This is a genomic window from Burkholderia sp. BCC1988 (assembly GCF_905339895.1).
Lineage (GTDB): Bacteria > Pseudomonadota > Gammaproteobacteria > Burkholderiales > Burkholderiaceae > Burkholderia.
In genome coordinates, this window is the sequence record NZ_CAJPHA010000026.1 from 1 (window position 1) to 57243 (window position 57243).

At 68.1% G+C, this 57243-nt stretch carries 50 protein-coding genes, 1 pseudogene and 2 riboswitches (1 of these 53 only partly in view); of the genes and pseudogenes, 26 read left to right on the plus strand and 25 right to left on the minus strand.

What is annotated here, in order from left to right:
* From U4012_RS29870 to U4012_RS29900, 7 genes are all read right to left on the minus strand, one after another.
* Window positions 1-1234: ROK family protein (locus U4012_RS29870; RefSeq protein WP_321802918.1), on the minus strand; the 1234-nt coding region annotated here is incomplete at its 3' end.
* A gap of 417 nt (window positions 1235-1651) precedes the next feature.
* On the minus strand, window positions 1652-2482 hold the full coding sequence (locus U4012_RS29875) for an aldo/keto reductase (protein ID WP_321802920.1): 831 nt from the start codon (window positions 2480-2482) through the stop codon (window positions 1652-1654).
* A gap of 62 nt (window positions 2483-2544) precedes the next feature.
* Window positions 2545-4335, minus strand: coding sequence for an FAD-binding protein (locus U4012_RS29880; protein WP_321802922.1), 1791 nt, complete (start codon window positions 4333-4335; stop codon window positions 2545-2547).
* A 396-nt stretch (window positions 4336-4731) separates the two neighbouring features.
* Window positions 4732-5580, minus strand: a complete 849-nt coding sequence (locus U4012_RS29885) for a ThiF family adenylyltransferase (protein ID WP_321802924.1) — start codon at window positions 5578-5580, stop codon at window positions 4732-4734.
* Window positions 5577-8132 carry a branched-chain amino acid ABC transporter ATP-binding protein/permease gene (locus U4012_RS29890; protein WP_321802926.1) on the minus strand — a complete coding sequence of 852 codons (2556 nt, stop codon included), beginning with the start codon at window positions 8130-8132 and terminating at the stop codon, window positions 5577-5579. The genes U4012_RS29885 and U4012_RS29890 overlap by 4 nt, the downstream gene beginning before the upstream one ends.
* Window positions 8129-8998, minus strand: coding sequence for a branched-chain amino acid ABC transporter permease (locus U4012_RS29895; RefSeq protein ID WP_321802928.1), 870 nt, complete (start codon window positions 8996-8998; stop codon window positions 8129-8131). Before U4012_RS29895 ends, U4012_RS29890 begins: the two co-directional genes overlap by 4 nt.
* A gap of 109 nt (window positions 8999-9107) precedes the next feature.
* Window positions 9108-10406, minus strand: coding sequence for an ABC transporter substrate-binding protein (locus U4012_RS29900; RefSeq protein WP_321802930.1), 1299 nt, complete (start codon window positions 10404-10406; stop codon window positions 9108-9110).
* Window positions 10407-10622: 216 nt separating this feature from the next.
* Between U4012_RS29900 and U4012_RS29905 the strand changes: the two genes are divergently transcribed.
* The gene (locus tag U4012_RS29905; protein ID WP_321802932.1) at window positions 10623-11669 is read left to right on the plus strand and encodes a Gfo/Idh/MocA family oxidoreductase; all 1047 of its coding nucleotides are present in this window, start codon (window positions 10623-10625) and stop codon (window positions 11667-11669) included.
* A 21-nt stretch (window positions 11670-11690) separates the two neighbouring features.
* Here the strand turns inward: U4012_RS29905 and U4012_RS29910 are convergent, their stop codons facing one another.
* Complete coding sequence (locus tag U4012_RS29910; protein WP_321802934.1) at window positions 11691-12587, minus strand: NAD(P)-dependent oxidoreductase; 897 nt, start codon at window positions 12585-12587, stop codon at window positions 11691-11693.
* Window positions 12588-12725: 138 nt separating this feature from the next.
* On the opposite strand from U4012_RS29910, the gene U4012_RS29915 reads away from it, so the two are divergent.
* The 9 genes from U4012_RS29915 to U4012_RS29955 all read left to right on the plus strand — a co-directional run bounded on the left by U4012_RS29915 (window position 12726) and on the right by U4012_RS29955 (window position 21596).
* Window positions 12726-14471: an FAD-dependent oxidoreductase gene (locus U4012_RS29915; protein WP_321802936.1), complete on the plus strand. Its 1746-nt coding sequence runs from the start codon at window positions 12726-12728 to the stop codon at window positions 14469-14471.
* A complete protein-coding gene (locus tag U4012_RS29920; RefSeq protein ID WP_044848721.1) occupies window positions 14468-15079 on the plus strand; it encodes an NIPSNAP family protein in 612 nt (203 codons plus the stop codon). Before U4012_RS29915 ends, U4012_RS29920 begins: the two co-directional genes overlap by 4 nt.
* Before the next feature lie 39 nt (window positions 15080-15118).
* Complete coding sequence (locus U4012_RS29925; RefSeq protein ID WP_321802939.1) at window positions 15119-15952, plus strand: sugar phosphate isomerase/epimerase; 834 nt, start codon at window positions 15119-15121, stop codon at window positions 15950-15952.
* A 115-nt stretch (window positions 15953-16067) separates the two neighbouring features.
* The gene (locus U4012_RS29930; RefSeq protein ID WP_321802941.1) at window positions 16068-17474 is read left to right on the plus strand and encodes an MFS transporter; all 1407 of its coding nucleotides are present in this window, start codon (window positions 16068-16070) and stop codon (window positions 17472-17474) included.
* 106 nt (window positions 17475-17580) lie between these two features.
* On the plus strand, window positions 17581-18444 hold the full coding sequence (locus U4012_RS29935; RefSeq protein WP_044848719.1) for an IclR family transcriptional regulator: 864 nt from the start codon (window positions 17581-17583) through the stop codon (window positions 18442-18444).
* A 454-nt stretch (window positions 18445-18898) separates the two neighbouring features.
* Complete coding sequence (locus tag U4012_RS29940; RefSeq protein ID WP_124489833.1) at window positions 18899-19780, plus strand: NmrA family NAD(P)-binding protein; 882 nt, start codon at window positions 18899-18901, stop codon at window positions 19778-19780.
* 33 nt (window positions 19781-19813) lie between these two features.
* The gene (locus U4012_RS29945; protein WP_321802944.1) at window positions 19814-20188 is read left to right on the plus strand and encodes a hypothetical protein; all 375 of its coding nucleotides are present in this window, start codon (window positions 19814-19816) and stop codon (window positions 20186-20188) included.
* Window positions 20189-20260: 72 nt separating this feature from the next.
* Window positions 20261-20974, plus strand: a complete 714-nt coding sequence (locus U4012_RS29950) for an SDR family oxidoreductase (RefSeq protein WP_124894276.1) — start codon at window positions 20261-20263, stop codon at window positions 20972-20974.
* A gap of 160 nt (window positions 20975-21134) precedes the next feature.
* Complete coding sequence (locus tag U4012_RS29955; protein ID WP_321802947.1) at window positions 21135-21596, plus strand: MarR family transcriptional regulator; 462 nt, start codon at window positions 21135-21137, stop codon at window positions 21594-21596.
* 253 nt (window positions 21597-21849) lie between these two features.
* Here U4012_RS29955 and U4012_RS29960 read toward each other — a convergent pair whose 3' ends face one another.
* The 4 genes and pseudogenes from U4012_RS29960 to U4012_RS29975 form a co-directional block, all read right to left on the minus strand.
* Complete coding sequence (locus U4012_RS29960; protein WP_321802949.1) at window positions 21850-22254, minus strand: cupin domain-containing protein; 405 nt, start codon at window positions 22252-22254, stop codon at window positions 21850-21852.
* A 4-nt stretch (window positions 22255-22258) separates the two neighbouring features.
* Window positions 22259-22738, minus strand: coding sequence for a carboxymuconolactone decarboxylase family protein (locus U4012_RS29965; RefSeq protein ID WP_321802951.1), 480 nt, complete (start codon window positions 22736-22738; stop codon window positions 22259-22261).
* A 150-nt stretch (window positions 22739-22888) separates the two neighbouring features.
* Window positions 22889-23032 (minus strand): annotated as a pseudogene (locus U4012_RS29970) (peroxiredoxin); the annotation flags it as partial.
* A 12-nt stretch (window positions 23033-23044) separates the two neighbouring features.
* Entirely contained in the window at window positions 23045-24565 is a 1521-nt protein-coding gene (locus U4012_RS29975) for a PLP-dependent aminotransferase family protein (RefSeq protein ID WP_321802953.1), read from the minus strand.
* 191 nt (window positions 24566-24756) lie between these two features.
* Between U4012_RS29975 and U4012_RS29980 the strand changes: the two genes are divergently transcribed.
* Together U4012_RS29980 and U4012_RS29985 are read left to right on the plus strand one after the other, a co-directional pair.
* Complete coding sequence (locus U4012_RS29980) at window positions 24757-25500, plus strand: SDR family oxidoreductase (protein ID WP_321802955.1); 744 nt, start codon at window positions 24757-24759, stop codon at window positions 25498-25500.
* 83 nt (window positions 25501-25583) lie between these two features.
* Entirely contained in the window at window positions 25584-26621 is a 1038-nt protein-coding gene (locus U4012_RS29985; RefSeq protein WP_321802957.1) for a LysR family transcriptional regulator, read from the plus strand.
* Window positions 26622-26717: 96 nt separating this feature from the next.
* Here U4012_RS29985 and U4012_RS29990 read toward each other — a convergent pair whose 3' ends face one another.
* The gene (locus U4012_RS29990) at window positions 26718-28823 is read right to left on the minus strand and encodes a TonB-dependent receptor (RefSeq protein ID WP_321802959.1); all 2106 of its coding nucleotides are present in this window, start codon (window positions 28821-28823) and stop codon (window positions 26718-26720) included.
* Window positions 28824-29155: 332 nt separating this feature from the next.
* On the opposite strand from U4012_RS29990, the gene U4012_RS36035 reads away from it, so the two are divergent.
* Window positions 29156-29332 carry a hypothetical protein gene (locus U4012_RS36035; protein ID WP_415750416.1) on the plus strand — a complete coding sequence of 59 codons (177 nt, stop codon included), beginning with the start codon at window positions 29156-29158 and terminating at the stop codon, window positions 29330-29332.
* Between the two features lie 43 nt (window positions 29333-29375).
* On the opposite strand, the gene U4012_RS30000 is transcribed toward U4012_RS36035, so the two are convergent.
* The 12 genes from U4012_RS30000 to U4012_RS30055 all read right to left on the minus strand — a co-directional run bounded on the left by U4012_RS30000 (window position 29376) and on the right by U4012_RS30055 (window position 42095).
* Window positions 29376-30320, minus strand: a complete 945-nt coding sequence (locus U4012_RS30000; protein WP_321802961.1) for a LysR substrate-binding domain-containing protein — start codon at window positions 30318-30320, stop codon at window positions 29376-29378.
* A gap of 40 nt (window positions 30321-30360) precedes the next feature.
* Window positions 30361-31086 carry an amino acid ABC transporter ATP-binding protein gene (locus tag U4012_RS30005; protein WP_321802963.1) on the minus strand — a complete coding sequence of 242 codons (726 nt, stop codon included), beginning with the start codon at window positions 31084-31086 and terminating at the stop codon, window positions 30361-30363.
* 40 nt (window positions 31087-31126) lie between these two features.
* The gene (locus U4012_RS30010) at window positions 31127-31783 is read right to left on the minus strand and encodes an amino acid ABC transporter permease (RefSeq protein ID WP_044848710.1); all 657 of its coding nucleotides are present in this window, start codon (window positions 31781-31783) and stop codon (window positions 31127-31129) included.
* A complete protein-coding gene (locus U4012_RS30015) occupies window positions 31780-32544 on the minus strand; it encodes an amino acid ABC transporter permease (RefSeq protein ID WP_321802966.1) in 765 nt (254 codons plus the stop codon). The genes U4012_RS30010 and U4012_RS30015 overlap by 4 nt, the downstream gene beginning before the upstream one ends.
* Before the next feature lie 43 nt (window positions 32545-32587).
* Complete coding sequence (locus U4012_RS30020) at window positions 32588-33406, minus strand: transporter substrate-binding domain-containing protein (RefSeq protein WP_124489561.1); 819 nt, start codon at window positions 33404-33406, stop codon at window positions 32588-32590.
* Window positions 33407-33446: 40 nt separating this feature from the next.
* The gene (locus U4012_RS30025) at window positions 33447-34520 is read right to left on the minus strand and encodes an ABC transporter ATP-binding protein (protein ID WP_321802969.1); all 1074 of its coding nucleotides are present in this window, start codon (window positions 34518-34520) and stop codon (window positions 33447-33449) included.
* 40 nt (window positions 34521-34560) lie between these two features.
* Window positions 34561-35403 (minus strand): ABC transporter permease, encoded by an 843-nt coding sequence (locus tag U4012_RS30030; RefSeq protein WP_321802971.1) that lies wholly within the window; start codon window positions 35401-35403, stop codon window positions 34561-34563.
* Window positions 35400-36326 carry an ABC transporter permease gene (locus U4012_RS30035; protein ID WP_044848705.1) on the minus strand — a complete coding sequence of 309 codons (927 nt, stop codon included), beginning with the start codon at window positions 36324-36326 and terminating at the stop codon, window positions 35400-35402. The genes U4012_RS30030 and U4012_RS30035 overlap by 4 nt, the downstream gene beginning before the upstream one ends.
* 4 nt (window positions 36327-36330) lie before the next feature.
* The gene (locus U4012_RS30040) at window positions 36331-37428 is read right to left on the minus strand and encodes an ABC transporter substrate-binding protein (protein ID WP_124523434.1); all 1098 of its coding nucleotides are present in this window, start codon (window positions 37426-37428) and stop codon (window positions 36331-36333) included.
* A 149-nt stretch (window positions 37429-37577) separates the two neighbouring features.
* Window positions 37578-39050, minus strand: a complete 1473-nt coding sequence (locus U4012_RS30045) for an aldehyde dehydrogenase family protein (RefSeq protein ID WP_321802974.1) — start codon at window positions 39048-39050, stop codon at window positions 37578-37580.
* Window positions 39047-40741 carry a 5-guanidino-2-oxopentanoate decarboxylase gene (locus tag U4012_RS30050; RefSeq protein WP_321802976.1) on the minus strand — a complete coding sequence of 565 codons (1695 nt, stop codon included), beginning with the start codon at window positions 40739-40741 and terminating at the stop codon, window positions 39047-39049. Before U4012_RS30050 ends, U4012_RS30045 begins: the two co-directional genes overlap by 4 nt.
* A 331-nt stretch (window positions 40742-41072) precedes the next feature.
* A complete protein-coding gene (locus U4012_RS30055) occupies window positions 41073-42095 on the minus strand; it encodes an ABC transporter substrate-binding protein (protein ID WP_124523430.1) in 1023 nt (340 codons plus the stop codon).
* A 138-nt stretch (window positions 42096-42233) separates the two neighbouring features.
* Window positions 42234-42355, minus strand: a riboswitch (guanidine-I (ykkC/yxkD leader).
* A gap of 182 nt (window positions 42356-42537) precedes the next feature.
* Between U4012_RS30055 and U4012_RS30060 the strand changes: the two genes are divergently transcribed.
* The 13 genes from U4012_RS30060 to U4012_RS30120 form a co-directional block, all read left to right on the plus strand.
* The gene (locus tag U4012_RS30060) at window positions 42538-42777 is read left to right on the plus strand and encodes a hypothetical protein (RefSeq protein ID WP_321802979.1); all 240 of its coding nucleotides are present in this window, start codon (window positions 42538-42540) and stop codon (window positions 42775-42777) included.
* A gap of 35 nt (window positions 42778-42812) precedes the next feature.
* Window positions 42813-42946: riboswitch (guanidine-I (ykkC/yxkD leader) on the plus strand.
* 57 nt (window positions 42947-43003) lie between these two features.
* Window positions 43004-43759, plus strand: a complete 756-nt coding sequence (locus U4012_RS30065) for an urea amidolyase associated protein UAAP1 (RefSeq protein ID WP_044848700.1) — start codon at window positions 43004-43006, stop codon at window positions 43757-43759.
* 11 nt (window positions 43760-43770) lie between these two features.
* On the plus strand, window positions 43771-44427 hold the full coding sequence (locus U4012_RS30070; protein WP_044848699.1) for an urea amidolyase associated protein UAAP2: 657 nt from the start codon (window positions 43771-43773) through the stop codon (window positions 44425-44427).
* 37 nt (window positions 44428-44464) lie between these two features.
* A complete protein-coding gene (gene uca, locus U4012_RS30075; RefSeq protein ID WP_321802982.1) occupies window positions 44465-48055 on the plus strand; it encodes an urea carboxylase in 3591 nt (1196 codons plus the stop codon).
* A complete protein-coding gene (gene atzF / locus U4012_RS30080) occupies window positions 48052-50037 on the plus strand; it encodes an allophanate hydrolase (protein WP_321802984.1) in 1986 nt (661 codons plus the stop codon). The genes uca and atzF overlap by 4 nt, the downstream gene beginning before the upstream one ends.
* Window positions 50038-50102: 65 nt before the next feature.
* Window positions 50103-51077 (plus strand): ABC transporter permease, encoded by a 975-nt coding sequence (locus U4012_RS30085; RefSeq protein WP_124646497.1) that lies wholly within the window; start codon window positions 50103-50105, stop codon window positions 51075-51077.
* Window positions 51078-51122: 45 nt separating this feature from the next.
* Complete coding sequence (locus U4012_RS30090; RefSeq protein ID WP_257774818.1) at window positions 51123-52034, plus strand: ABC transporter ATP-binding protein; 912 nt, start codon at window positions 51123-51125, stop codon at window positions 52032-52034.
* 681 nt (window positions 52035-52715) lie between these two features.
* The gene (locus U4012_RS30095; protein ID WP_124489572.1) at window positions 52716-53219 is read left to right on the plus strand and encodes an inclusion body family protein; all 504 of its coding nucleotides are present in this window, start codon (window positions 52716-52718) and stop codon (window positions 53217-53219) included.
* A 64-nt stretch (window positions 53220-53283) separates the two neighbouring features.
* On the plus strand, window positions 53284-53802 hold the full coding sequence (locus U4012_RS30100) for an AidA/PixA family protein (protein WP_321802989.1): 519 nt from the start codon (window positions 53284-53286) through the stop codon (window positions 53800-53802).
* A 511-nt stretch (window positions 53803-54313) separates the two neighbouring features.
* Window positions 54314-55174, plus strand: coding sequence for a transporter substrate-binding domain-containing protein (locus tag U4012_RS30105; protein ID WP_321803068.1), 861 nt, complete (start codon window positions 54314-54316; stop codon window positions 55172-55174).
* Between the two features lie 85 nt (window positions 55175-55259).
* Window positions 55260-55982, plus strand: a complete 723-nt coding sequence (locus U4012_RS30110) for an ABC transporter permease subunit (RefSeq protein WP_321802991.1) — start codon at window positions 55260-55262, stop codon at window positions 55980-55982.
* Window positions 55983-55994: 12 nt separating this feature from the next.
* A complete protein-coding gene (locus U4012_RS30115) occupies window positions 55995-56741 on the plus strand; it encodes an ABC transporter permease subunit (protein WP_321802993.1) in 747 nt (248 codons plus the stop codon).
* Window positions 56742-56769: 28 nt separating this feature from the next.
* A protein-coding gene (locus U4012_RS30120) for an ABC transporter ATP-binding protein (RefSeq protein ID WP_044845493.1) crosses the window boundary here: on the plus strand, window positions 56770-57243 show its 5' portion. Its footprint extends 318 nt past the window's final position; the window shows 474 of its 792 coding nt (coding positions 1-474); the start codon lies at window positions 56770-56772; the stop codon falls past the right edge of the window.

Here is a 57243-nt window from a genome sequence, read left to right on the forward strand (position 1 = left end):
AAGCGACCTCTTGCGTATCCAGGCCTGCACCGCGCAGGATGCCGGAGCGTGGTGAGAAGTTGAAGAACATCGGCAGCGTCGCGGCGCCGATCGCGCCAGCGTCCGCGCCGAACGTGCCGCGCACGAGTTCCGGCGCGCTGCGGGCTTCCGGCGTGATGTCGGCGAGCGCCACGCCCAGGCGTTGCATGAGCGTGTCGAGCAGGCCGGCGTCAACGTCCGAATCAAGGACGACGACCGGCAAATCGAGTACGGATAGCGCCCCGCGCAGCGCGAACGCGAGCGCATCGACGCAATCGTCGATCCATTCGTCGACGGCCGGCACGTTGCGTGCGATGCAGTCGTTGAGATCCGCGCGGTTCTCGACCCGCTCGCCGCAATGGCGCAGATGACGAATCAGCGCGCTCAACGACGCACGCGTCAGGAGGATGTCCCACGCGCCGTGCGGCGCGGGCGCCGAGGGCAGGCGGCTCGGGTGTACGGGCATGACGGCGAAATCGCCGGCGTTGCCGGTGCGGCCGTGCAGGCAGTCGCCGTCGATCGCGATGCCGCCGCCGATCACCGGTCCGAGGAACAGATAGACGAAATTGTCGCGTTGCCGGCCGCAGCCGTAAAAGAGCTCGGCGATGGCGGCCGCGTTGCCGTCGTTTTCGCTGAACACCGGCAGCGGAATGACATTGGCGAGTTCCCGGGCCAGGTCGATCTCGGCCCACGCGCGGAAGGCTTCGGCCGGCAGGCCGAGTTCGCGCAGCCAACTTCCCAGGTTGAACGGATGGGCCACGCCGACGCCCGCCAGCCGGTCGCGATCCTTCGCGGGCAGCAGCCGTTGCATCTCTTCGATGTCGCTGCGAACCAGTTCGAGCACGGTCGCGGGCGGAGGGAGCAGGGTGTCGTGGGAGCGGCAGCCGATGATCTCGCCCGCGAAGTTGACCAGCGCCGTTTCGATGCGCATGCGGTCGATGCGGACGCCGATGCCGAATGCCCCATTGGGATCGAGACGAATCAGCGACGCCGGCTGGCCGCGCTGGCCTTCGGTGCGGCCGGCGAATTCGATCAGTTTCGCGTCGGCGAGCGACGCGATGATGCCGCCGACAGCCGCACTCGTCATGTTCGCGTGGCGGGCGAGGTCGGCCTTCGACGCGCTGCCGGTACGGCGCAGCGTCTTCAGCAAAAGGCGCTCGTTGTAACGGCGCACGTTGACCGAGTTGCTGCCCTGGCCGATGTGCGGGCTTCGCATGGCGTCTCCCTCCATGTGGCGCCGCTTTCGGCGCATTAAATAAATCAAGTTGATTTATTTAAGCATGCGTTCGGCGTCCAGTCAGTTAGGTAAACCCCGGAAAGACGTGCTTGCGAAAGATGGCGGGTGCCAGGTCTCGATCGGTCAGGTGTTGACCGGCACAAATTCTGATTTATGGGGCCGGATTTGAATGCCTTGCGGGCATTGGCTCGCGGTGCAGGCGCGATGCAAAGCCCCAGTGCTGGCCAGTGCGATCTCCGGTCCGTCGGCGTCGACTGATTTCGTCGACGCCGATCGGTTCCGGCGCCCGTGATCGGGCCGGCACCCAGGTGAAGGGCCGCGCGGCGTGGGCGACAGGCGTGCCGAAGTCGCGATTCATCCCGTGCCCGCAACGATCGCCGACCCACACGCTGTTCCTTACACGGCCGGATCCCACTGCGGCGCGAACGCCGGACTCACGAGCCGCTGATTCTTCGGCAGGCCGGCGATCAGCGCACGGTCCGCGTCGTCCAGGTTCACGTCGAGCGATGCCAGATTGGCGAGCTGATTGCGTTGCCCGGCCGCCTTCGGCACGGCGGCCACGTTCGGCTGGTCGAGCAGCCATTTCAGCGCCACCTGGCTCGGCAGCACGCGATGCTTGTCGGCGATCCGCTGCAGTTCCGGGATCTCCGACACGCGGTTGCGCGCGAGCGGGCTGTACGCGATCAGCGCCATGTCATGTCGGCGCGCGAATTGCAGCAGCCGCGCCTGACCGAGCAGCACGTGATACTCGACCTGTATCGCGGCCAGTGGCGCCTGCATCTGTTCGACGACGTCGCGCAACAGCGCAAGCGGAAAGTTCGCGACGCCGATCGCGCGGGCGCGTCCCTGCTCCTTGAACGAAACGAGCGTGTCGATCGTCTCGGCAAGATTCCAGTCGGGCGCCGGCCAGTGGATCAGGAACAGGTCCACGTAGTCGCAGCGCAGCGCGCGCAAGGTGTTGTCGAGCGATTGCCGCATGCGTTCGGGGTTCAACTGGTCCCACCATACCTTGCTGGTCACGTGAATCTGCTCGCGCGGGACGTTCGAAGCGGCGATGGCGCTACCGACCGCCGCTTCGTTCTCGTACGCGGCTGCGGTATCGATATGGCGATAACCCGACTCCAGTGCGAGCGTGACCGCGCGCGTGCATTCGTCGCCGAGCATGGGCCAGGTGCCGAGCCCCAGTTTCGGCATGTTCAATCGATGGCGGTTGACGATGCGTTGCATGAACGACTCCTTCTCGATGGGGTGAGCCGGCGCGGCCTGCGCGTGCCGTGCCGGCGCGTTCGTCAGCGTTGCGCGCTGTCGCAGGTCGGGCGGTGCACCGCGTCCGCGGATGAGGTGCCCGTCGATGCCGCTTCGCGTCGCGCGACGAACTTCGCGATGCGCCAGCCGAATACGATGGCCGGGCCGAGCGTCGTGCCGGGGCCGGGGTACGTGCCGCGGAAGATCGACGCGAGATCGTTGCCGCACGCGAACAGGCCGGGGATCACGCGCCCGTCGACATCGATCACCTCGCCGTTCGCCGTGCCGCTCAACCCCGCGCTGCACGCGAGATCGGCCGGCCATACGGTCAGCGCATAGTAGGGGCCGGCGCCGATGGGGCGGATGCACGGATTCGGCTGTTGCGCCGGATCGCCGTTGAAGCGGCTCATCGGGCTGCTGCCGCGCTGGAATGCCGGATCCTCGCCATTGGCGGCGTCGCGATTGTAGGTCGCGACGGTGCGCGCCAGGCCGTTCGCATCCACCTGCAACTTCGCCGCCAGCTCGGCCAGCGTCGCACCTTTCACCAGATAGCCGGCGCGTTCGAATTCGGCGATGCGGGCCGCGCTGCGCGCCGGCATCAGCAGGCCGAGGCCATAGGTGCGAATGAACGCAGCATCGACGATCAGATGGGCCGGCACGCTCGGCCCGTTGCCGCTGTCGCGCAGCATGCCCATCACGAAGTCGTGGTATGAGTTCGATTCGTTGACGAAGCGCTCGCCGCGGCTGTTGACCGCGATGAGGCCGGGCTTCGCGCGATCGAGAATGATGTGCGGCCAGACGCTGTCGCCGTCGCCGCCCGGGGGAGCGCCCGGTGCGCGGCGGATCGAACACGGCATCCACAGCCCCGGGCTGTCGCCGCCGTTTTCGACCCGCGCATTGACGCGCTGTGCGCGGTCGACGCCGTCGCCGGTATGCGTATTCGGCGACAGCGACAGCGGCTGGGCCGCGGCAGGGAAGAACTGCCGGCGCAGCGACGGATGGCGCGCGATGCCGCCGGTCGCGAGCACCACGCCGCGCCGCGCGCCGATTCGCTTGCGACCGCCATCCGGTGTCGTGACGATGGCGCCGGTGACGCGACCGTTCTCGCGTACCAGTTCGAGCAGCGGCGTGTCGAAGCGAATCTCGACCTGGCGTTTGAGCAGGCTGTAATAGAGCCGGGCGGCGAGCGCGTTGCCCATCACCAGCTGCGTGCCGCGCGGAAAACGCAGGCGATCCATCGCATAGCGCCCGACGACCGCGATCGTGCGCTTGAAGTTCGCGACCGACGCGAACGGCGCGAGCAGCGCATTGAGGTCGGCACGCGCGACCATCATGCCGCCGAGGCCCATGAATTCCTTGCGCGGCGGGCGCACGCGCGCGAACGCGCGGCCGAGCACGCGCGCATCGAACGGCGCGGGCACGAGCGCCCGGCCGCCGTAGGCCGCGCCCGGGCCGTTGACGTAATCGGGATGTGCGGTGGCGGCGACGAACTTCACGTCGCTGATGCGCGCGAGTTCGTCGATCGCGTCGGGGCCGCTTTGCAGAAATGCTTCGCGCGCGTCGTCGCCGCCGCGCGCGCCGACCACCGACTGCAGGAAGCGGCGCGCATCGTCGACGCTGTCGGGCACGCCCGCGGCGACGCTCAAGCGTGTGCCCGGCACCCAGGTCGTGCCGCCCGACGTGGACGTGATGCCGCCCACCGCGGCGGTTTTTTCGCATATCAGGACGGCGAGCCCCTCGTGATGCGCGACGAGCGCGGCGGTCATGCCCGCCGCACCTGCGCCGAACACCAGCAGGTCCACCTCTTCGTCCCAACCCTGTTGTACTGCAGCCATGTCCATGTCTCCTTCGTTTCGTTCCGCCGCACGTCCGGATTCGGCGCGCGGCGGAAGAGGCTTCGATCGTTTTGGAATGTTATTCCAATAAACAACAAAGTGGAATAGTGTTCCGAAATATAGCCGAGAGACGAAGCGCGACTTCGTTCAGAACCGGTGCACGCTGCCCACACCGGCCGCGAACTGGCTGCGCGTCGACGCCGGTGCGGCGGCGAGCCGGGCGGCGCTGCGCGCCAGGCGCCCGGGCGAGGTACGCCCGGGATGCATGGGTTGTCGTCGGATGGTCGTGATGAGGCAGGCAGGAACGGCGGCGCGGCACGCCGCGTCACCGTCGTGCGGCGGAAACGATTCGGCAGGCCGCGCCGCGCATGACGATCGCGACCTGCCCACACGCACTCAGGCGGCGGTATCGGTATCGACCAGGAATGCGACCATTCGATCGCAGACCCGCGCGAACATCTGCGTGCCCGTGACGGTTCGGCAACCGCGGGCACGCGCTGCCTCGATGAACGGCGTGAGCGGCGGCTTCGTGACGACGTCGCCGACGAACGCGGTGGCCGGCACGCGCGAGACGTCGACGGGCAGCGGATCGTCCGGCCGCATGCCCATCGGCGACGCATTGACGATCACGTCGAACGATTCGGCTGTGACCTCCGCGCCGGCGACGCGCACCGTGCCGCGTTGCAGCGTGGCCAGCCGCTCGACCAGCGACGCGGTGCGGGCGGCATCGTTGTCGCGCACGTCGAGCGACGTGACACCCGCCATCACCAGCGCATGGCCGATCGCCGAGCCTGCGCCGCCCGCGCCGACCAGCAGCGCGCGCTTGCCGCGCAGGTCGCAGCCTTCGTCGCCGAGCGCGGCGACGAAACCCGTGCCGTCGAACATGCCGCCGTGCCAGCCGCCTTCGGCGGTGCGTCGTAGCGTATTCGCCGCGCCGAGGAATGCCGCTTCATCGGACAGGCGCGAGCAGAACCCGGCGGCGCTGAATTTGTGCGGCACGGTGATGATCACGCCGTCGACGTTGCGCATCGGTGTGATGCCCGCGAAGAACGCCGCAAGATCGGCCGGTGCGACATGAGCGGGAACGACCAGCGCGTCGAGTCCGGCCTCGCGCAGCGCGGCCGTCACGCCTTTCGGCGAACGGACCTGCGCGATCGGATCGCCGACGATGAAATGAATGCGGGTCGCACCGCTCAGGCCTTCGTCGAGCGAAACCGGGGCGGTCGGGGTCAAGGGGGCTGTCATGCTGTTTTCATCTCCTGGGTTGAACCGGCCTCGTCGTGTACGATGCCGAGCAATTTCGCCTGGGTGGCGGTGTCCTGTTCGAGCGCGACCGCGCTGCTTTCGTGCGCGACGCGACCGTTGACGAGCACGTACGCGCGATCCGCGATCGGCAGCACCATGTCGGCCTGGTGCTCGACGATCACGACGCTCGCGCGCTCGCGCAGCTTGACTACCGCGTCGAGCACTTCCTGTACGACGGCGGGCGCGAGCCCCTCGAACGGTTCGTCGAGCAGGATCGCCTTCGCCGGCGCCATCAGCGCGCGCGCGATCGCCACCATCTGTCGTTCGCCGCCGGACAGATGTTCGGCGCGCGCATCCTTGCGCGTCGCGAGTCGCGGGAACAGCGCGAACATCTCGTCGACGCTCGCGCCGCCCTTGCGTGCGGCGAGCCGCAAGTTCTCGGCGACCGTGAGGTTGGGGAACAGGCGGCGGCCCTCGGGCACCATCGCGAGGCCGAGACGATTGATCTCGTGCGCGGGGCGCCCGGTGATGTCGTGGCCGTCGAACACGATGCGCCCGGCCGTCACGTCGGCGACGCCGGTCGCGGCGCGCAACGTCGTCGTCTTGCCGACGCCGTTGCGTCCGAGGATCGCAATCACTTCGCCTTCGTGGAGCGTGAGGTCGATGCCGTCGAGGATCGTGTTGCCGGTATAACCGGCCTTCACGCCTTCGAGGCGCAGCAGCGGGCGGCGTGCCGGTGCGGCATCTTCGTGCTGTGCGCCGCGTCGGGCGGCCAGCCTCGCATCGACCGGCCGCTCGCCCTTCGCGTGGCCCAGGTAGGCTTCGATCACCTCGGGATGGCGCGCGACTTCGGCCGGCGAGCCGTCGGCGATCAGCCGGCCGCGATGGAGCACGCTGACGCGATCGGAAATCGTCAGCACGCGATCGATGTCGTGCTCGATCAGCAGCACCGCGTGATGGTTCGCCAGCTCGCGGATGATCGCCGCCACGCGCACGCGGTCGGCTTCGGCAAGCCCGGCGAGCGGCTCGTCGAGCAGCAGCAGGCGTGCGCGAGTCGCGAGCGACAGCGCGATTTCGAGCAGGCGCTGCTCGCCGTGCGACAGGCTTTCGCAACCATGCGCCGCGCGCTCGGCCAGCCCGACCGCCGCGAGCAGCGACCAGGTCATCTCGTTCTGTTCGCCGAGCGTGTGCGCGTCGCGCCACAGGCCGAGGCGATCGTGCTGCGCGGCCTGCACCGCGACGCGCACGTTCTCGAACACGGTGAGATTGCGAAATACGCTGAGGATCTGGAACGAGCGGCTCATGCCGAGCCGCACGCGGCGGAACATGGCGAGCTTCGTCACGTCCTTGCCGTCGAACGTGATCGTGCCGGCCGTCGGCGACAGCACGCCCGTCAGCATGTTGAAGAACGTGGTCTTGCCCGCGCCGTTCGGGCCGATGAAGCTGTGCAGCCGGCACGGATGGACGTCGAGGTCGATCCGTTCGGCGGTCACGAGCGAGCCGAAACGCTTCGTCAATCCGCGCACGCTCAGCACGGGCGTGGCGGGATCGGTCTCGACGCCGCCCGCGCGATACGGCGCGATCGTGGCGGGGCGCGCGGGAATCGTGTCGCGCACGAGGGTCCAGCGCGGACGTCGCAACAGCCGCTGCGCGATGCCGTGGATGCCCTCGGGCGAAAAGAACGCGAACGCGATGACGATCGGCGCGAAGATCAGCCACCAGTGCTCGGTCAGGCTGCTGAGCTTGTCTTCGAGCAGGATGAACGCAATCGCGCCCCACAGCGGCCCGAGAAACTGGTGGACACCGCCGAGCACGGTCATCAGCAGGCTGTCGCCCGCGTGCTCCCAGCTCAGGTTGTTCGCGTACGCGCCCTGCAGCATCAGGCACAGCAGGCCGCCCGCATAGCCGATCACGGCAGCCGAGATCACGAACGCGCGCAGCTTGAGCCGATACGTGTCGTAGCCGAGGCTCGCCGCGCGCTGCTCGTTGTCGCGCAGTGCCTGCAGCGCCCGTCCGAACGGCGCGTGCACGAGGCGCCATAGCAGACAGGCGATGGCGATCACCGTCACGCATGCGAATACGTGGAAGCCGACGGTCGTCGGGAAGGTTGGGCGCGGCACGTTCTGCAGGCCGTTTTCGCCGCCGGTCACATCGGTCCACTTGAACGCGATCTCGAACGCGATCTGCGAACAGGCGAGGGTGAGCAGCGAGAAGTAGAGCCCACGCCGGCGCAACACAACCGCGCCGATCAGCGCGGCGAGCACGGTCGTCACGATCACGGTGGCCGCCAGCGCGAGCAGCTCGTTGCCCAGCACGCGCAGCAGCGACACGGCGACCAGGTACGTGGCCGTGCCGAAGAACACCGATGCGCCGAACGGGACGAGCCCCGTATACGCGACCAGCAGGTTCACGCCCATCCCGTAGAGCGTGTAGATCGCGATCTGGGTTGCGCGCTCGAGCGGCGTGCCGGTCGCGGTGAGGGCAAGCGACACGAGGACGAGCGCGGTGGTCAGCACTGCAACCGGATGGCGGGTCAGATAGTCGAATTTCATTCGAAGCGCTCCCAGCGTTCACCAAACAGCCCGCGAGGGCGCACGAGAAGGACGAGTGCCATCAGCGCGTACATCGCGACCGACGAGGCTGCCGGAAAGAACTGGACGGCCAGCGCGGTTGCGATGCCGACCAGCAGGCCCGCGACCACCGCACCGGCGAAGGAGCCGAGCCCGCCGATCGTGACGATCACGAACGCGGGCATCACGGCGGTCGTCGCCATCCCCGGCGTGACCGTGACGAGCGGCGCCGCGAGCACGCCGGCGGCACCCGCGAGCAGCGCGCCGAGCGCGAACGCGCCGGTCAGCACGCGCGGCAGGTTGATGCCGAGCAGGCCGACCATTTCAGGATCGCGGCTGCCGGCGCGCAGGATCCGCCCGTATGGCGTGTAGTTCATGAACCACCACAGCACGACGAGGATCGCGATCGTCGCGGCGAGCACGAACAGTCGATACTTCGTGATCAGCAGCGGCCCGTATACGAGAAACCCGTTGAGCATCCCGGGCGGACTGAACGGCAGCCCGCCCGCGCCCCACACGAGGCGAACCAGTGCGGTGAGCAGCAGCGACAGCGCGAACGTGACGATCAGGCCGAGGAGCGGCTCCTTGCCGTACAGGCGCCGGATGAACACCACTTCGATCAGCACGCCCACCGCCGCGACGAGCACCGGTGCGAGCACGACGGCGGCCCATCCGAACTGCGTCGACAGTGCGATCGCGAAATACGCGCCGAGCGCGAAGAGCGCGCCATGCGCGAAATTCACGATGCCCAGCAGCCCGCAGATGATCGACAGTCCGATCGCGAGCAATACATAGAGGAATCCCAGCACCAGTCCGTTGGCGACCTGGGACAACAACATTTCAGCCATGCCCTTACTCCAGAGTGCGGCTCGCCGCCGCCGCGCCGCGGCCCGTCGTGACGGGCGAGCGGCGGGCCGCGACGCGCGCGGGATACGCTTGGGGCGGCGGCGCGCGGGCTCAGCGCGCGGCCATCTTGCAGCCGATCTCCTCGCGTGTGCCGAAGAGACGGTCGAGGTCGCCGGGGTTCTGCGGCACGACGGAGATCGGGTCGAGCCAGTCCCATTTGTCGCCGATCCGGTCCTTCACCTTGAACACGCTCCAGCGCCGCAACAACTGGTGGTCCCACGGGCGGAAGTAGGCGGCGCCGCTGCCGTCGGCGAGCTGAATGGTCTCCAGGCTCTGCACGATGTCCGCGCCGGACGTGCTCTTCGCGTGGTTGATCGCCTGCAGCAGTGCGCGCGCCGTGAACCAGCCGATCCAGGCCTTGTCGGCCGGCGGCTTGCCGTACTTCGCCGTGTACTTCCTGATGAACGCAACTTCTTCCGGCGCATGGCCCGGCGAGCTGAAATGCCACGGCTTGCCGTAGTAGCCGGTGGCGGCGTCGGCGTTGATCGACCAGAGATCCGAGTCGCCGATGATCGGACACGCCACCGGGATGCGGCCTTTCATGCCCATTTCCGCGTATTGCTTCAGGAACGTCGACAGGTCGCCGCCCGGCAGCCCGAGCAGCACGACATCGGGTTTCGACTGGCGGATCTTCAGGATGAACGAGCTGAAGTCGGTGGTGTTGAGCGGCGTGACGTCGGCGCCGGTGATGACGCCACCGGCCTGCTTCAGCAAGTCGGACATCGCGCGCTGAATGTCCTGCCCGTACGCATAGTTCGCGACGAGGAAGTGCCATTTCTTGCCGATCGCGAGCATCGACGGTGCGAGTGCGCGGCATGCGACGGGCGTCGGGCTCAGCACGCGGAACGTGTACGGGTTGCAACTGCTGCCGGTCAGCTCGCGCGCGGCGGCGTTCGGCGCGATGTAAGGCGTCCTGGTGCGCCATGCGACCGACGACATCGCGAGCGACGTGCCGCTGTTCGTGCCGCCGATCACCGCGATCGCGTGGTCCTGCTCGACGAGCTTCTGCATGTTCTGCTGCGCCGACTGCGGGTTCGGTTCGTCGTACCAGACGAGATCGACGCGCCGGCCGCGCGCCTGGTTGCCCGCCTCGTCGAGCGCGAGCTTGACGCCGTTCGCGATCACTTCGCCCTGTTCGGTCCACACGCCCTGCTTGGCCATCAGCAGGCCCAGCTTCAGCGGTTGCTCGCCCTGCGCGCGCACGATCGCCGGCGCGGCGAGCGCCGCGGCCCCGCCCGCGAGCGCCTTGCCCGCGGTGACGAGCCACGCGCGGCGCGACGCCGCCGGGTTGGCGGTCGCGTCCGCCGCGGAGCTGGAAAGAGTGTCGTTCTGCGCGTGCTGGTCAGTCATGTGTCTGGCCTCCTGTTTCCTGGTCAAGGTTCGATTCCGTGCGGTCCGTGGGCGGGCCGCGCGACACGTGTCGAAATTTTTCGTGAATTATGGTTTGAAGTGGAATAGCATTCAACAATCAAAGATGGTTTCAATAAATCGGGGTATTCACCCGGTCGGTCCGGAAGACGAACGGCTCGACGCGACACGTACGCCCCGCACAACGGAGATGAAGCGATGGCAAGAAGACGGCTGGCAGTGATCGGTGCAGGCGCAATCGGGCGGATGCACGTGGAGCGCGCGCGCACGCATGCGCAGGTGGAAGTCGTGGCGATCGCCGATCCGTCGCCGGCGGCCGAGCAGTTCGCGCGTGCCGAGGGGCTGCGCTGGTTCGCCGACTACGCGACGATGCTCGACGCGATGCGCCCGGACGGCGCGATCGTCGCGACGCCGAATGCGACGCATGTCGAGGTCGGCCTTGCCTGCATCGCGCGCGGCGTGCCGGCGCTGATCGAGAAGCCGGTGTCGGACAGCGTCGCGGCGGCGGCGGGCCTCGGTCGCGCCGCACGCGAAGCCGGCGTGCCGCTGCTGGTCGGCCACCATCGCCGCCACAATCCGGTCTTGCGGCGCGCGCGAGAGATCGTGCAGTCGGGGCGGCTCGGCAAACCCGTCGCGGCCAATGCGCTCGCGACGTTCTACAAGCCCGACGCGTATTTCGACGTCGAATGGCGTCGTCGCGCGGGCGGCGGCCCGGTGTTGATCAACCTGATTCACGACATCGACATCATGCGGTACCTGTTCGGCGAGATCGTCGAGGTGCAGGCCCAGGCGTCCAATCGCGTGCGCGGCTTCGACGTGGAAGACACGGCCGCCGTGCTGCTGCGCTTCGACAGCGGCGCGCTCGGCACGCTGGCCGTGTCCGACTGCGCGACCTCGCCGTGGAACTGGGATCTCGCGGCGGGCGAGGCCGCGCACTATCCGCGCCAGCAGGTGAACACGCATTTCCTGATCGGCACCGATGCGTCGCTCACGCTGCCGCAGCTCGATCTGTGGGAATACCGCAGCGGGAAGGGCTGGCACGATCCGTTGACGGTCGAGCGCTGCACGCCGCATGGCGCCGATCCGTATCACGAGCAGTTGCGCCACTTCGCGGCGGTGATCGCGGGCGCCGAGGCGCCGCTGTGTCCGGCCGACGACGCCGCGCGCACGCTCGCGGCGACGCTCGCCGTGCATCGCGCGGCTGCGACGCGCACGGGCGTTGCACCCGCGGACGTCGTCGCGTAGCCGCGGGGAGCGGGCGCCGGCCTAGCGCTGGCGCCGGTAGAACGCCACCGTCTGCCGCAGTCCGTCGTCGAGCGCGGTCCGCGGCAGGCCGGGCAGCAGGCGGTCGAGCGCGGGGTCGTCGGGGAACGCCGTCGCGATCGGCAGCGGCGGGCCGCCGGCATCGATGTGCGCACCCGGCACGAGGGCCGCGATCCGCTCGATCAGCGTGTTCACCGGGGTGATCTCGCCCGCCAGCGTGAAGGCGTGTGCGCCTTCGATGTCGGCCAGCAGCGCGGCCTCGTAAGCGGCGGCGACGTCGTCGGCGAACACGAGGCCCGTCGCGCCGGTAAACGGAATCGTGTAGCGCTCGCCGCGCGCGGCCGCCCGACAGGCCAGGCTCGGCCCCGCGCTCGATCCGGTCTCGCGTCCGGCCCCATAGACCACGAGCGGACGGAAGCCCACGCTCGCGATCCCGTGGTCGTGCCAGTACGCGCGTGCCGATCCTTCGCACGCCAGCTTGAACGCGCCGTAGTGGGTTTGCGGCAACGGCACGGCGCCGTCGTCGGGGCCGAATACGCCGGCGCTGCTCGCATAGAGCACGCGTCGCAGCCCGGCCGAGCGTGCGGCCTCGAATACGTTCAGCGTGCCGATCAGGTTGACCCGCGCGCCGCGCACGGGATCGGCCGCGCAGTCGGGCGTGAGGATGCCTGCGAGATGGATCGCCGCGTCGCAGCCGTCGAAGGCCTGCGCCGTGGCGGCCGCGTCGGCGATGTCGCCGGTGCGCCAGCGTACGGCCGCAGCCCGTTCGGGCGCGAGCGCCTCGACGAGGCGCGGGTTCGTGCGCACGTCGAAGCTCACGCATTCCATGCCGCGCGCCAGCAGCCTCCTGATGATCCATGCGCCGAGAAAACCGCTGCCGCCCGTTACCAGTACTCGCATTGCGTTGCCTCCCTGTCGTCACAAAGTCTTTGCGAAATCCGATTGAGTGGAATAGTATTCCACTTCGCAATGATATTCCATAGACGTCGCGATCGTGTCGCATCCGGCGTTGGAGACACTGAACGGGCAGGACTGAACATGAAGCGTGAACCGATACTCGATTGCGACGTGCTGGTACTGGGCTCCGGCGCGGGCGGCCTCGCGGCGGCCGTCACGGCGGCGGCGCGGGGCCTGGGCGTGATCGTCGCCGAGAAGGAGGCCGTGTTCGGCGGCACCACCGCGTGGTCGGGCGGATGGATGTGGATTCCGCGCAATCCGCTCGCGACGCGTGCCGGCATTCGCGAGGACATCGATGCGCCGCGCACGTACCTGAAGAACGAGCTGGGCGCGCAGTTCGATGCGGCGAAGGCCGATGCGCTGCTCGAACGCGGCCCGGAGATGATCGAATTCTTCGAGCGGAACACGGCGCTGCGCTTCGTCGACGGCAACCGCATTCCCGATTTCCACACCACGCCGGGCGCCGGCACGGGCGGGCGCTCGGTCTGCGCGATGCCGTACGACGGCCGTGAACTGGGCCCGCTGCTCGACAAGCTGCGCACACCGCTGTCGGTGACGACGCTCAAGGGGATGGCACTCGCGTCCGGCCAGGATCTCGCGCATTTCTATCGCGCGACGCGCTCGCTGAGCTCCGCGCTGCATGTCGGCCGCCGGCTGGCCGCGTTCGCGTGGCACAAGCTGCGTTACGGGCGCTCGATGCATCTCGTCAACGGCAATGCGCTCGTCGCGCGCCTGTTGAAGTCGGCCGCCGATCGCGGGGTCGACCTGCGCACCCATGCGAAGGCGATCGGCCTGCTGCGCGACGACGTGCGCGTGACCGGCGCCCGCGTGGCGATCGACGGCATCGTGCACGAGGTGCGCGCGGCGCGCGGCGTCGTGCTGGCTTGCGGCGGCTTCCCTCACGATCAGGCGCGGCGTGCGCAGACGTTCGCGTATACGCCGTCGGGCCGCGAACACTGGTCGGCGGCGCCGCTCTGCAATACCGGCGACGGGATCCGGCTCGGCGAATCGATCGGCGCGCATTTCGACCGGTCGCTCGATGCGCCGGCCGCGTGGGCGCCCGTCTCGCTGGTGCCGCAACCGGGCGGCGACGCCGTCGCGTTTCCGCATCTGATCGAACGCGCGAAGCCGGGCGTGATCGCGGTGACACGCGCGGGCAAGCGCTTCGTGAACGAGGCATCGTCGTATCACGACTTCATTGCCGCGCTGCTCGACACGACGCCGGCCGGCGAGGAAGTGTGCGCGTGGCTCGTCTGCGACCATCGCTTTCAGCGGCGCTACGGGCTCGGTTTCTCGAAGCCGTTTCCGTTCCCGACCGGCCCGTACCGGCGCTCGGGCTATCTGAAGCGCGGCGCGACGCTCGACGCGCTCGCGCGCGAATGCGGAATCGACGCCGCTTCGCTGGTGGACACGGTATCGGCCTACAACCAGTACGCGAAGCAGGGTTGCGATCCGGCGTTTCACAAGGGCTCGACGCCGTACAACCGCGTGCAGGGCGATGCCGACCGGCAGCCGAACCCGTGTCTCGCGCCGATCGACGCGGGGCCGTTCTATGCGGTGAAGCTGCTGCCGGGCAGCCTCGGCACGTTCGCGGGCCTGGCCACCGACCGCGACGCGCGCGTGCTCGACCACGCCGGCCATGCGATCGCCGGCCTCTACGCGGTCGGCAACGATTCCGCCAGCATGATGGGCGGCTGCTATCCCAGCGGCGGCATCACACTCGGCCCGGCGATGACGTTCGGTTATCTCGCCGGCCTTTCTCTCGCCGACGCCGCGCCCGAATCCGCGCGTGCCGGCATCGATTCATCCTCGAGGACAACGCAATGAGACTGTATGACGTAGTGACGCTCACGGTGAAGATCGGCGCGAACGCGCAGGTCTTCGAAGGGATTCAGGCCAGCGGCGATCCGCACGGCGGCAGGCTGCTCGGCGCGTGGTACTCGGACATCGGCACGCTCGGTCAGGTGCTGGTGCTGCGGGGTTATGAATCGGAGGCCGCGCTCGTCGCCGAGCGCAAACGGATGCTGCTCGAAGGCAACCCGTTCGGCTGCGGCGAATCGATCATCGACGTGAAGACGGCCAGCTATGCGCTGTTCCCGTTCCTGCCGCCGATCGAACCGGCCGTGCACGGCGGCATCTACGAGATGCGCGTGTACGGCACGAAGCTCGGCAGCCTGCAGCACACGATCGACGTGTGGGAGCAGGCGGTGCCGGAGCGCACCCGCCGCTCGCCGCTGGTCGGCGCGATGTATGCGCTCGACGGCGACACGCCGCGGTTCCTGAACATCTGGCCGTATGCGAGCGTGGACGAGCGTTCGCGCATTCGCGCCGAAGCGGTCAAGGACGGCATCTGGCCGCCGAAGGGCGGCCCGGCCCACCTCACGACCATGGAATCGACGATCTGCGTGCCCGCGCCGTTTTCGCCGTTGCGCTGAACGTGCCGCGTATTGCGCCATGACGCTCAAGGAGACGATATGACCCAGCCTCAATTCCGCGCGCTGTCGCTGTCGGCGCTGACCGTGCTCGAACTGAGCCCGCCGCAGATGGTGCGATGCGCCGTCGACGCCGGCTACGACTACGTCGGCCTGCGACTGCTGCCGGCCACCGACACCGAGGTTCGCCACGAGATCGTCGGCGATACGCCGCTCAGGCGCGAAACGCTGGCGGTCCTGCGCGATACGGGCATGCGTGTGCTCGACGTCGAGATCGCGCGCCTGAAGCCCGATACCGACGTGACGCACTACCTGCCGATGCTCGAAACGGCGGCGGAGCTCGGCGCGCGCTACGTCCTCGTGGCCGGCAACGATCCCGACGAGGCGCGCACCGTCGACCGGCTCGGGCGGCTGTGCGACCTGGCCGCGCCGCTCGGCCTGTCGCCGTCGCTGGAGCCGATGCCGTGGACCGACGTGAAGGACATCGGCGCCGGCGCGCGCATCGTCGACGCGTGCGGCCGGCGCAACACCGGATTGATCGTCGATCCGATCCACTTCGATCGTGCCGGCTCGTCGCTCGACGCGTTGCGCGCGTTGCCGCACGCGTACTTCGGCTACGTCCAGTTCTGCGATGCGCCGGCCGAACGACCGACCGACGTCGACACGCTGCTGTTCCAGGCACGCTGCGCGCGGATGGTGCCGGGCGAGGGCGGTCTCGACCTCGCGGGCATCCTGCGCGCGCTGCCCGCTCACCTGCCGGTGAGCGTCGAGGTGCCGAACGAGGCGTGGGCGAAGACGACGCCTGCCGTCGAGCGCGCGCGCCGCCTGCGTGAAGCCACCGTTGCCGTGATCGATGCGGCGGCCGTGCCGGCCTGATCGCGCGGCGGCCGCCTTCTCGACGCAACGGGCCCGATCGGCGCCAGGCATCGCGCCGGCGCGCGGATCGGGCATTCGATACGACAACAAGAACAGCATCTCCGGAGACATCAGCATGACTTCCTCGCAGACGGCCCGACAGCCGAAGCATTTCATTCAGGATCACGAATCGAACGACGCGCGCTCGCTCGACGTTCAGCAATTTCTCGATACGCGGCCGGTGGGCCGGTTCCAGTGGCTCGTGCTGGTGTTGTGCATGCTGATCGTGATGCTCGACGGGCTCGACACGGTAATGATCGGCTTCATCGCGCCGTCGATTTCCGGCGCGTGGTCGATTCCGCGTGACGCGCTGGGCCCGGTGATGAGCGGTGGCCTGCTCGGCCTCGCGTTCGGCGCGCTCACGGCCGGCCCGATGTCCGACCGCTTCGGCCGCAAGACGGTGATGGTCAGCGCGGTGATGTTCTTCGGCCTGTGGAGCATTGCATCGGCGTTTGCGACCGGCGTGGTGTCGCTGACGGTGCTGCGCTTTCTGACCGGCATCGGCCTGGGCGCGTCGATGCCGAACGCGGCCACGCTGATGGCCGAATATGCGCCGCCGCGGCGGCGCGCGCTGATGGTGACGGCCGTGTTCTGCGGCTTCACCTTCGGCGCGGCGGGCGGCGGCTTCGTGAGCGCGTGGATGATCGAGACGTGGGGCTGGCATTCGGTCCTGCTGCTCGGCGGCGTGCTGCCGATCGCGTACGTGCCCATCCTCGTCAAATGGCTGCCGGAATCGGCACGGTATCTCGCGCTGTCGGAGCGGCGCCGCGCACGGCTCATCGGCGTGCTGAATCGCATACAGCCGGCGATCGCCGACGCACGGACGCGGTTCGTGTCCGCCGAACCGGCGCGCGACGTGCGCAGTCCCGTTCGCGCGATTCTGTCGCGCGAACATGCGTTCGGCACGGTGATGCTGTGGATCTGCTACTTCGCGGGATTGCTGACCGTCTATCTGCTCGGCAACTGGCTGCCGACGCTGATTCGCGGCCTGGGTTTTTCGCTGGCCGAGGCGGCGATCGTCGGCGCGCTGTTCCAGGCGGGCGGAACGGTCGGTTCGCTGCTGATCGGCTGGCAGATGGACCGCTTCAATCCGCATGCCGCGCTCGGCGCGACCGTGCTCGCCGGCGGCGCGCTGGCCTGGTACATGGGTGTGTCGGCCCATCCGTTCGGCGTGATCTGCGTGCTCGCGTTCGGCATCGGGTACTGCATGAACGGTTCGAATACGGGCTTCTGCGCGCTGGCGGCCGGCTCCTATCCGACCGAGATGCGGGCCACCGGGACGAGCTGGATGCTCGGAGTCGGCCGTTTCGGCGGCATCGCGGGCGCGATGCTGGGCGCGGCCATGCTCCAAGCGAACTGGAGCTTCGGCCAGGTCTTCGCGGCGCTTGCGGTGCCGGCGGCCGTGGGCGGTGCGGCGGTGCTGCTCAAGGGCGCGCGCCATCGCGGAAGGTTCGTGGCCGTGAGCGGGGCTGCCGGCCACTGACGGCGAGCGCGGCGCTACGGCGGGGGCGGCGTCGCGCAAATTCTCTTGAATTCCAGTATGGAATTGTGTTCTTATTTGACATTCACCATACGGACGAGAAGGCGCCATGGCAGGAAATCTCGAGCGTGCGCTCGCAGTGCTGGAATTGCTGGCAAAGAACGGCGGCCGCATGCCGCTGGCCACCATTGCCGATACGCTGAACATTCCCCGCAGCGGCACGCATCGCCTGCTGTCGATGCTGATCGACGAGGGGTTCGTCCGTCAGGACGAGGAGCACGGCGAATACATGCTGGCGCTGAAGCTGGTGTCGCTCGCGCTGATCTATCTGTCGACGAGCGGGGTATTCGACATTTCCCAGCCGGTGCTCGATCGCCTGGCCGAGTCGTCGGGCGAACTGGCACGGCTGGGCGTGGTCGAGGATGATCACATCACGTTCGTCGGCAAGGCGCAGGGTGCGAAGTCCGGGCTGCGTTACGACCCGGACATGGGCAGCCAGCCGCCGCTGCATTGCACCGCGAGCGGCCAGGCGTGGCTCGCGACGCTGCCTGACGAGCGCGCGATCGAACTGGTGTCGAGGCAGGGCGGGCTCAGCGCGAAGGTGCAGAATGTACCGCGCGCACCGAAGACGATCCAGCAGTTCCTGAAGGATCTGAACGGCGCGCGCGCGCGTGGCTACGGGATGGCGATCGAGACGTACGAGGTCGGCATGACGTCGATCGCGGCAGCCGTGCGCAATCCGGTCACGAACGAAGTGGTCGGTATCGTGAGCCTCGCCGGGCCGACGAGCCGCCTGCCGGAGTCGCGCCTGAAGGAACTCGCGCCGCTATTGCTCGCGGCTGCGTCGGACATGAGCGCGGCCACGCTGGGTTCGCCGTGGTTCAAGCGGACGGGCACGGCGGCTGCCCCGGCGGAAGTGGCGCCGGTTGCGGCAGCAAAGGCGACGACGCGCGGGCGTGCTTCAAAGCGCTAGTGTGTCGCGCCGGGAGGTTGGCGCGACGCGTCTCATGTGCATCGTCGGTCAGTGAATTGCTGGCGATGACCGGCGCGAACGGCAATTTGCGGTTTGCAGCCGGTACGAATCCACGGGCAGATCGAATACTCGGGGCCCTTACTGATGATCTCCAGCGCCCTCGGCGCGCCACAGGAAATCACATCGTCGAATCGCACGGGCCCCTCTCTTCTCAAGGCGAGCAGACACTGAACATTCCGCCATCCAGGTAAGCCAGGACGATATCGACGCCTCTGGCGCTTTCAATCGCGGGACACCTGCCCGGCCTCCTGTCGATGCTTGCTAGCAACGCCGTCTGCCGACCCGAGCGTGATGTTATCCGGGGCCACAACAAAAAAACTTGACGATGAGAGCATATGCTCCTAATCTTCGTCTCAAGGGAGCATATGCTCTCATTTTCGAACGGAGCGAAGCGATGAACGAGCCTGAAATTCTTGTGAGCGGTGCAACCGGACGCACCGGCGGTATTGCCATTGACGAGCTGCTCAAGATGCACAAACGCGTGCGGGCCTATGTGCGCACGGATGACGATCGGGCGGCAGTCCTGAGGCAGCGCGGCGTCGATGTCGCGGTCGGCGACTTCACCGACATCGACGCCATTCGGGCAGCGATGGAAGGCATCCGCTCGGCGTATTTCCTTCATCCGATCGCGCCGGGAATCATCGGGGCCGCGGCGTATTTCGCGCAGGCAGCAAAGGAAGCGGGCGTCACGGCGATCGTCAACATGTCGCAGATTTCCGCGCGCCGGGAGTCGCTGAGCCACGCGGCACAGGATCACTGGGTCTCCGAGCAGGTCTTCGATTGGTCGGGTGTCGCGACGACGCATTTGCGCCCGACCTTCTTCGCCGATTGGCTCGTCTATCCGCATTTTGCGCGGGAGATATGGGCCACGAAGAAGATCGAATTTCCGTTTGGCGACGGCCGTCACGCGCCGATTGCCAGCGACGATCAGGGCCGCGTGATTGCCCACATCCTCGCCAGCCCCGAAGGCCACGAGGGCAAGACCTACACGCTCCACGGCCCCGTCGAGATGAACCACGTCGAGATCGCAGCCGCGATGAGCGAGGTTCTCGGCGCCCGGATCGAATACGCGCCGACTTCCATCGAGGCATTCCGGAACAAGATGGAAACCCTTTACAAGTTTCCGCCGTTCCTCACGCAGCATCTGGTCGAAGTCGCGCAGAACTACCACGACGGCATCTTCTCGGGCACCAACGACGTCGTCGAGAAGGTCACCGGAACGCCGCCGCTGTCGGTTCAGCAGTTCGTCGAGAAGTATCGGGCCGCATTCGTGTGAACACGTGCTTGAAACGAATCGGGAGGTTTGAACATGTCACCCGTCCAACCTGATCGTCATCCGTTTCTCGATGATCTGACGGCCGACGCCGAGCTGGTCAGCTCGGTGTTGCGCGCTCCCGTGATCGGGCGCGACGAAATCCGGCTCGCCGTCGACGTCGTCGGGACCTTTTACGTGTCGCAGACGCCAACGTTCGTTCAAGCCGTCGGCTCGCGGCTTTTTCTCGAATACGAGGCCGTTCTGACGAGCGGCGAGACGTTGAGCGCGGTCGTGGTCGCGGATCGCAACGCCGATGGCTCGGTGCCGCGAGTCAGCGTGCGGATGAGCCCGCTTGGCGCCGTACTGACTCTCGCGACCCGTCTGCGGGAGTCGCTTTCGAAGCAGTTGCCGGAACACGTCTTTCTTTGAACGAGGCACCCGCGCGCTCGTGGATGGAGTCGACACTCTCCCGGCACGCGGCTTTTGAAACAGGAGCTTGTCATGGATATCAAGAACGCTACCGTCTTCATCACCGGTGCCAATCGCGGCCTGGGCCTCGCTTTTGCGCGCGAGGCGCTTCGGCGCGGGGCGGCGAAGGTGTACGCGGGTATGCGCAACACGAGCGGTTTCGACGAGCCGGGCATCGTGCCGCTCAGGATCGATGTCACGGATCCGGCGTCGATCGCCGAGGCGGCGAAACAGGCGGCCGACACGACGCTGCTGATCAACAACGCGGGCATTGCCGCGCTGATCGACGGGCCTCTGTCGGCCGACGTGGAAGCGCAGTCGGCTCGCTTGTTCGATACCAACTACCACGGCGTGGTGCGCGTCACACAGGCCTTCGAACAGATCCTGGCGGCCCGGCCGCATGCCGCGATCATCAACGTGCTTTCCGACATCGTGTGGCTCCCGCGGCCCTATCTGACACCGTATGCCGCGTCGAAAGCCGCCGCCTGGAGCTACACGAACCAGCTTCGTTTTCACCTGCGCGAGCGTGGCATCCAGGTTCTCGGCCTGCACGTCGGGTTCGTGGATACCGATCTGACCAACGGCATCGACGTGCCCAAAGCCAGCCCCGAGGACGTCGTGCGACGGACCTACGACGCGCTCGCCGCCGGCAAGAGCGAGGTCATGGCCGACGAGGGGACAGCGGTGCTGAAGAGTACGCTCGCGGCCGAGATACCCGGCTACATCACGCCGCCGGCAGGATTTTGAACACGGCGGTCGACACGGGCCGGATTCGGCGGCGAGCCGCGAGGCGTGCGGATCGTAGGCCAGCGCCGTCGCTCCCGGCTATCATCGATAGCTGCCACCGTAGCTTCGCGCGACGCGCGCGTAGCGTTCGCGCAATCAACCGAAATCAGGAGTGCAACCGATGTTGCCCGTGAACCAGCCGCTCGGCATCGATCAATGCAACTGCTTCGCCGTCAGGAAGGCGAGCAGGCAGATCTCCCGACTCTACGATAGCCATCTCGAGCCGTCGGGTCTGCGCATCACGCAATTCCTCACCCTGGCCGCCCTGCACGAAGTGGGAAGTACCCCCGTCAACGCCCTTGCCGAACGGCTCGATATCGAACGAACGGCGATGGGGAAAATGGTCGGCTTCCTGGAGCGCGACGGCTTCGTCACGATCAGGCCCTCGCCCACCGACGGCCGAAGCCGCCTCGTCGAACTCACCGAGGAGGGCCGGCGCCTGCACGATAGAGCATCGCCACTCTGGCAGGCAGCGCAACGGGAGTTCGAGCGACTGAACGGTGCGGAGAATGTCACGGCGTGGCGAGAGCAGTTGAGAGGGGTGCTCGTCGGCGACGTGTCGATGGGATCGTCGCAAGATTGAGGTTTCCAATCCGTCGCGCTCATGTCCATGTGTCACCCGCATCGGGCATCCGGCTGTACGCAGTCGATCCCGGCTTTTCAGCGAAGGGCCTTCAAAGGCAGGGCACGTGGTTTGCAAGCCCGCTCGCCGTTCGTCCGCCGGCCGAGACGGCGGCGGCCGGCCAGCCCAGGCAAGCCGTCGCGTTGCGGAACGCGTGCGTTCGCGGCGCCAAGCTGCCGTTTCCGGCCGGTCTGGCGCCTCGACGACGATCCCGCTACTTCACCGGCGTGAGAACCGGCGCGTCCTTGTTCTTGATCAGGAACACGACGAATTTCGCCGGCTTCGTGCCGCTGGCGTTTCGTCCGACCGTGTGCACGTCGTCGGGGCCTTCGTGGAACGTGTCGCCCGCGTGCAGCGTGACCGTCTTGCCGCCGTTCAGGCCCATCACGATGCTGCCGTCGAGCACATAGACGAACGCGTGCGCGTCGTGGCGATGGACGGGGTCGACGCTGCCGGGCGGATAGTCGACGACGATCATCTCCACTTCCTTGCCCGGATACTCGGGCAGCGGCTCCGTGGTCAGTTGCGTCACCTTGGCCTGCGGCGCGGCGGCAGCCGGCGGGACGGGCATCAGCAGCGACAGCGCAAGCGGTGCAAGCGCGAGCACGATGCGTTTCATGTCGTTACTCCAGGTTGGCCTTGTCGAGACCGAACATCTTGTCGAACGAGCCGGGCACCATCCGGAACGCGACGTTCAGCCGGTTCCAGCAGTTGATCGCACCGACGAGGACGGTGAGATCCGACAGCTCCTGCTCGGCGTAGTGGGCGCGCACGCGATCGTAGAGATCGTCCGACACGCCGTGCGGCGAAAGCTGCGTCAGCGCTTCGGTCCATTCGAGCGCGGCGCGCTCGCGCGGCGAGAACAGCGGCGACTCGCGCCAGATCGCGACGTGATGCACGCGCAGTTCGCGCTCGCCGTGGATCCTGGCCATCTTGATATGCATGTCGACGCAGAACGCGCAGCCGTTGAGCTGCGACGCGCGAATCTCGACGAGCTCGCGAACCGGCACTTCGATCGAAGTCTTCTGAAGCAGCCCGTCGAGCTCGACGAGCTTCTTCGTCAGCTCCGGCGATTGCTGAAAGTAGTTGATACGTTGCGTCATGATATGTTCTCCTGATTGCTGAAGCAGGGCTATCGGCGCTGCGCATGACCATTCATTGCGCGACCTGCCTGGCAACCATCGTAATTGCAGGTCCCACGGGCCAGTAGTGCCGGGAAGGTGCGCACTCTATTGCCGCTTCGGAACCAATCGCGCGCCGTGGAAGCACGCGGCGAAGGCCGCCGCGAACAGCTGTTCCGGATGGGTCCCGGTGCCGGGACCGCCGAACTCGGCGGGCAGGCGCAGATCGACGGCGAGATTGCCGTCGTCCGAGCGGGCCACGCCGGAGGCACGGCCGCACGCCGCGCTTCAGCCGTCGAGGCACGCAAGGAGCGTCCGTGCATGACGGTGCGCTTCGTCCGCGTCGGCGACGTTCGCGAACCCGATGACGAGGCCGCGCGGCGTTTGCTGCGTATGGCTGTTCGTGTACCAGATCGACAGCGGCACGACCGCGAGCCCCGCGTCGCGCGCGCGTGCGGCGACGGCGACGTCGTCGACCGGCCCGTCGGGGCCGTCGGTGAACCGCACCGCGAACTGGATGCCGCCCACCGGCAGTTCGACGATCATCCGCTTGCCGAACACCTGTCGCAACGCGTTCACGATCAGCGTGCGGCGCTCGCCGTACAGCGTGCGCATGCGCTTCAGGTGCCGGGCGAAGTGCCCCTGTTCGATGAAATCCGCGAGGGCCGCCTGCAGGAGCGTCGGCGAGCCGGCGTTCATGCTGCAGGCCACGCGTTCGACGCGTTCCACCGCACGTTCCGGCACGACCGCATACGCGAGCCGCAAACCGGGATACATCGCCTTGCTGAAGGTGCTGCAATAAATCACGTGATCGCGCCGGTCGAGACTCTTCAGCGCCGGCAGCGGGCGGCCGAGATAGCGAAACTCGCTGTCGTAGTCGTCCTCGACGATCCAGCCCGACGTCTTTTCGGCCCAGTCCAGCAGCGCGATGCGCCGCGACAGCGACAGCGTATGGCCGAGCGGGCTTTGCCGCGACGGCGTCACGAGCGCGAAGCGCGCGTGCGCGTCCAGCTGCAGGCCGCGCTCGACGTCGATTCCGTCGGCGTCCACCGGCACCGGGACGAGTTCCACGCCGGTCTCGGACAGGAAGCTGCGTGCGAGCAGATAGCCGGGGTCCTCGAACCACACACGGTCGTTCGGGCGCGCGAGGCTGCGCAGCACGAGTTCCAGCGTCGCGCGATAGCCGCTGGTGACGAACACCTGTTCGGGCACGCAGGTGACGCCGCGCGACAGCCCCAGATAGGTCGCGATGTGTTCGCGCAGCGGCCGGTAGCCGGCCGGATTCGGGTAGCCCAGCAGCGCGCGGTCGGCGCTGCGCGCGCGCAGCGACACGAGCCGGTGCCATACCTTGCGCGGAAACGCGTCGAGCGCGGGCAGCCCGGGCTGCAGCGGGCGCGGCTCGCCGCTCAGCGCGACGGCGATCGGTTGCGCGCGCGGCGGCGGCGGGCTGTCGCGTGACATGCCCGGCGGCTGGCGCAGGCCGGCATCCTCGGCGTGCCGGGCCGGATCGTCGGCACGCGAGGGCGCCGCCCGCGTCACCGATTTCGGCAGCGACGGCGAGACGAACGTGCCGGCCGCGCCGCGCATCTGCAGATAGCCTTCGTCGACCAGGATCGTGTACGCCTGTTCGACGGTGCCGCGCGCGGTGTTCAGCTGCGTCGCGAGGCCGCGCAGCGCGGGCACGCGATCGCCGGGACGCAGGTGGCCCGCGGCGATCGCGGTTCTGAACCGCTCGCAGATCTGCAGATAGATCGGCAACCGATGCTGCCGGTCGATTTCGATGGTCAGGGTGGAGGGTTGCTCAGACATGACGGTCTCGCGGATGACGGGGACAGGCACGGCATGGATCAGTCCGATCGACGATTCTTGGCACTGCTGGATAGGACATGATTCTTCCACAATTGCGCCAAGCGATGGACGGTCATCGCCGCGTTCACCCGATCCGGCAGCCGTCACGCCCGTCACATTCCACTGCAGTTCATTCGTCAGGAGATTTTGCGATGAAGATCGTCGTCATCGGCGGTTCGGGCCTGATCGGCTCGCGTGTCGTCACGCTGCTCGAGGAAGCCGGCCATCAGGCGCTCGCCGCATCGCCGCGCACCGGCGTCAATACCATCACGGGCGAAGGCCTGACCGACGCATTGACGGACGCGGACGTCGTCGTGGACGTCGCGAATGCGCCGTCATGGGAACCGCAGGCGGTGCTCGATTTCTTCCGCACGTCGGCGCGCAATCTCGGCAAGGCCGAAGTGGCCGCGGGCGTGCGCCATCACGTCGCGCTGTCGATCGTCGGCTGCGACCGCATGCCGGAGAACGGCTATTTCCTGGCCAAGGTCGCGCAGGAGCAGGCGATCGAGGCGGCGGGCGTGCCGTACACGATCGTGCGCGCGACGCAGTTCATGGAATTCATCGGCGGCATCGCGGATGCCGGCACGGAAGACGGCACCGTGCGCATCGGTGATGGACTGTTCCAGCCGATCGCCGCGGAGGACGTGTCGGCCCTCGTCGCGCAGGCCGCGCTCGCCGGGCCGCAGAACGGCACGATAGAGATCGCGGGCCCGGATCGCGCGCCGTTTGCGGATATCGTCGCGCGCTATCTGAAGTCGGTCGGCGACACGCGCGCGGTGGTGACCGATCGCGACGCCCGCTACTACGGCGGCCGCGTCGAGGCAACGTCGCTGGTGCCGCTCGGCGTGGCACGGCTCGGGCGCATCGGCCTCGACGCGTGGCTGGCAGGGCGCTGAATCACGTTCGCACGCAGGCGCTTGGCCGGCGCATGCCGGCGACGCGTCAATCCGTATGAGCAGCATGCTTGGGGGCAGCGGAAATGAATCATTCGGAAACATCGGAGCCCGACGTTCGTCGCGACCTGGCCGGTCGCGCCGATGCGCTGTCGGCGAGCTTCGGTGCGAGCTATGCGGGCATCCTCGCGTTCGTTGCGGTGGCGAGCGAGGGGAGCTTCACGAAGGCCGCCGAACTGCTCGGCGTCGGGCGGCCGGCCGTGAGCCGCAACGTGCAGAAGCTGGAGGCGCAACTGAGTACGCGGCTGTTCCAGCGGACCACGCGCACGACCAAGCTGACGTGCGAGGGCCGGCGCTTCTTCGAGAACTGCCATCAGGGCGTGGCGCAGATCGTCGAAGCGATGAACGACATGCTCGAGTTGCGGCAGGGGCCGCCGCGCGGCCTCATCCGCATCAGCTCGGCCGCGGGGTTCGGCAGGAAGATCGTGGCGCCGCTGCTGGAAAAATTCGCGGACGCCTATCCGGACATCATCGTCGATCTGCTGCTCGACGACCGGCCCGTCGACCTGGTGTCCGAGCGGATCGACGTGTCGTTCCGCAACGGGCGCATCGAGGACTCCAGCATCATCGCCCGGCAACTGATTCCGATGCAGATGGCGCTCTGCGCGGCGCCGTCGTATGTGGCGGCGCACGGGCTCCCGCAACGCATCGAGGACCTCGACCGCCATGAGTGCATCAATTTCCGGTTCGCGAGCGGGCGCCTGTTCGAATGGGAATTCAACGTGGACGGCCGCGTGCAGAAGTACCTGCCGACGGCGCGCCGCACGTTCAACGACGCCGATCTCGTGTTGCGCGCGGTGCTGAACGGATCGGGCATCGCGCAGATGGCCGGCTACCAGATCCGCGACCATCTCGCGTCGAACGAACTCGTCGTCGCGCTGGCGCAGCATGTGCCGCAGGATCGCGGCCACTACATCTGCTATCTGAGCCGGCAACACCTGCCGACACGCATCCGGATCTTCGTCGACTTCATGACCGAGCAGATCCGCGCGCTCGACCTGAACTGCATGACGCGGTTCAATCCGGAGATTCCGGTGGATGCGGCGCAGTGGCTGGCTGCCTGACGATTCGAGATGGCCGGATGCGCGCCCCGGCACGTCGACGCATCGCCGAATCGCCGAATCCCGCCCCACACCCGCCCGTCGACGCGCCGCGCCGGCCTAGAACGAATACGCCAATGACGCGAACAGGCTGCGCGGCGCGCCAGGCGTGACCCACAGGCTGTTGTACGAGCTGACGTAGTACGTGCGGTTGAACAGGTTGTTCAGCACGACCGACGCGCGCAGATGCTTGTTGACCTGCACGTAGCCGTTGAGCTGCGCGGTCGCGTAGGCGGGCAGGTCGAAGCCGTCCTGCGTGTTCGCGGTGTTGCCCGCGCGGCGCCCGACGTAGATCATGCCCGCGCCCGCGCCGGCCTTGTCGACGAGCGGCAGCGCGGTTTCGTACATCAGCAGCGCGCTGCCGCTCAGGCGCGGAATGTCGACGAGGCGCGCGCCCGGCGTCAGGACGGTGTCGCGCGTGACCTGCGCGTCGACGTAGGCGAGGTTGACGATGCCGCGCAAGCCGTGGCCCAGTTCGCCGTTCCATTCGAATTCGACGCCGCGGCTGCGCACTTCGCCGGCCGCACGCGAGAACCCGGCATTCGCCGGATCGGCGGTCAGCACGTTGCGCTTGTTTACGTAGAACGCGGCGACGGTCGCGAGCCAGCGCGTGCCGGCCCACTTCACGCCGGCTTCGTAGCCGTGCCCCTTCTCGGGATCGAACGCGCGGCCGTTCGCGTCGGCGCCGTTGTTCGGCCGGAACGAGTACGCGGTGTTCGTATACAGCGACAGCGCGGGGCTGGCCTCGTACACGATGCCGAGCCGCGGGCTCAGCGCCGTTTGCAGCTGGCTCGTCGTCACGCCCTTCAGGCGATTCTCGACCGACTGGTGAAAGCGGTCCCAGCGCAGCCCGGCGAGCACTTTCCAGTGCGGCCCGAACGCGAGCGTGTCCTGCGCGTACAGGCCCTGGCCGTCGTCGCGCTCGAGCAGGTTCGTCGCGGTGCGCGGCACGGGCGCCGGCTGGCCGTACACCGGATCGAAGATGTCGATCGCATACGGCGCCGCGGCCGTCGGCGTCGAGCGCGCGACGAACTGGTCGTAGTTGAAGCGATACGCATCGACGCCCATCACGAACGCATGGTCGATGGCGCCCGTGCGGGCCTTGCCGGCCACTTCGACGCGCCCCTGCACGTCGTTCGAGTGAAACGCGACCTGCCGGTAGCGGCGCCACAGCGTGCGGCCGTCCGGCTGCAGCGCGAACGCTTCGGACGAGCGGCCGGACAGGTCGGTGTCGCGCTGCGCGAAGCCGGCGTTGACCGACCAGTCGGCATCGAAGCGATGTTCGAGCGTGAACTGGTGCCCCGAGTTGCGCACGTCGTAGTCGCCGTCGCGCGGCTCGCCCAGGAACCGCGACGCCGGCACCGCGCCGAGCTGGCCGCCGACCGCGACCACGCCGCGATCGAGCGGCGCGCGCTGGCGCGCGGTCTCGAATTCGTAGTGGAGCGTCGTGTCCGCGCCGATATCCCAGGTGAACGACGGCGCGAACAGGTAGCGCTTGCTCGACACCGTGTCGCGGAAGCTGCCGTTGTCCTCGTTCATCGCGATGAAGCGGTACGCGAGCGACTGCGTGACGGGGCCGGTCGAATCGAGCGTCTCGCGCAGCGCGCCGTAGCTGCCGGCCGACACGCCGATCGTGTTCGAGCGCTTGAACTGCGGCTGCTTCGTCGTGTAGCTGATGAGCCCGCCGGGGTCGCCGCGGCCGTACAGCGCGGACGCGGGGCCCTTGAGGACTTCCATGCGCTCGAGCGTCGCGGTGTCGCGCGGCACGCTGATGCCGCGATTCCACGAGAAGCCGTTGACGAGGTAGTCGGTGCCGGACGTGTTGCCGTCGCCGGCAAAGCCGCGCACCGCATAGTTGTCCCACAGCCCGCCGAAGTTGTTCTGCCGCGCGACGCCAGCGACCCAGTCGTACAGGTCTTCGCCGCGGGTGGCGGCCACGGTCTGGATCAGTTTCGTATCGACGCTGCTGACCGCGAACGGAATCTCCATCACGTCCGCCTCGGTGCGCGTCGCGCTCGTCGAGTCGGGCGCGCGAAACGGTGCCTTCGTGCGCTGCGCCGAGATCTCGACGGCCGGCAGCACCAGCTCCTGCGCATTGGCGACGTTCAGCCCGACCGCGCCGACGGCGATGGCCATCGGTGCGGCCGCCCAGTTCTTTCTGCTCATACCCGTCCCTGAGAAATTGGTTCGCGTTCGGGCACCACGAGCCGCGTTGCGCGGGCATCCGTGTTCCAAACGGTACATTTGCGCGCCGGAATTTAATGCAAATGAGAGTTATTTTCAATCGTAAGTTTGCGGTTGTTGTGTCCGGGTTGAATCGCGCGGGGACGCCCATCGGCATGACTGGCGGATCGGTGCGCGGCGCAGCACCGTGCCGGCCTCGCGGCTGACGGCCGGCCTGCGATGGGGCGGGTCCGACGGCTAGTCGGGGACGACCGCGGAATTCCGCGCTCGGCGCGGCCGTCGATCTGCTGAAACGCATCGGCGGCACGGCGCTCCTGTCCGAGACGCCGGAAATCCGCGGCGCGGAGCATCGGCTGATCGCGCGCGCGGCTTCGCGCGACGTGGCCGGCGGTCTGGTCGACAGGTTTCAGGTGGGAGCGCTACGTCGCCGACGATGGCGGAGAAAGGAACGACAACCGTTTCCCTCACTGCGGGATTCGTCGACCGCATGACCGGGCAGGTCCGCGTACGCGAGCGGCGCTCGCATGACGCGGTTCAGTCCGGAAGTTCCGGCGATGGCGATGACGATCGCGGAGACGGCGGCTCGGCCGGCGTGTCGACGCTGCGCCACGCACGTTCGTCCGCGATCCAGTCGCCGAACAGCTGGATCTTCTGCTGCTGTTCGGTTCCGCGCGGATACACGAAGTAATAGCCCATCCCCGTTGGCAACGATACGTCGAACGGCATCACGAGCCGGTGCGCGGCCACGCTCTCGTCCACCAGCGTCCTGTCGCCGATCGCGATGCCGTAACCGTCGATCGCCGCGTGTGTGGCGAGATCCAGCGTCTCGAAGCTCAACCCGCGCGTCGAGTCGACGTGCGGCGCGTCCGCATGGTCGAGCCACCGCTTCCAGTCGCGGTGATCGCGTGTCGGATGCAGCAACGTGTGACGGAGCAGGTCGTCGAGGCTCGCGAGCGGTTGCCGCTCCAGCAGGCTCGGCGCACAGACAGGCGTGAGCCGTTCCTCGAACAACGGGATCGCATGCATGTCGGGGCCGGCGCCGGGCGCGTAGATCACCGCGGCGTCGAACGGCTCCATGCGGAAATCGACGTGATGCTCCCAGGTGGTCGTGATCTGCACCTGGAGTTCGGGATGCTCGGCCTGGAACCGCATGATGCGCGGCAGCATCCACTGCATCATGCAGGTCGGCACCTTCAGCGCGAGTTCGGTGCGCCTGCGCGACAGGCGCATCGACACTTCCTCGATGCGCGCGAAGCTTTCGCGCACCGTCGGCAACAGGAGCTCGCCCTCGGCCGTCAGCGTCAGCCCCTTGGGCGTGCGCTTGAACAGCGGAAACTGATAGAAGCTTTCGAGCGCGAGGATTTGCCGGCTCACGGCGCCCTGGGTCAGGCACAGGTGCCCGGCGGCGCGCGTGAAGCTGCCGTGTCGCGCGACGACGTCGAAGACCTGCAGCGCATTGAGGGAAGGCAGTCGTTTCATCGGGAGCATCGGCGTGGAACGGGCGGCGGCGCGGGATCGCTCAGTGCAGGATTTTCGCGAGGAAGTCCTTCGCGCGATCCGACTTCGGATTCGAGAAGAAATCGTCCTTGCGGTCGTCCTCGACGATTGCGCCTTGGTCCATGAAGATCACGCGATGGGCGACCTTCTTCGCGAAGCCCATTTCGTGCGTGACGACCATCATCGTCATCCCTTCCTGCGCGAGTTCGACCATCACGTCGAGCACTTCGTTGATCATCTCGGGATCGAGCGCGGACGTCGGCTCGTCGAACAGCATCGCGATCGGGTCCATCGACAGCGCGCGCGCGATCGCGACCCGCTGCTGCTGGCCGCCCGACAGCTGGCCCGGAAACTTGTGCGCATGCGCCTTCAGGCCGACGCGATCGAGCAGCTTCATGCCCTTCTCGGCCGCTTCGTCCTTGCCGCGGCCGAGCACCTTGACCTGCGCGAGCGTGAGGTTCCCGGCGATCGACAGATGCGGGAACAGCTCGAAATGCTGGAACACCATCCCGACCTTCGAGCGCAGCGTCGACAGGTTCGTCTTCCTGTCGCCGACCGACTGGCCGTTCACGAGGATCTCGCCCTGCTGGAACGGCTCGAGGCCGTTCACGGTCTTGATCAGCGTCGACTTGCCCGAGCCGGACGGGCCGCAGACGACCACCACCTCGCCTTTCTTCACCTCGGTCGTGCACTCGGCGAGGACCTGAAACTGGCCGTACCACTTGGAAACGTTGCTGATGGAAATCATGAAAGTTCCTGCATCGTAATGAGGCGCGCGCGGCGCCGGTTCAGCGCGCCTTCGCGACGCGATAGCGGCGCTCGAGCGTGCGCGCATACCACGTCAGTGGGAAGCACATCGCGAAGTACAGCAGCGCGACCATCGCATAGATCGGAAACGGCTTGAATACCGCGTTGGTGATGATGTTGCCGGTCTTGGTCAGTTCGGTCAGCCCGATGATCGACGTGAGCGCGGTGCTCTTCACTGCCTGCACGAGGAAACCGACGGTCGGGGCGAGCGCGATCTTCCACGCCTGCGGCCACACCACGTAGCGCAGCCGCTGGGTCCACGTCATGCCGAGGCTGGCCGCCGCGTGCCACTGGCCGTGCGGGACCGCGTCGACGCAGCCGCGCCAGATGTCGGCCAGACAGGCGCTGGCGTTCAGCGTCAGCACGACCGACGCCGCGACCCACGGCGTCACGTCGATGCCGACGAGCGGCAATCCGAAAAAGCCGAGGAACAGTTGCATCAGCAACGGCGTGCCCTGGAAGAGTTCGATGTACAGGATCACGAAGCGGCGCAGCGCCGGCACGGGCGAGATGCGCATCGCCAGCAGCGCGAACCCGGCGAGGCCGCCGCCGGCGAACGTGATCAGCGACAGCAGCACGGTCCAGCGTGCGGCGAGCAGCAGGTTCCATGCAATGTCCTGGAAGGTGAATTCGATCATCGCGCACGTTCCGTCGGCAGGTGGGTTTCAGGGGAGCGGGCGCGCCACGTGAAGCGGGCAACCCGCGTGCGCCGCGGTGCGGCAGCCGCGCCGTGGCGCGTGCGACCGGCGAACAGCCGCCGGCCGACGCGATTGAGCAGCATGCGCAGCGCGATCGACAGCAGCAGGTAGATCGCGGTCACGACGATGTAGATCTCGAACGCGCGGAAATTGCGCGACTGGATGAAGTTGGCCGCGTAGGTCAGGTCGGGCACCGAGATCTGCGACACGACCGCCGAGCCGAGCATCACGATCAGGACCTGCCCGAGCAGCGCGGGGTACACGTTCGCGAGCGCCTGCGGCAGCACGACGTGGCCGAACACCTGCCGGCCGTGCAGCCCGAGCGCCCGCGCGGCCTGCACTTGCCCGTGGGGCACCGATTCGATCCCGGCGCGCAGGATCTCGACCGCATAGGCACCCAGGTTGACCGTCATCGCGAGCACGGCCGCCTGCGCTTCGTCGAGGTGTACGCCGAGCGCGGGCAGCCCGAAGAAGATGAAGAACAACTGGACCAGGAATGGCGTATTGCGGATCAGCTCGACGTAGGACGCGACGAGCGCGCGCGCCCAGCGCGGGCCGGCGAGCGCGATCCACGCGCCGCCGGTGCCGAGCAGGCCACCGAGCACGGTCGCGGCCGCGGTCAGGCCGAGCGTCACGCCGACGCCGCGCGCGAGCATGCCGGCGTAGAGACCGAAATCGCTGAAGTCGAACACGTAGCTCATCGCGATGCCTTTGGTCGAGCGTGCGGGGCGAAGGCGCTGCGCATCACAGATCGGCCGGCAGCGCCGCGTGCAGCCACTTCTGCGACAGCGTGTTCAGCGTGCCGTTCTTCTTTGCGCCGGCGATCGCGTCGTTGACCTTCTGCATCAGGCGCGGCTCGTTCTTGTTCAGGCCGACGTGGTCGGGCGAGCTGAACAGCGAGAACTTCTGTTCCGGATCGATCGACGGATGACGCGCGATGATCGTCGCGCCGACGTCGTTGCCGACCACCAGCAGTTGCGCCTGTCCCGACAGGAACGCCGCGATCGCGCCGTTCGGGTCGTCGAAGCGCTTGATCGTCGCGCTCGGCGGCGCGACCTTGCTGATGCTCAGGTCCTCGAGCGTGCCGCGCGCGACCGCGACCGATTTGCCGGCGAGATCGGCGTTGCCCTTCACCGCGAGCGACTTCGGGCCGAATACCGCGAGGTAGTACGGCGCATACGCGTTCGAGAAGTCGATCACCTTCGCGCGCTCCGGCGTCTGTCCGACCGACAGCAGCATGTCGGTCTTGCGGTCGGCGAGATACGCCATCCGGTTGTCGCCGGTGACCTGCACGAGTTCGACCTTCGCGTTGAGCGCCTTGCCGATCAGGTTCGCCATGTCGATGTCGTAGCCCTGCGGCTTCATGTCGGGGCCGATCGAACCGAACGGCGGGTAGTCCTCGAACACGCCGATGCGCACGACGCCCGATTTGGCGATCGTGTCGAGCGCGTCGGCGTGCGCGAGCGGCGCGACGGCGGCCACGCCCGTGGCGCAGGCGCAGAGGAGGGCGGTACGGGCGAGCAGGCGTCGCACGAGGCGGTTGGCTTGGGTCGATGCGTTCATGGCGGGATCCTTGTTGCTGCGTTGGGGAACGAAAGGAAAATCAGGCGCCGCGTGCGGCGATCAGCTTGCATGCGTGTGCCGGCAGTTCGGCGGCAACCGGCATGCCGACGTGCAGGTCGGGTGTCTCGCGCGGCGTGGTCGCGGCCGTCAGCGTGAAGCCGCGGCAATCGATGGTCGCCTCGATCGACGCGCCGACGTCGCGCACGAACGTGATCGTGCCGGCGAGCGTGTTCGGCGCGCCGGACGCCGTCGCGCCCGGTCGCACGCATACGTCCTCGGGACGAATCAGCAGGCGCATGGCGTCGGGCGCGCGTGGCGTGTCGGGCGCGCGCCCGATCGAGAGGCGCTGTCCGCCCGGCAGGACGATCGCGTCGTCGCCGTCGCGCGCGACCGGCAGGATGTTGCCGAGGCCGATGAAATCGGCGACGAATTCGTTGACCGGGTCGCGATAGATGTCGAGCGGCCGGCCGACCTGCTGGATCCGGCCTTTCTCCATCACGACGATCTCGTCGGCCATCGTCATCGCTTCGCGCTGGTCGTGCGTGACCATGATGGTCGTGATGCCGAGCCGTTGCTGGAGCAGCCGGATCTCGACCTGCATCGCCTCGCGCAGCTTCGCGTCGAGCGCCGACAGCGGCTCGTCGAGCAGCAGCAGGCGCGGCGACGACGCGATCGCGCGCGCGATCGCGACGCGCTGGCGCTGCCCGCCCGACAGCTGCGTGACGAGCCGGTCGGCCATGTGCGGCAACTGGATCAATTCCAGCAACTCGGCGACGCGCCGCGCCTGCGCGGCCCGGTCCGTCTTGCGCAGCCGCAGCGGGTACGCGATGTTCTGCGCGACCGTCATGTGCGGAAACAGCGCGAGCGACTGGAACACCATGCCGAAGTCGCGCCGGTTGGCGGGTAAGTGCGTGAGGTCGCGGCCGGCGAACGTCACCGTGCCGGAGGTCGGCGTGTCGAGGCCGGCGATGATCCGCATCAGCGTGGTCTTGCCGCAGCCGGACGGGCCGAGAAAGCAGACGAGCTTGCCGTCCGGCACCGACAGGTCGACGTGGTCGACCGCACACGCCTGATTGAAGCGCTTGGTCACGTTCTGGAGGATGAGCTGGGTCATGACGGTTCCTTGCATGGTCGAGGGCGGGGCCGTGCGCGCATCAGAGCGCGACGCCCTTGTCGCCGACGAGTTTTTCGAGCATCCAGATCAGCGCGAAGTCGATCGCGACCGTGAACACGGCGAAGCAGAACACGGTCGGGTCGAGCGACGACACGGTGCGGCTGTAGAGCCAGACCGGCAGGGTCATCGTGTCGATGCTGTACAGGAAGAACGTCACCGTGAATTCGTTAAACGACACGATGAACGCGAACAGCATCCCGGCGAGAATCCCGGGCCGCATCAGCGGCAGCACGACGTCGACGAGCGCGCGCCACGGGCTCGCGCCCATCACGCACGCGGCTTCCTCGAAGTCGGGGCCGATCGACGCAACCGAGGCCGCGCAGTTCTTCACGGTGAACGGCAGCGTCAGGATCACGTGCGCGACCACGAGCCGCACGATGCCGAGCTCGACCGGCAGCGCGTTGAACACGATCAGCAGCGCGAGGCCGAGCATCACGAGCGGATAGACGATCGGCAACGCGACGAGCTGCTCGACGAGCGCCTTGCCGCGGAAGCGGCAGCGCGACAGCGCGTAGGCCGCGGGCACCGACACGGCGGTCGCGATCAGCATCGTCGCGACCGCGACGACGAGGCTGGTCGTCAACGCGGCGCCCATCGACTGCGCGCTGCCCGCATCGGACGACACGAACGTCTGCCAGGCGGCGCGATACCAGTGCAGGCTGAACTCGCGCGGCGGGAATTCGAGCGTGCCCGATGCGCCGAACGACATCGTGATCATCGTCAGGATCGGCAGCGCGGCGAGCAATAGCACGAGGGTCGCGAGCGCACCCGTCGTGCGGCCGAGGCGGCCGGGCAGGGGCGTACGCAAGAGCAGGGTATTCATCGGCTCACCTCGCCGGCACGTTGCAGGGTGCGCACGAGGCGCTGGGACACCGCCATCACGACGAGCGTCGCGGCCATCAGCACGACGCCCGATGCCGACGCGGCGGGCCAGTTGAGCAGCGGCGCGACCTGGTCGTGCACGAGCACCGCGAGCATCGGCACGCGTCGGCCGCCGAGCAGCAGCGGCACCGCGAATGCGCTGGCGTTGTATGCGAACACGAGCAGCGCGCCGGCGACGAGGCCGGGCATCGCGAGCGGCAGCGTCACGTGCCGCAGCGTCTGCCAGCGGCTCGCGCCGAGTGTCGCGGCGGCTTCGTCGTAGGCGCGGGACACCGCGCGCAGCGCGCTCGACAGCGGCAGCACGGCGAGCGGGAACGCGGTCTGGATCAGCCCGAGCAGCACGCCGTGCTCGCGGTACAGCAGTTGCAGCGGCCGATCGACGACGCCCGAGGCCAGCAGCGCGCGATTGAGCAATCCCGCCGGGCCGAGCATCACGAGCCAGCCATAACCTTGCAGCAGCAGGTTCACGAGCAGCGGCAGCAAGACGCCGGCGAGCATCAGCCGGCGCGCGAGCCGCGATTCGGTGCGCGCCATCGCGAGCGCGACCGGGATCGCGAGCAGCACCGCGCACACCATGCTCTGGAACGCGAGGCGCAGCGTGAGCCACAGCGATTTCGTGAAGTACGGGTCCGCGAGATCGGCGTAGTTCTGCAGCGTGAAGGTCCGCCATTCGTCGCCGGATACGCCGACGCTCATGCGCAACACGGTGAGCGTCGCGGCGGCGAGCACCGCGAGGAACGCGAGGATCGGCGCGAGCAGCAGCCACGGCGGCACGCCGGCCAGCGCGGGCCCGGCGTCCGAGCCGGCGCCGGCCGGTGTGCCGGCGGCCGGCGCCGCGTCGCGGGGGGAGGACAGGGAGGCCATGTCGTTACGCCGCGAAGAGGCCTGTGTAGCGCTTGATCCACGCCGGCTGGACGACGGCGAGCGCCTTGTCGTCGTGCAGCACGGCCTTCTCCGCGATCTGCTGCGGCGACGGCACGAACGCGCGGCTTTCCGCGGGAATCACGGCCTTGCCGTTCACGGGCCCGTTCAGCACGTCGGCCGCCATCCGGCCCTGCACGCCCGCGTCGAGCGAATGGTTGATGAACGCGTGGATCAGGTCGAGGTCGCCCGGATGCGCCTTCGGGATCACCGTGAACATCAGTTGCGTCGCGAAGCCTTCCTTCATTCCGTACGTCACGCCCATCTTGTAGTCGGGCTTGCGGATCTGGTCCGGGAAGAACGCCGGCGAATAGATGCCGCCGATGTCGAGCGAGCCGGTGCGGAACAGGTCGGCGACCTGGTTCGGGTTCTCGCCGAGGGTCATCACGCGATCCTTGAGCTGCGCGAGTTTCCGGAACCCCGGATCGATGTTCTGCTGCGAGCCGCCGGCCAGCTTCGCGGCGATGATCGCGAGGTCGACCGCTTCGGCCCACTCCGGCGGCGGCAGGAACAGTCGCCCCGCATACTTCGGATCCCACAGTGCCTCGTAGCTCGACGGCGCGCTCTTCACGGTCGCCGTGTTGTAGATCAGCCCGTCCGACCACAGCAGGTAGCCGATGCCGAAGCCGTTCGCGCCCGTGCGGTATTGCGGCGCGACGTCCTTCAGGTTCGGCAGCCGGTTCAGGTCGGGCTTCGCGAGCAGGCCGGCGTCGGCGAGGCCGGCCGCGCCGACGCCCGCGAGCGTGATGACGTCGTAGGTCGGCCGCTCGCCCGCGGCCTTGACCTTCGCGACCATCCCCGACGTGCCGTCCGCGCGATCGGCGATCACGCGCGCGCCGGTCTGCTTGCTGAAGGTTTCCGCGATGTTGCGCAGCGCGGCCGCGCCGGTATCGTCGGACCAGGTGAGCAGGCGCAGCGTCTTGCCCGCGAAGCTGCCCGACTGAGCCTTCGCAGTCCTGATGAACGGCATCGGAATGGCGGATGCGGCGAGTGCCGTGCCGAGGGTTTTGATCACCTGCCTTCTGCCCGCCTTGAAGTGTTGCATGGCCGTCTCCTGATGAACGATGCCGTGTGGTTCGATGCCGGTCGCCGAAAGGCGGCGCGGGGTGTGGATGAACTGTAGGGAGGTCAAATTTCCGCAACAAACGAAATATCCGCATGCGCGCCATGACATAAACGCATGGGTCGCCGGCCTCAGCGGGCCGCCGTCATGACCTGCTTGATCTCCTGGAAGGCGGCCAGCCCGAACGGGCCGAGCTCGCGCCCGACGCTGCTGCGCTTGTAGCCGCCCCATGAGGTTTGCGGATAGATCAGTTGCGGTGTGTTGATCCACACGACGCCCGCCTCGAGCGCATTGGCGACCCGCCTGCCGCGCGCGGCGTCGCGCGTGACGACGGTTGCGACGAGCCCGTATTCGGTATCGTTGGCGGCCGCGATCGCGTCGTCCTCGGCGTCGAACGCGCGCATGCACAGCACCGGCCCGAAAATTTCGTCGCGCCATAGCGCGCAGCCGGCCGGCACGTCGGCGAACAGCGCGGGCCGGATGAAGTAGCCGGGGCCGGCGAGCGCGTCGCCGCCCGTCACGAGCCGCGCGCCGTCGGCGCGGCCCTGCGCGATGTGGCGCTTCACGCGCTCGTATTGCGCGCGGTTCGTCAGCGGGCCCATCTGCACGCCGGGTGCGAACGGCGGGCCGACGACGGTCGTCTCGATCCGTCGCGCGAGGCGCGCGATCAGGTCGTCGGCGAGCGGGGCGGCCACGAGCACGCGCGAGGTCGCCGAACACATCTGCCCGGCGTTGAACAGGCCGCCGCCCGCGATCAGGTCGACCGCGTGATCGAGGTCGGCGTCGTCGAACACGACGATCGACGATTTGCCGCCGAGTTCGAGACCGACGCCCTTGATCGTGTCCGCGGCCGTCTTCATGACCTGCGCGCCGACCGCCGTGCTGCCGGTAAACGACACCTTCGCGACGAGCGGATGCGCGCACAGCCGGGCACCGACCTCGTGGCCGGTGCCCGTCACGACGTTCAGCACGCCGGGCGGCAGGCCCGCTTCGGCGACGATCGCGGCGAGTTCGAGCTCGGGCAACGGCGTGATCTCGGACGGCTTCAGCACGACGGTGCAGCCGGCGGCGAGCGCGGGCGCGAGCTTCCATGCGGTCGTGACCATCGGGAAATTCCACGGCACGATCAGCGCGGCGACGCCGGCCGGTTCGCGCCGAATCCACGCGCGATGGTCGCCGCCGGGCAGCGCGATCTCGGTTTCGCCGTCAGTGTCGAGTGCATCCGCGAGGCCCGCGTAGTAGTCGAAGGTGGCGATCACGTCGGCGACGTCGATCTCGGCTTCGGCGAACGGCTTGCCGTTGTTGAGCGACTGCAGTGTCGCGAGCCGCGTGCGCCGTGCGTCGACGCCACGTGCGATGGCGCGCAGCAGCGCCGCGCGCGTGGCACCGGTCGTGCGTTTCCAGCCGGGAAACGCGCGCGATGCTGCTTGCACGGCACGCTCGACGTCTGCCTCGCCGCCTGCGCTGACGTCGGCGATGACCGCTTCCGTCGACGGGTCGACGACGGGCAGCGTCGCGCCGCAGAAGCTCGTGCGCCACGTACCGTCGATGAAATGGCGCGTATGCAGCGGCGGATCAAACGCGAGATCGGGCGTCGTGCTCATGGCCGCACCTGACCGAACCAGGTTGCCTCGTCGATTTCGATCACGGTCGGCATCGGACGTGCCGTCGCATCGCGCAGCGCGTCGGCCAGCGCGTCGGGCGTCGCGGCCGCCTGCGCCGCGCAGCCGAAGCCGCGTGCGAGCGTCTGGAAATCGGGCGTATACGGATCGACGCCGACCGGCGTGATGTCGCGCTCGACCATGTATTTTCGGATCTCGCCGTAACCGCGGTTGTTCCAGACGATCACGATCACCGGCACGCGAGCCTCGACCGCGCTCGCGAGCTCCGGCAGCGTGAACTGCAGGCCGCCGTCGCCGATCAGGCACACGACGGGCCGCGCAGGTGCGGCGAGCTTTGCGCCGATCGAGGCGGGCAGCCCGTAGCCGAGCGTGCCGTAGCCGGTCGACGAGTTGAACCAGCTGCGCGGTGCCGGCGCATCGTGCGTGAAATTGCCGACGTAGACGGGGCTCGTCGAATCGCCGGCGATGATCGCGCCGGGCAGCGCGGTGACGATGGTGTCGATCAGCCGTGCCTGGGCACGCGCGGCGCCGTCGTGGCCGGCCGCGATCGCGGCGCGCACGGCGGCCACCCGCGGCGCGCCCCAGCCGGGCTCGGGTGCCGGCGCCGGCCGTTCGTGCAGGCGGGTCGACAGCGCGCCGAGCGCCAGCCGCGCATCGCCGGCGATGGCGATTTCCGCGCGCGCATTGCGCATCAGCTGTTGCGCGTCGATGTCGATGCGGATCAGCCGGCCGTCGATCGCGAAGCCGCCGTCGAACGTGACGTCGTAATCGGTTTCGCCGAGTTCGGTGCCGACCGCGAGCACCACGTCGGCCTCGCGGATCGCCGCGCGCGTGGCCGACAGCGACTGGGTGGAGCCGATCAGCAACGGGTGGCCGGCCGGCAGCAGACCCTTCGCGTTGATCGTCAGCGCGACGGGCGCGTGCAGGCGTTCGGCGAGTTCGCGCAGTTCCGTCGCGGCGTGGATCGTGCCGCCGCCGGCCAGGATCAGCGGCCGCCGGGCCTGCGCGAGCAGGTCGGCGGCTGCCGCGAGCGCGTTCGCATCCGGCGCGGGGCGCGCGGGCAGCGCGAGCGGCGTGGCGGGCAGCGCGGGCGCCGGCATCACGATCACGTCGAGCGGGATCTCGATATGCACGGGCCGCGGACGCGCGCTTTCGAACACCGCGAAGGCGCGCGCGAGGACCTGCGGCAGGTCGGCCGCGTCGAGCAGCGTGTGCGAGAACGCGGTGAGCCCCGCGAACACGTCGCGCTGCGATGGCAGCTCGTGCAGGCGGCCGTCGCCGCTGCCGAGTTCGCGCCGCGCGTTGACGCTCGAGATCACGAGCATCGGAATCGAATCCGCGTAGGCCTGTGCCATCGCGGTCGCGATATTGGTCATCCCCGGCCCGGTGATGATGAAGCAGACCCCCGGCCGGCCGGTGACGCGGGCATAGCCGTCGGCCATGAATCCGGCCCCCTGTTCGTGGCGCGGTGTCACATGACGGATCGACGATGCGGCGAGGCCGCGATAGAGTTCGACGGTATGCACGCCGGGAATGCCGAACACGCATTCGACACCCTGGCGTTCGAGGAGATCGACGAGCGCTTCGCCGCAGGTGCGGGGGCGCGCATGGAACGGTGCCGCCGTGGCCGCGCAGGCCTCGGCAATGCAGGAGACAGGGGCGGGATGGTTCATGGATCGTGACGTGCCGATTGGGAGGGGGAGTGGCCCGTACCGCAAGCAACGGGCATGAAGCGGATTGTCGGGGTCGATCGGCGCTGCCAACAATCGATTAGTTTTCATGCAGCGCATGAGCGCCGTGCATGGCGGCGTCGAGGCTCGCCGACGGCCGGACGCTTGCCGCGGCGAGCGGTCGGCATGCGCGGGAACCGTTCGGCCCGCGCACGATTCCCGCGTCCTGCTGCTTCGATCTCCATCGGGCACGCGCGTGCCCGGATGTTCGTGGTGAGCGGGCCGGACCCGTCACCGGCATGCCCGGCCCGGCCTGCAGGCGAACCCGCGACGGTCAGTGCGGCGCGGTGAAGCGCGGATCGATATACGCGTCGACGTCCTGCGACTGTTTGTACACGGCGTTACGCACGTTGAACGCATTCGCGTTGCGCGTCGAGCCATAGATCGAATCGAGCCCGTCGCCCTTGCGGAACGCACGCTTCGCGGCAGCCTCGTCGAGCAGGTGCGTGCCCTTCAGCAGCGGAAGGTATTGTTCCGGCGCGAGCCCGACACGCGCGGACATGATCCTGACCGCGTCGGCCTGCGTCTTCGGGTCGTTGATGTACGCGACGCAGCGGTACCAGACCTTGACCACCTTCGCCCAGTCGGCCCGGCGCGCGGCGAGGCTCGCCGGCGCGACCGTGATCGCATCGTAGATCAGCCCCGGCGCATCCGCCGACGTGAAGATCGCCCGTGCGCCCGGTGCGCGCTTCAGCGCCTCGCCCGCGTTCGGCTGCCAGGCGGCCACCGCGGCGATGTCGGACGACGAGCCGAGCACCTGCGGCAGTTCGTTGGTTTTCGCATTCACGAGCGTGACGTCGCCGTCCTTGAGCCCGTGCTTCTGCAGCGCGGTTTCGAGCAGCAGGTGATCGACCAGGCCGAGCTCGACGCCGACCTTCTTGCCCTTCAGGCCTTCGACGGTGCGCAGCGGCGGCTTCGCGACGATCATGTCGTTGCCGGCCGAGTAGTCGGTCAGCAGGATCATCACGTTCTTCGCGCCGGCCGCGCCGGTGACGAGCGCATCGCCGTTGGTCGCCGCGACCGCGTCGAGCTTGCCCGCGGAAAACGCGTCGAGCGACGCCGAATAATCGAACCATTCGAAGTCGACGTCGACGCCGGCTTCCTTGAACCAGCCCTTGTCGAGCGCGACCTGGAACGCGACCCAGCCGGGCCAGTCGCTGTAGCCGATCTTCAGCGGCGCGGCCGCGTGCACGGCGGGCGCCGTCAACAGCGCGGCGGCCGTGACGGCGGCCCCCAAGGCATGACGGACGAAACGGAGGGACGGCAGGCGGCGGAACGCCAGGGCGGGACGGGTCATCGTTGTTCTCCAGGAGACCGGGATCGGGATCGTCGATTCGGACCGTGCCTGTGCGCGGTCCGGCCGCGTGGCCGGTTCCTGCGGATGCGGAACGAACGAAGCGGCCACGGAGAGGCGCGACGGCCGTTGCCATCGCCAATCTCCCGGGCTTTTGTCCCGCCGTGTAGCGCGGGTGCGTCCGGTCTCGCGATCGGACGCACCCGCGCCGGGCTGCTCTCGGACCAGACGTTCGATGAACCGGAACCCTAGCACCCCTAAGATGCGACGCTGCCGCACCTCTCGGCGTCATGCCGAGCGAGAAGCGTGCCAATGGCACGCGGTCACGCGATTCAACGGCGCCGCACGGCGCGCTGAAGTTCGATGAAGCGGGCGGAGAACAGCGCGCTCAATGCGCGCCGGAGCAGGTCGAGCTTGTTCATGACGCGTGAGATATCGAGTGACGATGCATCCGTTCAGCAATGCCCATGCCATTGCCGAACGCGCGGCACAGGTGCGCACGATCCGCACTGCGCCGGTGCGCGATCGCATGCGCATGGTGCGCCGCACGCCCGCTGCGAGGGCAAGCCGCCGCCGCCACCGATTCGTGCTTGCCGCGGGTCGTCGCGCCGTCGTGCCGCGTCGTGCGGTCGTTGCGCGGTCGTCGTGTGGTCGTTGCGCGGCCGCTGGCACGCAACTCGCTTGATAGACGCTCGAGAGGTGCGAAGCAATTTGCATCATCTTCAGGATCGCTAGGGTTCCGGTCGTGCGGCGTTCGCGCCGCGCGATGACTGGTCCGAGAGCAATCCGGTCTTGCCTTCGCCTCGATTCGAGGAAACGGCGAGGCTCCACGGAGGGATAAAAGCCCGGGAGGTCGCGATGTCGTTCGGTCGCCCTCTCACGCCTTTTGTCCAACCCTCCACGGAGCCGCCATGTCGCCGAGCCCCCAAGCCCTCCTTGCCCCGCCGCCGCACGTCGTGTGGGAAACGCTGATTCCCGCAGGCACCCACTGGTCCGGCATCCTGCGCCGCGGCCTCGCGCTGCGCGTCGTCGATGTCGACGGCGGCGCGAATCTGTCCGCCGTGTTTCATCGCCAGGAAGACCCGCTCGAACGCTACAACATGGCCGATACGCTCAAGGCGCAGCACACCGCGCATCTCACGCGCGGCCATGCGCTGTACACGGACATGGGGCGCGTGATCGCGTCGATCACGGCCGACACGCTCGGCTGGCACGACCCGCTCGGCGGCGTCGGCGATGCGCGCTTGTTCGCGCACAAGTACGGCACGAGCTCGTACCAGGCCGATCGCAACGCGATGATCCGCAACGGCCGCGACAGCCTCGTGCTCGAGCTCGCGAAACACGGATTGTCGGCGCGCGATCTCGCCGCGAACGTCAACTTCTTCAGCCGGCTCGACACGCGCGACGACGGCACGCTCGATTTCGTCGCCGGACATTCGCCGGCCGGCAGCGCGCTCGACCTGCGCTTCGAGATGAACACGCTCGCGGCGTTCTCGACCGCGCCGCATCCGCTCGATCCGCGGCCGGACTATGCGCCGAAGCCCGTGAAGCTGATCGCGTACCGCGCGTATCCGGCGGACGGCGCCGCGCCCGAGGACGACCCGTGCCGGCGCGCGTGCGCCGAGAACATGCGCGGCTTCACCAACACCGACCGCCTGTTCGCGTAAGGAGCCGGACCATGCCGATCATCGAAAGCCGTCTCGACCCGCGCGACGCGATCCACGACACCACGCTGAACGCGGGCGAACCGTGGCTGCACGACCTGAAACGCGGCCAGGTCTTCCGCATCCTCGACCTGGAAGGCAACCAGGCGGTCGACACGTTGTTCTACCGCACCGACGACACCGAGGAGCGCTACAGCGCGCAGGACACGATTCGCGCGCAGCGCAACCTGTACCTGAGCGCGGGCAGCGTGCTGCTGTCCAGCCGGGGCAACCCGATGGTGACGATCGTCGCCGACACGTGCGGGCGCCACGACACGCTCGGCGGCGCGTGCGCGGCCGAGAGCAACACCGTGCGCTATGCGCTCGACAAGCGCTACATGCACAACTGCCGCGACAGCTTCCTGAACGCGATCGCGCACTGCACGTGCGGCGCGGGTGCGCGGCTCGGCAAGCGCGACCTCGTCGGCAACGTCAACTTCTTCATGAACGTGCCCGTCACGCCGCTCGGCGGGCTCACGTTCGAGGACGGTATTTCCGCGCCCGGCAAGTACGTCGAGATGCGCGCGGAGATGGACGTCACGGTGCTGATCTCGAACTGCCCGCAGCTCAACAACCCGTGCAACGGCTACAACCCGACGCCCGTGCGACTCACGATCTGGGAGGCCGAATGAACCTCGCCCACGCTCGCCATCGTTCGCGGGAGGCCGCATGAGATTCGCCAAAGTCCTCGTCGCGAACCGCGGCGAAATCGCGTGCCGCGTGATCCGCACGCTGAAGCGGCTCGGCATCGCGTCGGTCGCGATCTATTCGGACGCCGATCGCGACGCGCGTCACGTGGCGCTCGCTGACGAAGCCGTGCGGGTCGGGCCGGCGCCTGCGGCCGACAGCTACCTGAACGTCGCGGCGATCCTCGCCGCCGCGCGCGAGACCGGCGCGCAGGCCGTGCATCCCGGCTACGGCTTCCTGTCCGAGCATGCGGGCTTCGCCGATGCATGCGAAGCGGCGGGCCTGCGCTTCATCGGCCCGCGCGGCGATCACATGCGCGCGTTCGGCCTCAAGCACACCGCGCGCGCGCTCGCCGCCGCACAGGGCGTCGCGCTGCTGCCGGGCACGGGCCTGCTCGACGACGTGGCGACGGCGCTCGCCGAAGCCGGCGCGATCGGCTATCCGGTGATGCTGAAAAGCACCGCCGGCGGCGGCGGGATCGGCATGTCGCTCTGCCGCGATGCCGCGCAGCTCGAGGCAGCGTTCGAATCCGTCGTGCGGCTCGGCAACGCGAACTTCGCGCATGCGGGCGTCTATCTCGAGAAGTTCGTCGAACACGCGCGGCACATCGAAGTGCAGATCTTCGGCGACGGCCGGGGCGGCGCGATCGCGCTCGGCGAACGCGATTGCTCGGTGCAGCGCCGCAACCAGAAGGTGATCGAGGAAACGCCCGCGCCGGACCTGACCGATGCCGAGCGCGACGCGCTGCACGCGAGCGCGGTGCGGCTCGCCCGCGCGGTCGGCTACGCATCGGCCGGCACCGTCGAATTCGTGTTCGACGCGAACGCGCGCCAGTTCTATTTCCTCGAGGTGAATACGCGCCTGCAGGTCGAGCATTGCGTGACCGAAGCGGTGACTGGCGTCGATCTCGTCGAATGGATGATCCTGCAGGCCGAAGGCGACCTGCCGCCGCTCGACACGCTCGCCGTCGCGCCGCGCGGCGCGAGCATCCAGGTGCGGCTGTATGCGGAGGATCCGCACAAGCAGTTCCTGCCGAGCGCCGGCCTGCTCACGCACGTCGCGTTTCCGGACGACGTGCGCGTCGACGGCTGGATCGAGGCGGGCACCGAGATCAGCGCGCATTACGACCCGCTGCTCGCGAAACTGATCGTGCGCGGCGATACGCGGCGCGACGCGCTGGCCGCATTGCAGGCCGCGCTCGCGCGTACCGAGCTGTACGGGATCGAGACGAACCTCGACTACCTGCGCGCGATCGCCGGCTCGGACACGTTCGCGCGCGGCGCGCCGACGACGGCATTCCTGTCGCGCTTCGCGTTCGCGCCGCACACGATCGACGTGCTCGACGGCGGCGTGCAGACCACCGTGCAGCAGGCCCCCGGGCGCGTCGGCTACTGGAGCGTCGGCGTGCCGCCGTCCGGGCCGATGGACGATCGCGCGTTCGACCTCGCGAACGCGCTGCTCGGCAACGCGCGCGACGCGGCCGGGCTGGAATTCACGATGGTCGGCGCGACGCTGCGCTTCAACACGGCGACGCTGTTCGTGCTCGGCGGCGCGCCGCTCGCGGCCACGCTCGACGGCGAGCACGCGCCGTTCTGGCAGGTGCTGCGCGCGCGGCCCGGCGCGGTGCTCAAGCTCGGCGGCGTGACCGGCGCGGGCGTGCGCGCCTGCCTGGCCGTGAAGGGCGGGCTGCAGGTGCCCGACTATCTCGGCAGCAAGGCGACCTTCACGCTCGGCCAGTTCGGCGGTCACGCGGGGCGCGCGCTGCGCAAGGGCGACGTGCTGCATCTGCACGCGGACGCGGGGCGCGGCGACGCGGGCGCGACGCTGGCCGCGGCCGAGGTTCCCGCGCTGACGCACGCATGGACGCTCGGCGTGCTCGACGGTCCGCACGGCGCGCCGGATTTCTTCACGCCCGACGACATCGCGATGCTCTACGGCACGCAGTGGACGGTCCATTACAACTCCAGCCGCACCGGCGTGCGGCTGATCGGCCCGAAGCCGCAATGGGCGCGGGTGGACGGCGGCGAGGCGGGCCTGCATCCGTCGAACATCCACGACAACGCGTATGCGATCGGTGCGGTCGATTTCACCGGCGACATGCCGGTGATCCTCGGCCCCGACGGCCCGAGCCTGGGCGGCTTCGTGTGCCCGGTGACGGTCGTGCGCGACGAGTTGTGGAAGCTCGGGCAGTTGCGGCCGGGCGACACCGTGCAGTTCGTGCGCGCCCGCGTGTCGCCCGCGCCTGCCGCCGCCGCGGTCGTGCCTGCGGCTTGCGCCGGCGCGCCGGACGATTGCGTGCTGCATCGCGATCCGGCGGCCGGCGGCGGCATCGGCGTGGTGTACCGGCGCTCCGGCGATCGCAACGTGCTGGTCGAATACGGGCCGCTCGTGCTCGACCTGAACCTGCGCTTTCGCGTGCATGCGCTGATGTGCTGGCTCGACGCGCACCGGCTGCCCGGCATGCTCGACCTGACGCCGGGGATTCGTTCGCTGCAGGTGCAGTTCGACGCGCGGACGCTGCCGCTCGCCACGCTGCTCGCGCATCTGCAGGCCGCGGAGCGCGAACTGCCCGACGTGGCCGACATGCGCGTGCCGAATCGCATCGTGCATCTGCCGCTGTCGTGGGACGACCCGTCGACGCGCATCGCGATCGAGCGCTACATGCAGTCGGTGCGGCCCGATGCGCCGTGGTGCCCGAGCAATATCGAGTTCATCCGGCGCATCAACGGGCTGGCGAGCATCGACGACGTCAAGCGCATCGTGTTCGACGCGCGCTATCTGGTGATGGGGCTCGGCGACGTCTATCTCGGCGCGCCGGTCGCGACGCCGATCGATCCGCGGCACCGGCTGGTGACCACGAAGTACAACCCCGCGCGCACCTGGACGCCGGAGAACGCGGTCGGCATCGGCGGCGCGTATCTGTGCGTGTACGGGATGGAAGGGCCCGGCGGCTACCAGTTCGTCGGCCGGACCGTGCAGATGTGGAACCGCCACCGCACCACGCGCGAATTCGAGGCCGGCAAGCCGTGGCTGCTGCGCTTCTTCGACGAGATCCGCTTCTACGAAGTCAGCGAAGCCGAGCTGACCGCACTGCGCGCGGATTTCATCGCGGGCCGCGCGGCGCTGAGGATCGAGGAATCCGTGTTCGATCTGGGCGCATACAACCGCTTCCTGCGCGACGAGGCGGATTCGATCGCGACGTTCAAGGCCGCGCAGCAAACCGCGTTCGAAGCCGAGCGCGAGCGATGGCGGGCGGCCGGGCAGGCGGAATACGTCGGTGAAGCGGAGCCGGGCGACGGGCAGGCGGCGCGCGCGGCGGGCGCGCTCGACGACACGCAGCGGGCGATTGCCGCGGACGTGTCGGGCAGCGTGTGGAAGGTGCTGGTCGAAGCCGGCGAGCGCGTGACCGAAGGACAGGTCGTCGCGATCGTCGAGTCGATGAAGATGGAGGTGGCGGTGACGGCAACGGAAGACGGCACGATCGAGACGATCGATTGCGCGCCGGGCGCGGCGGTGGTGGCCGGCCAGCGGTTGATGGTGATGAAGGCGGGCGCTGCCGAGGAGGTCGCATGAACACGACGGAACGCTCCCTCCTGCCCGGGCTGCGCTCGATTGCCGCGCTGCGCGCGCGCTATGAAGCGGGCGACCTGACGCCGCATGCGCTCGTCGACGCGATCGCCGCGCATTTGGACACGGGCGACCCGCATCACGCGTGGATCCGGCCGCTGTCGCGCGCGGAGATGACGCGGTATGCCGACGCGCTCGCCGGGCGCGACATCGCGACGCTGCCGCTGTACGGCGTGCCGTTCGCGATCAAGGACAACATCGACCTCGCGGGCATCCCGACGACGGCGGCCTGTCCGGCTTATGCGTACACGCCCGCACGCAGCGCGCCCGTCGTCGAGCGGCTGATCGCGGCCGGCGCGATTCCCGTCGGCAAGACCAATCTCGACCAGTTCGCGACCGGGCTCTCGGGGCAGCGCTCGCCTTACGGCGCGTGCCGCAATGCGCTCGATCCGCGCTATGCGTCGGGCGGGTCGAGTTCCGGGTCGGCGGTGGCGGTCGCGCTCGGCGTCGCGACCTTCTCGCTCGGCACCGATACGGCCGGCTCCGGGCGCGTGCCGGCCGCGTTCCACGGCCTCGTCGGGCTCAAGCCGACCCGCGGCGTGGTGAGTACGCTCGGTGTCGTGCCGGCGTGCCGCTCGCTCGATTGCGTGTCGGTGTTCGCGCACTCGCCGGCCGATGCGCGGGCCGTGTTCGACGCCGCGCATGGCGTGACCGAAGGCGATCCGTACGGGCGCGCGTGGCAGCCGATGCCGGGCGCCAACGGACTGCGCGCGCATCCGGGGCGGCCGCTCGCGCAGTTGCGCTTCGGCGTGCCGCGTGCCGATCAGCTCGAGTTCTTCGGCGACGAATCGTATCGCGCGGCGTGGGGCGTGGCGCTCGAACGCCTGCGCGCGACCGGCGCGCGGGTCGTCGAGATCGACTTCGGCCCGTTCCTGGCCGCCGCGCGGCTGCTGTACGAAGGCCCGTGGGTGGCCGAGCGGCTCGCCGCGATCGGCGCATTCGCCGCGCGGGAACCCGATGCGCTGCATCCGGTGATCCGCGAGATCGTCGGCGGTGCGTCGCGTTTCAGCGCGGCCGATGCGTTCGCGGCATTCGACCGGCTCGCGACGCTGCGCGTCGAGGCCGATCGCGCATGGGGCGGGCTCGATGCGATCGTGATGCCGACCTCGGCGACGACCGCGACCGTCGACGCGCTCGAAGCCGACCCGATCGGCGTTAATTCGCGCTTCGGCTACTACACGAATTTCGTCAACCTGCTCGACCTGTCGGCGATCGCGGTGCCGGCTGGCACGTGCGAAAGCGGACGGCATGCGGGCTTGCCGTTCGGGATCACGTTCGTCGGCCGCGCGCACGACGATGCGCGGCTGCTGGATCTCGCGCAGGCGTGGGTCGGCGGCGCTGTCGCGGGCGGCGATGCGGGCGTCGGCGATGCGGTTGTCGGCGATGCCGGGGCGCCAGCGCCGGCGGCGCCTGCGCCCGGTGCGTCGTCCGATGTGTCGTCTGGCGCATCGTCCGATGTGTCGTCCGGCGTGTCGTCCAACGCGTCGTTCAACGTGTCGTTCAACGCGTCGTCCGGTGTCGTGCGCGTGGCCGTCGTCGGCGCGCATCTGCGTGGCGAGCCGCTGAACGGGCAGCTCACGGATCGGGGCGCGCGTTTCGTCGCCGCGACGACGACGGCCGCTGCCTATCGCCTCTACGCGCTGTCCGCGGCGGCCAGCGGCGGCGTCGCCAAGCCGGGCCTCGTGCGCGTGCCGGACGGTGGCGCGCCGATCGCGGTCGAGATCTGGGAGATGCCGGTCGACGCGTACGGCAGCTTCGTCGCCGGGATTGCGGCGCCGCTCGGCATCGGCACGCTGACGCTCGCGGACGGCTCGTGGGTGCAGGGTTTCCTGTGCGAAAGCGCGGCGCTCGACGATGCGCAGGACATCACGCGCTTCGGCGGCTGGCGGGCCTACCGCGCCCAGGCCGCCAACGGCGCATTGCAATGAACGCCCGGTCGCGCGTGGCCCTTGGGTGGCGCGCGACCGGCACCCGCAACGATACGGAGATTCCCATGTCAATGACCCGCAACACGACCGGCTGGCTGGCCGTGCGCCGCGAACTGACGACGCGCGGCAAATGGACGCTCGGCCTCGCGTCGTTCCTGCTGCCGTGCGCCGTCTGGTGCCTGATCAGCTATGTGCCGTTCGTCTGGCATCCGCAGATGCGCATCACGAATCCCGGGAGCGTCGACTATTTCCAGGCCGGCATGCAGATCGACCGCGACGTGTTCGACGACGAGCTCGCACATGCGCGTGCGACGCACGCGGCCGTGCCCGAAGGCGTGCGCGCGAACCCGGTCTACCTGCCCGCGCCGCACCAGGTGCTGCGCGCGTTCTACACGGCATTCACGACGCCGCCCGCATCGCGCGACGGCGTGTGGCTGCACGAGAGCCTGTGGCACAGCATCCGGATCATCTTCTGGGGCTTCGTGATCTCGTCCGCGATCGGCGTGCCGCTCGGCATCGTCTGCGGCACCTTCAGTGCGCTCGCGCGGCTGCAGGAGCCGTTCCTCGAGTTCTTCCGCTACCTGCCGGCGCCGGCGTTCGGCGCGCTGATGGTCGCGATTCTCGGCATCTACGACGCGCCGAAGATCGCGATCATCGTGATCGGCACGCTGTTCCAGCAGGTGCTGATCGTCGCGAACACGACGCGCAAGCTCGAATACGGGTTGTTCGAGGCCGCGATGACGCTCGGCACGAAGAAGCTGAAGCTGCTCACGCACGTCGTGATTCCGGGCGTGCTGCCGGACCTGTATCGCGACCAGCGGATCCTGCTCGGCTGGGCGTGGACCTACCTGATCGTCGCCGAACTCGTCGGCACGAGTTCGGGCATCACGTGGTACATCAGCCAGCAGGCCCGCTACCAGCATTTCGACAACGTATACGCGGCGATCCTGATGATCGGGATCATCGGCCTCGGCACCGACATCGTGCTCGGGCTGCTCGGCCGCAAGCTGTTTCCGTGGGATCGCACGCTGAAGGCGTGACACCCGTCGACGCGCATCCATCGACCGATTTTCGCAGAGGGCATCATGCAGAATCCGCAAGCCGTTCCCGATTACCTGATTCAATCCGACGCGGTGCGCGAGCGCTTCGCGCGGCTGAAAACCCGCGACGTGATTCTCGACGTGCGCCATGTCGGCAAGCGTTTCGCGACGCCGCAGGGCGAGTGCGTCGCGCTCGACGACATCAGTTTCCGCACGCACCGGCGCGAGTTCGTGTGCGTGATCGGCCCGTCCGGCTGCGGCAAGTCGACGTTGATCCGCATCCTGGCCGGGCTCGACGCGCAGACGAGCGGCGAGGTGCTGCTGGACGGCAAGCCCGTGCAGGGGCCGGGCGCCGACCGCGGGATGGTGTTCCAGGGCTATACGCTGTTTCCGTGGCTCACCGTGAAGAAGAACGTGATGTTCGGCCTGCGCATGAACGGCAGCAGCAGCGGCGAGGCCGAGCGCGAGGCGCTGCAGTGGCTCGATCTCGTCGGGCTGACGCGTTTCGCCGACGTGTATCCGCACCAGTTGTCGGGCGGGATGAAGCAGCGCGTGGCGATTGCCCGCGCGCTCGCGAACCGCCCGCGGATCCTGCTGATGGACGAGCCGTTCGGCGCGCTCGACGCGCAGACGCGTGCGCGGATGCAGACCCACCTGCTCGACATCTGGCGCAATATCGACGTGACGATCCTGTTCATCACGCACGACCTCGACGAGGCGATCTTCCTGGCGGACCGGATTCTGGTGCTGAAGGCGAACCCGGGTGGCGTGCAGGAACTGATCGAGGTGCCGGTGCCGCGACCGCGCGATTATGCGCAGGTCAATACGCCCGAGTTCATTGCAACGAAGGCGCGGCTCGAAGCGCTGATCCATCCGAAGGAAGCGGTGGCCGCGGACGACGAAGGCGTCAAGCCGCACATGATCCGGATGACGGACGTCGCGGACAATGTCGAGTAGCGGGGAGGCCGGGTGCGCGTGCGCGCCCGGGATCTCGTACCGGGCGTGATCCGTGCGACTGCATGACGGGATCCCGGCCACGCACGAGTGCGAACATTTGTCGTCAGTTGTTTTGCTGCGGATTTTTTCTTGATCTCTCACGGTGGAATGCGAGATGAAATAATGCCGTTACACGTGTGGTTCGGTAATGGCGAAGTCGGACGCGATTCGCGCAAGTCTTTTTGTTTCTGTTTTTGCGTGAAATGCGAGATTCAATTCACATATATGCGCATCAAGGTCGCGCGTTCGTCCCGGAAAATGGTGGCGTTAATAAAAATATTATTGAAACGCTGAAATACTCCTTGTTGGGTCTGCGCCCCGCCTGACGCGTGCTTGCCGCATTTGAACCGCGCTCCCGCGTATCCGGCGACCCGGATGCGCCGATTTTGCAGTATTGAAAATCATGTGAAATATCGATTCAATCCGGAATATTGTTTTCGCAAATTGAGGTCCTTATAAAAAATAATCGAGAACTGTCAGCATTTACAGGTTCATTGGATTAACCGCTCGATGTAAATTCGAGTCGCGGGACAAATTGATGTTTTCAAGGTTTCGTGCGAATCGATCACCCGATCGGTGATCGAAGGTCGCATGGAACGGTGTCCACGCACCGGCAACCCATCTACCTGAACGGGAGCTTCTATGTCACGCGTTACCGATGTGCTCGTCTCGATCGATACCGAAACCATTCTCCAGAAATATCCGAATCCCAGCCGGGATCCGAAAAACCCGACGCTGATCGACTGGAAGCACGTCTACATGGTCACGAACCAGGACAACGTCGTGTCCGGGCAGGCGGGCGGCGAACTCGACCTGAAAGCCCAGGTGGGCGACCTGATCCGATGGCGTGAAACGAGCCTGTCGCTGGGCTTCGAGAAGCAGGTCGTGTTCTACGGCTTCATCGCCAACCAGGGCCGCGACCTGATTTCGACGCCGACGCCGCGCAAGGCCACCGCATCGATCCCGATTCCGAACCCGAGCTCGCCGTCGACGCCGACCTGCCAGAAGGTGGACAACTACTACTGGTCGTCGGAAACGCTGTCGGAAGGCCGCGTCACCTACCACTTCTACTTCCAGATCATCGACCGCAATTGCCAGTCGCTGGGTTGCTATCAGTGGGACCCGTTCATCTCGATCCACAACTGATCTCGGCAGGCGGGCGGCCGCGCGACGGTCGCCCGCGTCATTGTCCCGTTCCGGAGGAAGCGCCATGCCTGGTCTTCGTTGCGACGTGCTTGCGATCGTCGATGCCGTCACGCTGCTGTCGGCCTATCCCGATGCGAGCCGGAACGCCGATGCGCCGACCGTGATCGACGGCCGGCACATCTATGTGGTGAGCCCCGGCGACACCGGGCCGCTCGGCCGCAACGACAGCCGGCTCTTTGCCGGCCTGTCGCCGGGCGACCAACTCCGCCTGCGCGAAACGGCGCTGGCGCTGCGTGCCGAAGTGAGCGTCCTGTTCATCCGGTTCGCCTTGCGGGACGCCGGCATCGTCGCGCCGATCGAAGCGCAGGTGCGCGACGCCGCGACGCCGGTGCCGTCCGACGACGACCTGCTCCATCCGCAGTGCCGGCCGATGCCGGACCATTACTGGCGCAGCGACGTGCTGGCTGCGGGCGCCACCACGTGCACGGCCGATTTCGCCGTGCTCGACCGTGGCGGTGCGGTGTCCGGCTACTTCCGCTGGGAGACGTCGATCGAGATCGAGGGCGGCCGCGCGGATTCGTAGCAGCCCGATTGCAAGCCGTCGCCGGACCGCGACGGCAACGTCAACCTTGCGTCCGATACCGGCTTCGGGCGATCTTCTGCGCGAATGCCGATTTCAGGAAGGATGCCGAACCGTTTGGCTCACGGGCCGCTCGCGTTTTCATCGGCAGCCGGCCCGCCCGAATCAGTTTCGTTCCCGTTCGAGCCAGCGTCGTTGCGAGACGTGACCGCCCGAGCGCGCCGCGCCCGTCGCGGGCCGGGTTCCCCGCATTTGCCGCCCCCTGATCCAATCCGGAATTTGTCTAGTCATCCTTGCGATTGGATCGTACGAGATGCACCAAACGCGTGCCTGAATTCCCCACGAAGAGGCACGTCAGAGCCCCGAAATTAGGGGATTTCCCGCGTTTACCCGGTTTTTTTTGATCGCTGCTTGTCGCGCTGTTTTTCTTCTTGCATGCTTGTATAGACAAATTCCTGAGGCGGCTTGCTGCAGCACCGAAGGGATGACGAACCTCAACGCAAGGAGAAATCTCGTGAACGGCAAGCGGATCAAGTGGGCAATCAAGACGATCGGTGTCATCGCGGCTGCGGCGGCAACGCTCGGCGCACCGGCGCAGGCGAAGGAATGGAAGACGGTGACGGTCGCGCTCGAAGGCGGCTACGCACCGTGGAACCTCACGCTGCCGGGCGGCAAGCTGGGCGGTTTCGAACCGGAGCTGCTCGCCAACGTGTGCGAGCGGATCAAGGTGCAGTGCAACATGGTCGCGCAGGACTGGGACGGGATGATTCCCGGCCTGCAGGCCGGCAAGTTCGACATCCTGATGGATGCGATTTCCATCACGCCGGAGCGCGAAAAGATCCTGCTGTTCTCGCGTCCGTATGCGGCGACGCCCGCGACGTTCGCCGTCACCGACACCAAGATCCTGCCGAAGGCCGCGCCCGGCGCGCCGATGGTCAAGCTGACGGGTGACGCGAACGCGGACAAGCCCACCGTCGATGCGCTGCGCAAGCAGCTGAAGGGCAAGACGATCGGCATCCAGTCGGGCACCGTCTATACGAAATTCATCAACGACAGCTTCAAGGACATCGCGTCGATTCGCGTGTACAAGACTTCGCCCGAACGCGACCTCGACCTCGTCGCCGGGCGCATCGATGCGTCGTTCGACGACGTCACGTACTACGCGGCGAACAACACGAAGAAGGACACCGCGTCGATCGTGCTCGCGGGGCCGAAGCTCGGCGGGCCGATCTGGGGGCCGGGCGAAGGGCTCGCGTTCCGCAAGCAGGATGCCGACCTGAAGACGAAGTTCGATACGGCGATCGGCGCGGCACTCGCGGACGGCACGGTGAAGAAGCTGGCTGACAAGTGGTTCAAGACCGACGTCACGCCGTAAGCATGCCGCCGCCGCGCGAGCGACCCGAACGACGCGCGGCGGCAGGCATCCTGACGATTCACTCAACGCTTGCCGGGAGGCACGCATGGCGATTCTCGAAATGCTCGGCTTCGGAACCGAAGGCTGGGGCGGTGTGCTGCTGCTCGCCGCACTGATGACGGTCGCGCTGACGCTTGCCGCGCTCGCGGTCGGCGCGGTGATCGGCGCGGCGATCGCGGCGGCGAAGCTGTCGCGCTACCGCAGCGCCCGCCTGCTCGGCGACCTGTACACGACGGTATTTCGCGGCGTGCCCGAACTGCTCGTCATCTATCTGTTCTACTTCGGCGGCTCGACGCTCGTCACGGCCGTCGGCCAGTGGTTAGGCGCGGAAGGCTTCATCGGCGTGCCGCCGTTCGTGATCGGCGCGCTCGCGGTCGGCATGATCTCGGGCGCCTACCAGGCGGAGGTGTATCGCGCGGCGGTGCTCGCGGTGTCGAAGGGCGAGCTCGAAGCCGCGCGCGCGATCGGCATGCCGCGCAGCATGGTGCTGCGGCGCATCCTGGTTCCGCAGGTGCTGCGCTTCGCGCTGCCCGGGATCGGCAACGTGTGGCAGCTGAGCCTCAAGGACTCGGCACTGATCTCGGTCACCGGGCTCGCCGAGCTGTTGCGCACGAGCCAGATCGCCGCCAACTCGACCCACCAGTACTTCGTGTTCTTCGTCGCGGGCGGGGCGTTGTATCTGCTGATGACGGGCGTGTCGAACCGCGTGTTCAACCGCGCGGAAGCGATCGTCGGCCGGTCGTTCCGACGCAATTTCGCGCGCAACTGACGGAGAACGTGCATGTCCCTCGATTTCGCTTTTCTCTTCGATACGCTGCGCCAGCTGCTCGCGGCCGTACCGACCACGCTCGGCCTGTTCTTCGCCTCGCTCGTGCTCGGCGGCCTGCTGTCGCTCGTGATCGTCACGATGCGCGTGTCGCCGCGCTGGCTGCCGAACCGCTTCGCGCGTGCCTACATCCTCGTGTTTCGCGGCTCGCCGCTGCTGATCCAGATGTTCCTCGTGTATTACGGGCTCGGCCAGTTCGGCGTGATCCGCGAAAGCTTCATGTGGCCGCTGCTGCGCGAGCCGTACGTCTGCGCGGTGCTGTCGCTCGCGCTGTGCACGGCGGGCTACACGGCCGAGATCCTGCGCAGCGGGCTGATGGCCGTGCCGGTCGGGCAGATCGAGGCCGGCTATTCGATCGGCCTGTCGGGCTTCGCGCTGCTGCGGCGCGTGATCGGCCCGATCGCGTTGCGCCAGTGCCTGCCCGCGTATTCGACCGAAGCGGTGCTGCTCGTCAAGTCGACCGCGCTGGCGAGCCTCGTCACGGTATGGGAAGTGACGGGCGTCGCGCAGCAGATCATCCAGCAAACCTATCGGACGACCGAGGTGTTCGTCTGCGCTGCCGTGATCTATCTGGGCCTGAACTTCATCGTCGTGCGCCTGCTCGGCGCGCTCGAATGGCGGCTTTCCGGGCACCTGCGTGCGCCGAAGCCCACCGGTGCGCCCGCCGCGGCGACGCGCAATCCTCAACGCGTCGCGCCCTGAGCGTCCCCGTCCTTTCCAGGAGAATCCGATGAACACCGCTGCTCCCGTTGCGCTGTCGGTCAAGAACATCCACAAGTCGTTCGGCGACCATCATGTGCTGAAGGGCATTTCGCTCGACGCGCATGAGGGCGACGTCATCTCGATCCTCGGCGCGAGCGGCTCGGGCAAGAGCACGTTCCTGCGCTGCCTGAACCTGCTCGAGACACCCGACGACGGCTCCGTCGCGCTCGCCGGGGAAACGCTCGCGATGAAGCGTGCGCGCGACGGCAAGCTGCATCCGAGCGACCGGCGCCAGGTCGACCGGATCCGCTCCCAGCTCGGCATGGTCTTTCAGAACTTCAACCTGTGGTCCCACATGACGGTGCTCGACAACCTCGTCGAGGGGCCGCTGCGCGTGCAAAAGCGCAGCCGCGCCGAAGCGGTCGAGGAGGCCGAGGCGCTGCTGGCGCGCGTCGGTCTCGCCGACAAGCGCGGCTACTATCCGGCGCACCTGTCGGGCGGC

What these genes read in the sequence shown, in the direction of transcription:
- U4012_RS30045 (WP_321802974.1), bottom strand. Translation starts at nt 39,050, where the DNA reads ATGAGCACGACGCCCGATCTCGCGTTTGATCCGCCGCTGCATACGCGC.
- U4012_RS29990 (WP_321802959.1), bottom strand. Translation starts at nt 28,823, where the DNA reads ATGAGCAGAAAGAACTGGGCGGCCGCACCGATGGCCATCGCCGTCGGC.
- U4012_RS29920 (WP_044848721.1), top strand. Translation starts at nt 14,468, where the DNA reads ATGAGACTGTATGACGTAGTGACGCTCACGGTGAAGATCGGCGCGAAC.
- U4012_RS30055 (WP_124523430.1), bottom strand. Translation starts at nt 42,095, where the DNA reads ATGACCCGTCCCGCCCTGGCGTTCCGCCGCCTGCCGTCCCTCCGTTTC.
- U4012_RS30040 (WP_124523434.1), bottom strand. Translation starts at nt 37,428, where the DNA reads ATGCAACACTTCAAGGCGGGCAGAAGGCAGGTGATCAAAACCCTCGGC.
- U4012_RS29960 (WP_321802949.1), bottom strand. Translation starts at nt 22,254, where the DNA reads ATGAAACGCATCGTGCTCGCGCTTGCACCGCTTGCGCTGTCGCTGCTG.
- U4012_RS30070 (WP_044848699.1), top strand. Translation starts at nt 43,771, where the DNA reads ATGCCGATCATCGAAAGCCGTCTCGACCCGCGCGACGCGATCCACGAC.
- U4012_RS30000 (WP_321802961.1), bottom strand. Translation starts at nt 30,320, where the DNA reads ATGAAACGACTGCCTTCCCTCAATGCGCTGCAGGTCTTCGACGTCGTC.
- U4012_RS29900 (WP_321802930.1), bottom strand. Translation starts at nt 10,406, where the DNA reads ATGACTGACCAGCACGCGCAGAACGACACTCTTTCCAGCTCCGCGGCG.
- U4012_RS29895 (WP_321802928.1), bottom strand. Translation starts at nt 8,998, where the DNA reads ATGGCTGAAATGTTGTTGTCCCAGGTCGCCAACGGACTGGTGCTGGGA.
- U4012_RS30035 (WP_044848705.1), bottom strand. Translation starts at nt 36,326, where the DNA reads ATGGCCTCCCTGTCCTCCCCCCGCGACGCGGCGCCGGCCGCCGGCACA.
- U4012_RS29950 (WP_124894276.1), top strand. Translation starts at nt 20,261, where the DNA reads ATGGATATCAAGAACGCTACCGTCTTCATCACCGGTGCCAATCGCGGC.
- uca (WP_321802982.1), top strand. Translation starts at nt 44,465, where the DNA reads ATGAGATTCGCCAAAGTCCTCGTCGCGAACCGCGGCGAAATCGCGTGC.
- U4012_RS29975 (WP_321802953.1), bottom strand. Translation starts at nt 24,565, where the DNA reads ATGTCTGAGCAACCCTCCACCCTGACCATCGAAATCGACCGGCAGCAT.
- U4012_RS30005 (WP_321802963.1), bottom strand. Translation starts at nt 31,086, where the DNA reads ATGATTTCCATCAGCAACGTTTCCAAGTGGTACGGCCAGTTTCAGGTC.
- U4012_RS30030 (WP_321802971.1), bottom strand. Translation starts at nt 35,403, where the DNA reads ATGAATACCCTGCTCTTGCGTACGCCCCTGCCCGGCCGCCTCGGCCGC.
- U4012_RS29915 (WP_321802936.1), top strand. Translation starts at nt 12,726, where the DNA reads ATGAAGCGTGAACCGATACTCGATTGCGACGTGCTGGTACTGGGCTCC.
- U4012_RS30025 (WP_321802969.1), bottom strand. Translation starts at nt 34,520, where the DNA reads ATGACCCAGCTCATCCTCCAGAACGTGACCAAGCGCTTCAATCAGGCG.
- U4012_RS29925 (WP_321802939.1), top strand. Translation starts at nt 15,119, where the DNA reads ATGACCCAGCCTCAATTCCGCGCGCTGTCGCTGTCGGCGCTGACCGTG.
- U4012_RS30095 (WP_124489572.1), top strand. Translation starts at nt 52,716, where the DNA reads ATGTCACGCGTTACCGATGTGCTCGTCTCGATCGATACCGAAACCATT.
- U4012_RS29880 (WP_321802922.1), bottom strand. Translation starts at nt 4,335, where the DNA reads ATGGCTGCAGTACAACAGGGTTGGGACGAAGAGGTGGACCTGCTGGTG.
- U4012_RS29985 (WP_321802957.1), top strand. Translation starts at nt 25,584, where the DNA reads ATGAATCATTCGGAAACATCGGAGCCCGACGTTCGTCGCGACCTGGCC.
- U4012_RS29885 (WP_321802924.1), bottom strand. Translation starts at nt 5,580, where the DNA reads ATGACAGCCCCCTTGACCCCGACCGCCCCGGTTTCGCTCGACGAAGGC.
- U4012_RS30085 (WP_124646497.1), top strand. Translation starts at nt 50,103, where the DNA reads ATGTCAATGACCCGCAACACGACCGGCTGGCTGGCCGTGCGCCGCGAA.
- U4012_RS30115 (WP_321802993.1), top strand. Translation starts at nt 55,995, where the DNA reads ATGTCCCTCGATTTCGCTTTTCTCTTCGATACGCTGCGCCAGCTGCTC.
- U4012_RS30065 (WP_044848700.1), top strand. Translation starts at nt 43,004, where the DNA reads ATGTCGCCGAGCCCCCAAGCCCTCCTTGCCCCGCCGCCGCACGTCGTG.
- U4012_RS30090 (WP_257774818.1), top strand. Translation starts at nt 51,123, where the DNA reads ATGCAGAATCCGCAAGCCGTTCCCGATTACCTGATTCAATCCGACGCG.
- U4012_RS29890 (WP_321802926.1), bottom strand. Translation starts at nt 8,132, where the DNA reads ATGAAATTCGACTATCTGACCCGCCATCCGGTTGCAGTGCTGACCACC.
- U4012_RS29875 (WP_321802920.1), bottom strand. Translation starts at nt 2,482, where the DNA reads ATGCAACGCATCGTCAACCGCCATCGATTGAACATGCCGAAACTGGGG.
- U4012_RS30010 (WP_044848710.1), bottom strand. Translation starts at nt 31,783, where the DNA reads ATGATCGAATTCACCTTCCAGGACATTGCATGGAACCTGCTGCTCGCC.
- U4012_RS30060 (WP_321802979.1), top strand. Translation starts at nt 42,538, where the DNA reads ATGCATCCGTTCAGCAATGCCCATGCCATTGCCGAACGCGCGGCACAG.
- U4012_RS29935 (WP_044848719.1), top strand. Translation starts at nt 17,581, where the DNA reads ATGGCAGGAAATCTCGAGCGTGCGCTCGCAGTGCTGGAATTGCTGGCA.
- U4012_RS30020 (WP_124489561.1), bottom strand. Translation starts at nt 33,406, where the DNA reads ATGAACGCATCGACCCAAGCCAACCGCCTCGTGCGACGCCTGCTCGCC.
- U4012_RS29930 (WP_321802941.1), top strand. Translation starts at nt 16,068, where the DNA reads ATGACTTCCTCGCAGACGGCCCGACAGCCGAAGCATTTCATTCAGGAT.
- U4012_RS30100 (WP_321802989.1), top strand. Translation starts at nt 53,284, where the DNA reads ATGCCTGGTCTTCGTTGCGACGTGCTTGCGATCGTCGATGCCGTCACG.
- U4012_RS29905 (WP_321802932.1), top strand. Translation starts at nt 10,623, where the DNA reads ATGGCAAGAAGACGGCTGGCAGTGATCGGTGCAGGCGCAATCGGGCGG.
- U4012_RS30110 (WP_321802991.1), top strand. Translation starts at nt 55,260, where the DNA reads ATGGCGATTCTCGAAATGCTCGGCTTCGGAACCGAAGGCTGGGGCGGT.
- U4012_RS29945 (WP_321802944.1), top strand. Translation starts at nt 19,814, where the DNA reads ATGTCACCCGTCCAACCTGATCGTCATCCGTTTCTCGATGATCTGACG.
- U4012_RS30050 (WP_321802976.1), bottom strand. Translation starts at nt 40,741, where the DNA reads ATGAACCATCCCGCCCCTGTCTCCTGCATTGCCGAGGCCTGCGCGGCC.
- atzF (WP_321802984.1), top strand. Translation starts at nt 48,052, where the DNA reads ATGAACACGACGGAACGCTCCCTCCTGCCCGGGCTGCGCTCGATTGCC.
- U4012_RS29980 (WP_321802955.1), top strand. Translation starts at nt 24,757, where the DNA reads ATGAAGATCGTCGTCATCGGCGGTTCGGGCCTGATCGGCTCGCGTGTC.
- U4012_RS30015 (WP_321802966.1), bottom strand. Translation starts at nt 32,544, where the DNA reads ATGAGCTACGTGTTCGACTTCAGCGATTTCGGTCTCTACGCCGGCATG.
- U4012_RS29910 (WP_321802934.1), bottom strand. Translation starts at nt 12,587, where the DNA reads ATGCGAGTACTGGTAACGGGCGGCAGCGGTTTTCTCGGCGCATGGATC.
- U4012_RS29965 (WP_321802951.1), bottom strand. Translation starts at nt 22,738, where the DNA reads ATGACGCAACGTATCAACTACTTTCAGCAATCGCCGGAGCTGACGAAG.
- U4012_RS29940 (WP_124489833.1), top strand. Translation starts at nt 18,899, where the DNA reads ATGAACGAGCCTGAAATTCTTGTGAGCGGTGCAACCGGACGCACCGGC.
- U4012_RS29955 (WP_321802947.1), top strand. Translation starts at nt 21,135, where the DNA reads ATGTTGCCCGTGAACCAGCCGCTCGGCATCGATCAATGCAACTGCTTC.